Source organism: Streptomyces sp. NPDC001393, from assembly GCF_053597455.1.
In genome coordinates this window covers 55395-110351 of record NZ_JBSFIH010000013.1, presented here as the reverse complement: position 1 = coordinate 110351, position 54957 = coordinate 55395, and the positions used below count along the sequence as shown (strand labels likewise).

53 protein-coding genes and 3 tRNA genes (2 of these 56 running past the window's edge) are annotated in these 54957 nt (G+C 71.9%); 26 read left to right on the top strand and 30 right to left on the bottom strand.

Annotated elements, in window-relative coordinates:
- The 3 genes from ACWC2T_RS17175 to ACWC2T_RS17165 all read left to right on the top strand — a co-directional run.
- Positions 1 to 364: the final stretch of a carbohydrate ABC transporter permease gene (locus tag ACWC2T_RS17175; protein ID WP_450671167.1), read on the top strand. Its footprint begins 662 nt before the window's first position; the window shows 364 of its 1026 coding nt (coding positions 663–1026); its start codon lies beyond the left edge, outside the window; it ends in the stop codon at positions 362 to 364.
- Complete coding sequence (locus ACWC2T_RS17170; RefSeq protein WP_450671166.1) at positions 361 to 1245, top strand: carbohydrate ABC transporter permease; 885 nt, start codon at positions 361 to 363, stop codon at positions 1243 to 1245. Before ACWC2T_RS17175 ends, ACWC2T_RS17170 begins: the two co-directional genes overlap by 4 nt.
- Before the next feature lie 112 nt (positions 1246 to 1357).
- Complete coding sequence (locus ACWC2T_RS17165) at positions 1358 to 2788, top strand: GH1 family beta-glucosidase (RefSeq protein WP_450671165.1); 1431 nt, start codon at positions 1358 to 1360, stop codon at positions 2786 to 2788.
- Between the two features lie 59 nt (positions 2789 to 2847).
- On the opposite strand, the gene ACWC2T_RS17160 is transcribed toward ACWC2T_RS17165, so the two are convergent.
- The 3 genes from ACWC2T_RS17160 to ACWC2T_RS17150 form a co-directional block, all read right to left on the bottom strand.
- Positions 2848 to 4314, bottom strand: coding sequence for a glycoside hydrolase family 18 protein (locus tag ACWC2T_RS17160; protein WP_450671164.1), 1467 nt, complete (start codon positions 4312 to 4314; stop codon positions 2848 to 2850).
- Between the two features lie 131 nt (positions 4315 to 4445).
- Positions 4446 to 5828 carry a sensor histidine kinase gene (locus tag ACWC2T_RS17155; RefSeq protein ID WP_450671163.1) on the bottom strand — a complete coding sequence of 461 codons (1383 nt, stop codon included), beginning with the start codon at positions 5826 to 5828 and terminating at the stop codon, positions 4446 to 4448.
- On the bottom strand, positions 5825 to 6544 hold the full coding sequence (locus ACWC2T_RS17150) for a response regulator transcription factor (RefSeq protein WP_450671162.1): 720 nt from the start codon (positions 6542 to 6544) through the stop codon (positions 5825 to 5827). Before ACWC2T_RS17150 ends, ACWC2T_RS17155 begins: the two co-directional genes overlap by 4 nt.
- A 98-nt stretch (positions 6545 to 6642) precedes the next feature.
- On the opposite strand from ACWC2T_RS17150, the gene ACWC2T_RS17145 reads away from it, so the two are divergent.
- Positions 6643 to 7155, top strand: a complete 513-nt coding sequence (locus ACWC2T_RS17145; protein ID WP_450671161.1) for a hypothetical protein — start codon at positions 6643 to 6645, stop codon at positions 7153 to 7155.
- A gap of 23 nt (positions 7156 to 7178) precedes the next feature.
- Here ACWC2T_RS17145 and ACWC2T_RS17140 read toward each other — a convergent pair whose 3' ends face one another.
- Together ACWC2T_RS17140 and ACWC2T_RS17135 are read right to left on the bottom strand one after the other, a co-directional pair.
- Complete coding sequence (locus ACWC2T_RS17140; protein WP_450671160.1) at positions 7179 to 8048, bottom strand: spermidine synthase; 870 nt, start codon at positions 8046 to 8048, stop codon at positions 7179 to 7181.
- 34 nt (positions 8049 to 8082) lie between these two features.
- Positions 8083 to 8505 carry a hypothetical protein gene (locus ACWC2T_RS17135; RefSeq protein WP_450671159.1) on the bottom strand — a complete coding sequence of 141 codons (423 nt, stop codon included), beginning with the start codon at positions 8503 to 8505 and terminating at the stop codon, positions 8083 to 8085.
- 264 nt (positions 8506 to 8769) lie between these two features.
- Between ACWC2T_RS17135 and ACWC2T_RS17130 the strand changes: the two genes are divergently transcribed.
- Positions 8770 to 10239: a hypothetical protein gene (locus tag ACWC2T_RS17130; protein ID WP_450671158.1), complete on the top strand. Its 1470-nt coding sequence runs from the start codon at positions 8770 to 8772 to the stop codon at positions 10237 to 10239.
- A 14-nt stretch (positions 10240 to 10253) separates the two neighbouring features.
- Here ACWC2T_RS17130 and ACWC2T_RS17125 read toward each other — a convergent pair whose 3' ends face one another.
- Entirely contained in the window at positions 10254 to 10850 is a 597-nt protein-coding gene (locus ACWC2T_RS17125) for a histidine phosphatase family protein (protein ID WP_450671157.1), read from the bottom strand.
- A 186-nt stretch (positions 10851 to 11036) separates the two neighbouring features.
- Between ACWC2T_RS17125 and ACWC2T_RS17120 the strand changes: the two genes are divergently transcribed.
- From ACWC2T_RS17120 to ACWC2T_RS17090, 7 genes are all read left to right on the top strand, one after another.
- Complete coding sequence (locus ACWC2T_RS17120) at positions 11037 to 11981, top strand: phosphatase PAP2 family protein (RefSeq protein WP_450671156.1); 945 nt, start codon at positions 11037 to 11039, stop codon at positions 11979 to 11981.
- On the top strand, positions 11878 to 13095 hold the full coding sequence (locus ACWC2T_RS17115; RefSeq protein WP_450671155.1) for a hypothetical protein: 1218 nt from the start codon (positions 11878 to 11880) through the stop codon (positions 13093 to 13095). The genes ACWC2T_RS17120 and ACWC2T_RS17115 overlap by 104 nt, the downstream gene beginning before the upstream one ends.
- Entirely contained in the window at positions 13086 to 14684 is a 1599-nt protein-coding gene (locus ACWC2T_RS17110; RefSeq protein ID WP_450671154.1) for a hypothetical protein, read from the top strand. The genes ACWC2T_RS17115 and ACWC2T_RS17110 overlap by 10 nt, the downstream gene beginning before the upstream one ends.
- Positions 14681 to 16018, top strand: coding sequence for an AAA domain-containing protein (locus tag ACWC2T_RS17105; RefSeq protein ID WP_450671153.1), 1338 nt, complete (start codon positions 14681 to 14683; stop codon positions 16016 to 16018). The genes ACWC2T_RS17110 and ACWC2T_RS17105 overlap by 4 nt, the downstream gene beginning before the upstream one ends.
- Positions 16019 to 16366: 348 nt before the next feature.
- The gene (locus ACWC2T_RS17100; protein ID WP_450671152.1) at positions 16367 to 16735 is read left to right on the top strand and encodes a hypothetical protein; all 369 of its coding nucleotides are present in this window, start codon (positions 16367 to 16369) and stop codon (positions 16733 to 16735) included.
- A gap of 156 nt (positions 16736 to 16891) precedes the next feature.
- On the top strand, positions 16892 to 17461 hold the full coding sequence (locus ACWC2T_RS17095; RefSeq protein WP_450671151.1) for a bifunctional DNA primase/polymerase: 570 nt from the start codon (positions 16892 to 16894) through the stop codon (positions 17459 to 17461).
- Positions 17452 to 17525 (top strand) — tRNA-Lys (locus ACWC2T_RS17090). The genes ACWC2T_RS17095 and ACWC2T_RS17090 overlap by 10 nt, the downstream gene beginning before the upstream one ends.
- 67 nt (positions 17526 to 17592) lie before the next feature.
- Here the strand turns inward: ACWC2T_RS17090 and ACWC2T_RS17085 are convergent.
- On the bottom strand, positions 17593 to 18855 hold the full coding sequence (locus ACWC2T_RS17085; RefSeq protein ID WP_450671150.1) for a M6 family metalloprotease domain-containing protein: 1263 nt from the start codon (positions 18853 to 18855) through the stop codon (positions 17593 to 17595).
- 331 nt (positions 18856 to 19186) lie between these two features.
- Here ACWC2T_RS17085 and ACWC2T_RS17080 point away from each other — a divergent pair, with 331 nt between their 5' ends.
- Positions 19187 to 20989 carry a putative bifunctional diguanylate cyclase/phosphodiesterase gene (locus ACWC2T_RS17080; protein ID WP_450671149.1) on the top strand — a complete coding sequence of 601 codons (1803 nt, stop codon included), beginning with the start codon at positions 19187 to 19189 and terminating at the stop codon, positions 20987 to 20989.
- Here ACWC2T_RS17080 and ACWC2T_RS17075 read toward each other — a convergent pair.
- The 3 genes from ACWC2T_RS17075 to ACWC2T_RS17065 form a co-directional block, all read right to left on the bottom strand.
- A complete protein-coding gene (locus tag ACWC2T_RS17075; protein ID WP_450671148.1) occupies positions 20968 to 22083 on the bottom strand; it encodes an LLM class flavin-dependent oxidoreductase in 1116 nt (371 codons plus the stop codon). The genes ACWC2T_RS17080 and ACWC2T_RS17075 overlap by 22 nt on opposite strands.
- 63 nt (positions 22084 to 22146) lie before the next feature.
- Entirely contained in the window at positions 22147 to 22884 is a 738-nt protein-coding gene (locus ACWC2T_RS17070) for a maleate cis-trans isomerase family protein (RefSeq protein WP_450671147.1), read from the bottom strand.
- 39 nt (positions 22885 to 22923) lie between these two features.
- Positions 22924 to 23718, bottom strand: a complete 795-nt coding sequence (locus tag ACWC2T_RS17065; protein WP_450671146.1) for a maleate cis-trans isomerase family protein — start codon at positions 23716 to 23718, stop codon at positions 22924 to 22926.
- Positions 23719 to 24146: 428 nt separating this feature from the next.
- On the opposite strand from ACWC2T_RS17065, the gene ACWC2T_RS17060 reads away from it, so the two are divergent.
- Together ACWC2T_RS17060 and ACWC2T_RS17055 are read left to right on the top strand one after the other, a co-directional pair.
- Complete coding sequence (locus ACWC2T_RS17060; protein ID WP_450671145.1) at positions 24147 to 25097, top strand: D-2-hydroxyacid dehydrogenase; 951 nt, start codon at positions 24147 to 24149, stop codon at positions 25095 to 25097.
- Between the two features lie 50 nt (positions 25098 to 25147).
- Positions 25148 to 26545, top strand: coding sequence for an amidase (locus ACWC2T_RS17055; protein ID WP_450671144.1), 1398 nt, complete (start codon positions 25148 to 25150; stop codon positions 26543 to 26545).
- 19 nt (positions 26546 to 26564) lie between these two features.
- Here the strand turns inward: ACWC2T_RS17055 and ACWC2T_RS17050 are convergent, their stop codons facing one another.
- Positions 26565 to 27059 (bottom strand): DUF3830 family protein, encoded by a 495-nt coding sequence (locus ACWC2T_RS17050; RefSeq protein WP_450671143.1) that lies wholly within the window; start codon positions 27057 to 27059, stop codon positions 26565 to 26567.
- Positions 27060 to 27106: 47 nt separating this feature from the next.
- Between ACWC2T_RS17050 and ehuB the strand changes: the two genes are divergently transcribed.
- From ehuB to ACWC2T_RS17020, 6 genes are all read left to right on the top strand, one after another.
- On the top strand, positions 27107 to 28033 hold the full coding sequence (ehuB, locus tag ACWC2T_RS17045; RefSeq protein WP_450671142.1) for an ectoine/hydroxyectoine ABC transporter substrate-binding protein EhuB: 927 nt from the start codon (positions 27107 to 27109) through the stop codon (positions 28031 to 28033).
- Positions 28030 to 28749 (top strand): ectoine/hydroxyectoine ABC transporter permease subunit EhuC, encoded by a 720-nt coding sequence (gene ehuC, locus ACWC2T_RS17040; protein WP_450671141.1) that lies wholly within the window; start codon positions 28030 to 28032, stop codon positions 28747 to 28749. Before ehuB ends, ehuC begins: the two co-directional genes overlap by 4 nt.
- Entirely contained in the window at positions 28746 to 29396 is a 651-nt protein-coding gene (gene ehuD / locus ACWC2T_RS17035; protein WP_450671140.1) for an ectoine/hydroxyectoine ABC transporter permease subunit EhuD, read from the top strand. Before ehuC ends, ehuD begins: the two co-directional genes overlap by 4 nt.
- Complete coding sequence (ehuA, locus tag ACWC2T_RS17030) at positions 29386 to 30168, top strand: ectoine/hydroxyectoine ABC transporter ATP-binding protein EhuA (protein ID WP_450671139.1); 783 nt, start codon at positions 29386 to 29388, stop codon at positions 30166 to 30168. The genes ehuD and ehuA overlap by 11 nt, the downstream gene beginning before the upstream one ends.
- A gap of 209 nt (positions 30169 to 30377) precedes the next feature.
- Entirely contained in the window at positions 30378 to 31136 is a 759-nt protein-coding gene (locus tag ACWC2T_RS17025) for an IclR family transcriptional regulator (protein WP_450671138.1), read from the top strand.
- Between the two features lie 86 nt (positions 31137 to 31222).
- Positions 31223 to 31296 (top strand) — tRNA-Lys (locus ACWC2T_RS17020).
- A 56-nt stretch (positions 31297 to 31352) separates the two neighbouring features.
- Here ACWC2T_RS17020 and ACWC2T_RS17015 read toward each other — a convergent pair.
- The 5 genes from ACWC2T_RS17015 to ACWC2T_RS16995 all read right to left on the bottom strand — a co-directional run bounded on the left by ACWC2T_RS17015 (position 31353) and on the right by ACWC2T_RS16995 (position 36699).
- Positions 31353 to 32990, bottom strand: coding sequence for an AMP-binding protein (locus ACWC2T_RS17015; protein ID WP_450671137.1), 1638 nt, complete (start codon positions 32988 to 32990; stop codon positions 31353 to 31355).
- Positions 32991 to 33030: 40 nt separating this feature from the next.
- Positions 33031 to 33498, bottom strand: coding sequence for a hypothetical protein (locus ACWC2T_RS17010; RefSeq protein WP_450671136.1), 468 nt, complete (start codon positions 33496 to 33498; stop codon positions 33031 to 33033).
- 119 nt (positions 33499 to 33617) lie between these two features.
- A complete protein-coding gene (locus ACWC2T_RS17005) occupies positions 33618 to 34223 on the bottom strand; it encodes a lytic polysaccharide monooxygenase auxiliary activity family 9 protein (RefSeq protein ID WP_450671135.1) in 606 nt (201 codons plus the stop codon).
- Positions 34224 to 34337: 114 nt separating this feature from the next.
- Positions 34338 to 35543 carry an SPFH domain-containing protein gene (locus ACWC2T_RS17000; RefSeq protein ID WP_450671134.1) on the bottom strand — a complete coding sequence of 402 codons (1206 nt, stop codon included), beginning with the start codon at positions 35541 to 35543 and terminating at the stop codon, positions 34338 to 34340.
- 7 nt (positions 35544 to 35550) lie between these two features.
- The gene (locus ACWC2T_RS16995; protein WP_450671133.1) at positions 35551 to 36699 is read right to left on the bottom strand and encodes a peptidoglycan-binding protein; all 1149 of its coding nucleotides are present in this window, start codon (positions 36697 to 36699) and stop codon (positions 35551 to 35553) included.
- Between the two features lie 185 nt (positions 36700 to 36884).
- Here ACWC2T_RS16995 and ACWC2T_RS16990 point away from each other — a divergent pair.
- From ACWC2T_RS16990 to ACWC2T_RS16975, 4 genes are all read left to right on the top strand, one after another.
- Positions 36885 to 36958, top strand: a tRNA-Lys gene (locus ACWC2T_RS16990).
- A 176-nt stretch (positions 36959 to 37134) separates the two neighbouring features.
- The gene (locus ACWC2T_RS16985; protein WP_450671132.1) at positions 37135 to 37884 is read left to right on the top strand and encodes a FadR/GntR family transcriptional regulator; all 750 of its coding nucleotides are present in this window, start codon (positions 37135 to 37137) and stop codon (positions 37882 to 37884) included.
- A 268-nt stretch (positions 37885 to 38152) separates the two neighbouring features.
- The gene (locus ACWC2T_RS16980) at positions 38153 to 40132 is read left to right on the top strand and encodes a glycosyltransferase family 2 protein (RefSeq protein ID WP_450671131.1); all 1980 of its coding nucleotides are present in this window, start codon (positions 38153 to 38155) and stop codon (positions 40130 to 40132) included.
- The gene (locus tag ACWC2T_RS16975) at positions 40129 to 42063 is read left to right on the top strand and encodes a galactose oxidase-like domain-containing protein (RefSeq protein WP_450671130.1); all 1935 of its coding nucleotides are present in this window, start codon (positions 40129 to 40131) and stop codon (positions 42061 to 42063) included. Before ACWC2T_RS16980 ends, ACWC2T_RS16975 begins: the two co-directional genes overlap by 4 nt.
- 4 nt (positions 42064 to 42067) lie before the next feature.
- Here ACWC2T_RS16975 and ACWC2T_RS16970 read toward each other — a convergent pair whose 3' ends face one another.
- From ACWC2T_RS16970 to ACWC2T_RS16910, 13 genes are all read right to left on the bottom strand, one after another.
- Positions 42068 to 43087: a glycoside hydrolase family 6 protein gene (locus ACWC2T_RS16970; RefSeq protein ID WP_450671129.1), complete on the bottom strand. Its 1020-nt coding sequence runs from the start codon at positions 43085 to 43087 to the stop codon at positions 42068 to 42070.
- A 122-nt stretch (positions 43088 to 43209) separates the two neighbouring features.
- On the bottom strand, positions 43210 to 43878 hold the full coding sequence (locus tag ACWC2T_RS16965) for a class F sortase (protein ID WP_450671128.1): 669 nt from the start codon (positions 43876 to 43878) through the stop codon (positions 43210 to 43212).
- A gap of 9 nt (positions 43879 to 43887) precedes the next feature.
- On the bottom strand, positions 43888 to 44454 hold the full coding sequence (locus ACWC2T_RS16960) for a hypothetical protein (protein WP_450671127.1): 567 nt from the start codon (positions 44452 to 44454) through the stop codon (positions 43888 to 43890).
- A 137-nt stretch (positions 44455 to 44591) separates the two neighbouring features.
- Complete coding sequence (locus ACWC2T_RS16955; protein ID WP_450671126.1) at positions 44592 to 45371, bottom strand: HAD-IIA family hydrolase; 780 nt, start codon at positions 45369 to 45371, stop codon at positions 44592 to 44594.
- A gap of 305 nt (positions 45372 to 45676) precedes the next feature.
- Positions 45677 to 46729, bottom strand: a complete 1053-nt coding sequence (locus ACWC2T_RS16950) for a 2-aminoethylphosphonate ABC transporter substrate-binding protein (RefSeq protein WP_450671125.1) — start codon at positions 46727 to 46729, stop codon at positions 45677 to 45679.
- A gap of 46 nt (positions 46730 to 46775) precedes the next feature.
- A complete protein-coding gene (locus ACWC2T_RS16945) occupies positions 46776 to 47573 on the bottom strand; it encodes an ABC transporter permease (protein ID WP_450671124.1) in 798 nt (265 codons plus the stop codon).
- Positions 47560 to 48342, bottom strand: coding sequence for a 2-aminoethylphosphonate ABC transporter permease subunit (locus tag ACWC2T_RS16940; RefSeq protein WP_450671123.1), 783 nt, complete (start codon positions 48340 to 48342; stop codon positions 47560 to 47562). Before ACWC2T_RS16940 ends, ACWC2T_RS16945 begins: the two co-directional genes overlap by 14 nt.
- Complete coding sequence (locus tag ACWC2T_RS16935; protein ID WP_450671122.1) at positions 48335 to 49381, bottom strand: ABC transporter ATP-binding protein; 1047 nt, start codon at positions 49379 to 49381, stop codon at positions 48335 to 48337. Before ACWC2T_RS16935 ends, ACWC2T_RS16940 begins: the two co-directional genes overlap by 8 nt.
- A 1-nt stretch (position 49382) precedes the next feature.
- Positions 49383 to 50081, bottom strand: a complete 699-nt coding sequence (locus tag ACWC2T_RS16930; protein ID WP_450671121.1) for a phosphonatase-like hydrolase — start codon at positions 50079 to 50081, stop codon at positions 49383 to 49385.
- Between the two features lie 7 nt (positions 50082 to 50088).
- On the bottom strand, positions 50089 to 51213 hold the full coding sequence (locus tag ACWC2T_RS16925; protein WP_450671120.1) for a TIGR03364 family FAD-dependent oxidoreductase: 1125 nt from the start codon (positions 51211 to 51213) through the stop codon (positions 50089 to 50091).
- 132 nt (positions 51214 to 51345) lie between these two features.
- Positions 51346 to 52101: a GntR family transcriptional regulator gene (locus tag ACWC2T_RS16920; protein WP_450671119.1), complete on the bottom strand. Its 756-nt coding sequence runs from the start codon at positions 52099 to 52101 to the stop codon at positions 51346 to 51348.
- A gap of 95 nt (positions 52102 to 52196) precedes the next feature.
- Complete coding sequence (locus ACWC2T_RS16915) at positions 52197 to 53048, bottom strand: hypothetical protein (protein ID WP_450671118.1); 852 nt, start codon at positions 53046 to 53048, stop codon at positions 52197 to 52199.
- A 110-nt stretch (positions 53049 to 53158) separates the two neighbouring features.
- Positions 53159 to 53530, bottom strand: a complete 372-nt coding sequence (locus ACWC2T_RS16910) for a hypothetical protein (protein WP_450671117.1) — start codon at positions 53528 to 53530, stop codon at positions 53159 to 53161.
- A 165-nt stretch (positions 53531 to 53695) separates the two neighbouring features.
- On the opposite strand from ACWC2T_RS16910, the gene ACWC2T_RS16905 reads away from it, so the two are divergent.
- Positions 53696 to 54106, top strand: coding sequence for a VOC family protein (locus tag ACWC2T_RS16905; protein WP_450671116.1), 411 nt, complete (start codon positions 53696 to 53698; stop codon positions 54104 to 54106).
- Positions 54107 to 54351: 245 nt separating this feature from the next.
- On the opposite strand, the gene ACWC2T_RS16900 is transcribed toward ACWC2T_RS16905, so the two are convergent.
- Positions 54352 to 54957: the 3' portion of an ROK family transcriptional regulator gene (locus ACWC2T_RS16900; protein ID WP_450671115.1), read on the bottom strand. 591 nt of this gene lie beyond the right edge of the window; only the last 606 of its 1197 coding nucleotides appear in the window; its start codon lies off the right edge, out of view; its stop codon occupies positions 54352 to 54354.

The window sequence follows — 54957 nt, the reverse complement described above, 5'->3', positions numbered from 1 at the left end:
CGCCATGCAGGCGATCCCGGCCGATCTGTACGAGTCGGCGGCCATCGACGGCGCGAACCGCTGGCAGCAGTTCCGGCATGTCACCATCCCGCAGCTGCGGCCGACGATCCTGTTCACGGTGGTCGTCTCGACCATCGGCGCGACCCAGCTCTTCGGCGAGCCGCTGCTGTTCGGCGGGGTCAGCGGCTCCAAGGGCGGCTCCGAGCACCAGTACCAGACGCTCGGTCTGTACATGTACGACCAGGGCTGGATCATCGGCAACCTCGGCAAGGCGTCCGCGATCGCCTGGTCGATGTTCCTGATCCTGCTGGTGATCGCCGCGGTCAATCTGCTGCTCACCCGACGGCTGAGGAAGTCCCAATGACGACCGGTGAACTGACGCTTCCCCGCAGGGCTGTCCGGCGCCGGGGCCGGACGAGGGCCGGCAAGCAGCTGCACGCGGGCCCGGTGACGTACGTCGTGCTGACCGTCTTCGCGCTGGTCTCCCTCGCCCCGCTGGTGTGGACGGCGATCGCCGCCTCCCGCACCGACCGGCGGCTGGCCGAGACCCCGCCGCCGCTGTGGTTCGGCGGCAACCTGTTCAGGAACCTGCAGACGGCCTGGGACCAGGCGGGGCTCGGCACCGCGATGTTCAACTCGCTGATCGTCGCGGGCACGATCACGGTGAGCACGGTGCTGTTCTCGACCCTGGCCGGGTTCGCCTTCGCCAAGCTGCGGTTCCGCTTCTCCAGCCTGCTGTTGCTGCTGACCGTCGGCACGATGATGATCCCGCCGCAGCTGGCCGTCGTACCGCTGTATCTGTGGATGTCGGACCTCGGCTGGTCCAACCAGCTGCAGACGGTGATCCTGCCGAGTCTCGTCACCGCCTTCGGCACGTTCTTCATGCGGCAGTACCTGGTGCAGGCGCTGCCGACGGAGCTGATCGAGGCGGCCCGGGTGGACGGGGCGAGCAGCATCCGGATCGTCTGGCACGTGGTCTTCCCGGCGGCACGGCCGGCCATGGCCGTCCTCGGCCTGCTGACGTTCGTGTTCGCCTGGAACGACTTCCTGTGGCCGATCATCGCGTTGAACCAGCAGAACCCGACCGTGCAGGTGGCCCTGAACTCGCTCGGCACCGGCTATGTCCCGGACCAGGCGGTGATCATGGCGGGTGCGCTGCTGGGCACGCTGCCGCTGCTGATCGCGTTCGTCCTGTTCGGCAAGCAGATCGTGGGCGGGATCATGCAGGGCGCCATCAAGGGCTGAAGCCCCTGTGCACAGGGGCCGGGCCACCGCCGCTCCGGCCCCTGCCCCTCCTTACCCCCTGGCCCCCAGCTACTGCGCCAGGTCTCCTCCGACCCCCAATGGGAGCGCTTCCATGCCTGAACCCGTTACGTCGTTGACCTTTCCTCCCGCCTTCCTCTGGGGCGCCGCGACCTCGGCGTACCAGATCGAGGGGGCGGTGCGGGAGGACGGCCGCACCCCCTCGATCTGGGACACCTTCAGCCATACGCCGGGCAGGACGGCCGGCGGCGAGACCGGTGACATCGCCGTCGACCACTACCACCGGTTCCGCGAGGACGTGGCGCTGATGGCGGAGCTGGGCCTGACCGCGTACCGCTTCTCGGTCTCCTGGTCGCGGGTGCAGCCCACCGGCCGGGGCCCGGCGGTCCAGCGCGGTCTGGACTTCTACCGCCGTCTGGTGGACGAGCTCCTCGCCCACGGCATCAAACCGGCGCTCACCCTCTACCACTGGGACCTGCCGCAGGAGCTGGAGGACGCGGGCGGCTGGCCGCAGCGGGACACCGCGCTCCGGTTCGCCGAGTACGCGCGGCTGGTCGGCGCGGCGCTGGGCGACCGGGTGGAGCAGTGGATCACCCTCAACGAGCCCTGGTGCAGCGCCTTCCTGGGCTACGGATCGGGCGTCCACGCCCCGGGCCGCACCGACCCGGCGGCCGCCCTGCGCGCCGCCCACCACCTGAACCTGGCGCACGGCCTGGCGGCCTCGGCCCTGCGCTCGGTGATGCCGGCCCGCAACGAGATCGCGATCAGCCTCAACTCGTCCGTCGTACGGCCCCTTTCCCAGGACCCGGCCGACCTGGCCGCGGCCCGCCGGATCGACGACCTGGCCAACGGCATCTTCCACGGCCCGATGCTGCACGGCGCGTACCCTTCAACACTTCTGGAGGCCACGGCCTCGGTCACCGACTGGTCGTACGTCCTGGACGGCGACACCCGCGCGATCAACGTCCCGCTGGACGCGCTGGGCCTGAACTACTACACCCCGGCCCTGGTCTCGGCCGCGTCCGGCGAGGTCAAGGGCCCGCGGGCGGACGGCCACGGTGCCAGCGAGCACTCCCCCTGGCCGGGCGCCGACGACGTGCTCTTCCACCAGACGCCGGGCGAGCGCACGGAGATGGGCTGGACGATCGATCCGACCGGCCTGTACGACCTGCTCGTCCGCTACACCCGCGAGGCACCGGGTCTGCCGCTGTACGTGACGGAGAACGGCGCCGCCTACGACGACAAACCCGATCCCGACGGCCGCGTCCACGACCCCGAGCGCATCGCCTATCTGCACGGCCACCTCGCGGCGGTCCGCCGGGCCATCACCGACGGCGCCGATGTGCGCGGCTACTACCTGTGGTCCCTGATGGACAACTTCGAGTGGTCGTACGGCTACGGGAAGCGCTTCGGCGCGGTGTACGTGGACTACGCGACGCTGGAACGCACACCGAAGTCGAGCGCGCGGTGGTACGGGGAGGTGGCGCGGACGGGCACGCTGCCCGCGGTGGAGCCGGCGGCCTGACGCATGCGAAGGGGCGCGGCAATCCCCCCGGAGTGCCGCGCCCCTTGGGCGTGCGTAGGTCAGTTCAGGGCGCCGAACGCCTTCGAGAAGGCGAACGGGTCCTGGACGATCGAGCTGCAGGTGGGGTCGGCGGAGTTCTTCGCGCCGCCGGCGCACTGCTTGTCGCGGGCCGCGGACCACATCGACAGGCCGCCGAGGCCCTTGGACCTGGCGAAGTTCACCAGCTGGTTGGCGTCGTCCACCTTGAAGATCTCGGAGGAGACGTCGTTGACGCCGATCATCGGGGTGACGGCGACCGTCTTCCAGGCGGCGGAGTCGGAGAGGGCGAGGACGCTCTTGACCTGGGCCTGGGTGGCCGTAGCGGCCTGCTGGGCGTAGTCGCCCATGTCGCCGTTGTACGAGGCTCCGTAGTCCATCGCCATGATGTTGACGGTGGAGATCTTCACGCCGTTGGACTTGGCGTCGGACAGGAGGTTCACTCCGTCCTGGGTGAGGCCCTCGGGCATCACCGGGAGGGTGAAGGAGACGTCCAGGTCGGGGTGCTGGGCCTGGAGCTTCGCTATCGCCTTCGCCCGGAGGGTGTTCGCCGCCGTGTTCGGCAGCGCGCCGCCCTCGACGTCGAAGTCGACCTTGGTCAGCTTGAACGCGTCGACCGCCTTGCCGTACGCCGCCGCCAGCGCGTCCGCCGAGGAGCAGGTGGTGGCCAGTTCGGAGCCGGACGCGCCGCCGAAGGAGACCCGGACGTCACCGCCCTTGGCGCGCAGGGAGCCGATCTGGGCGGCGACGGCGTCGCTGGTCAGGTCGGTCACACCGCCCCACTTGGGGGTGCAGCCGCCGCCGTCGGTGATGAACGCGAGGTTGTAGTTCTTCACACCGGTCGCGTCGGCCGCGCCGACCAGGTCGAAGGCCGGGTAGAGGGAGGTGTCGACGTACGGGGCGAAGCCGCCGGAGGCGGTGGTGCCGGTGCCGGTCGTCTTGCTTGCGGTCGGAGTGGGGGTGGCGGTCTTGGTCGGGGTGGGGGTGGCGCTCTTGCTCGGCGTGGCGGTGGGCGCCGGGGACTGGGACTGGGTGGGCCGGCCGCTGGGCTCGGGGGTGGCACCGCCGTCCGCGGAACACTGGGCGTTGTCGATACGACAGCCCGTCGGGTCGCCGCTGCCGTCGACCACGAAGCCGACGGTGACCGACTTGCCCGGCGCGAGACCCTCCGTGTCCCACTTCGCGGGCTTCACGGTGACGTGCGAACCGCTGACGCTCGACTCGCCGTTCCACAGGGAGCCGAGCCTGGCGCCCGCCGGGAGGTCGAACTGAAGGGTCCAGGTCTTCTCGGTCTGGCCGCTGTTGTTGGTGACGACATACTGCGCGGTGTAGCCGGTCGACCAGTCGCTGGTCTTGGTGTACGCGGCGTTCACACCGGCCGCGTTGGCGGTGCCGGTGAGCAGGACCGCGCCGCCGCCGACCACGGCCGCGGCCACGAGGCCGCCGATCGCCTTGTTCCTGCCACTGATCCTGCGCCGGTGCGTGGTCATGCGCGTGCCTGCCTTCGCTGTTCACGGGGGTGAGGTGCGGCAGACGCTAGCGATCCGGAATCGGACAAATGACTTGATCGGGGCGGCCGTTGCAGACCTTAGGGTTCGCTTAAGGAAGGGATCGGGGGCGATTAATGGTCGAGACCAGTGAGGACCGGTTTGCCCGACCGGCGCCGTCTGCGCACCCGCCCCCGCACCGGCAGCCGCCCGTCCAGCTGGAACCAGATCCGCACCTCGGTGCCGCCCAGCACCGAGGAGCCGATCCGGACGTCCCCGCCGGTGGCCTCGGCGAGCCGGCGCACGATGTCGAGCCCGAGCCCGGTCGAACCGGCGCTCCCGGAGCCGCGCCCACGGGCCATCGCCGCCTCGGGGTCGGGTATGCCGGGGCCCGCGTCGGAGACCAGCACGATCACCGCGTCCTCGCCGTTGTGCACGTCGACCGCGAAGGCGGTGCCCTCGGCGGTGTGCCGGAAGACATTGCCGAGCAGGGCGTCGAGCGCGGCGGCCAGATCGGCGCGGGCCACGGGTATGCGCACCGGCCGCTCGACGCCGGCCACCCGCCACTTGCGGCCCTCGTCCTCGGCGAGCGCGGACCAGAACTCCATGCGCTCGCGCACCACTTCGGCCACGTCGCACCCGGCGCCGGGGCCGAGGGCGGCCGTCTGCGGCTTGGCCTCCCGGGCCGTACGGATGATGGTGTCGACCTCGCGCTCCAGCTGGGCGACCGCGGCCCGGGTCTGCTCGGCGGCCGGTCCGCCGCCCAGGGAGGCGGCGTTGAGCCGCAGCACGGTCAGCGGCGTGCGCAGACGGTGCGAGAGGTCCGCCGCCAGCTCTCTCTCGTTGGCGAGGAGCTGGACGACCTGGTCGGCCATGGAGTTGAACGCGACGGCGGCGAGGCGGAGTTCGGTGGGTCCGTCCTCCGGCACTCTCGCCCCCAGCTTGCCCTCGCCCAGATCGTGCGCCCCCTCGACCAGCCGCTGGGCGGGCCGCACCATGCGCACCCCGAGCCGGTCGGCGACCGCGACCGAGCCGACGATCAGCGCGAGGCCGACGGCCGCGAGCACCGCCCAGGCCGTGCCGACGCCGTTGGTCACCTCGGACTCGGGGACGTACACCTCGACGACCGCGATGTCTCCGGAGCCGAGCGCGACCGGCTGGAGGAGTGTGGAGCCGCCGGCCACCGAGGTCGTGGAGGCCCGGCCCAGTTTCCGCACCGCCTGGATGTCGCGGGCGGCGGCGCGATGCGGGCCGAGGTCCAGCGCGGGCCTGCCGCCGCCTGCGGGCAGATGCACGGCCATCCCGGAGTCGGCGCCCGCCGAGGCCACCACGCGCTCCAGTTTGTCCCGGTCGGTGGTGATGGACAGCGCGGGTGCGACCGCGGCGGCCTCCCGCTCGGCGTTCGAGAACGCCCGGTCGCGGGCCATCTCCTTGACGACCAGTCCGAGCGGGACCGCGAAGGCGACCACGACCATCGTGGTGACCGCCAGGCAGACCTTGACCAGCGCCCATCTCATCGCACCGGCCCCCCGTCCGCGGCGGGTTCCGTGGGGGGTTCGAGCTTCACACCGACGCCCCGGAGGGTGTGCAGATAGCGGGGCGAGGCGGCCGTCTCCCCCAGTTTCCGGCGCAACCAGGACAGATGGACGTCGATGGTCTGGTCGTCGCCGTAGGACTGCTGCCAGACCTCTGCGAGGAGTTCCCTGCGCGGGACGACCACACCGGGCCGGCCGGCGAGGAAGGCGAGCAGGTCGAACTCGCGGCGGGTGAGGTCGAGGCGGACCCCGTCCAGCTCGGCCTGGCGGCGCAGCGGGTCGACGGTCAGGCCGCCGACGCGCAGCACGGAGGAGGGTGCGGCCTCCGCGCCGCCGGAGCGGGCCCGGCGCAGCACCGCCGCCATCCGCGCGGAGAGGTGCTCGACGGAGAACGGCTTGGTCAGGTAGTCGTCCGCGCCGGCGTTGAGCAGCCGGACGATCTCCGTCTCGTCGTCCCGGGCGGTGGCGATGATCACGGGGACGTCGGTGATGCCGCGCAGCATCTTCAGCGCCTCGGAGCCGTCCAGGTCCGGCAGTCCGAGGTCCAGGATGACCACGTCGAAGCGGAAATGGGCGACCTCGCGCAGCGCCTCCAGTGCCGTACCGACGCTGCGCACGGTGTGTGCGGCGTCGGTCAGATGCCGGATGAGCGCCGAGCGTACGAACTGGTCGTCCTCGACCACGAGCACACTTGCCATGCGCCGCACCGTACGCCATGGCGGCGACGGCGGTCCGGGCCTGTGGATAACTCGGGTTATGTGCACAGGGCGGTTCCCCTGGGGCAGTATGGCCCGCGATGCGCAGAGGACTCGTACACGTACTGGCATGGCTGCTCGCCACGACAGCGGCGGTCACGCTGTCGTGGTGGGGCGTGCACACGGTCATGGCCGGGACGGCGTACGACCCGCCGCGCGCCCTGCCGGTCACGGCCGCCGACGCGACGGCCCAGGGCTCGAAGGCCCTGCCCTCGCCGACGGATCGCCCGTCCCCGTCGAAGCGGCCGTCGGCCCGTCCGACGGCACCGGCGCCGACGCCCACGCGGTCCCCGAGCGCCTCCGCCACCGCCTCCTCGCCCTCGTCCGCGTCCGGCGAGGTGAAGTCGTACGACACCGACGGCGGGCGGGCCGTGTTCGACCTGGGCCCGTCCAGTGCCACGCTGGTCTCGGCGACCCCGGGGACCGGCTGGTCGATGCAGGTGTGGAAGACCTCGGCCTGGATCCGGGTGGAGTTCAGCAGCGGCACGGACCGGGTGTCGGTGATGTGCACCTGGCACGACGGGCCGCCGCATGTGGACATCGGGAACTACTGAGCCTCGCGCCCGGGTGAGCCGGGTCAGCGGAACACCGACGACGGCGGGGCGGGCGAAGCCACCGCCGCCGCGTCGGTCACGGCGGCCGCGCCGCCCGTGAAGTCCGTGAGCTGCTTGCCGTGTTCGACGCGGCCGGGGTGCGGGTCGGAGGCGGCACGGCGGGTGAGTTCGGCGACCGGGAGCGGGGCGTCGCAGGCGACCAGGACGGCGTTGCCGAAGCGCTTGCCGCGCAGCACGGCCGGGTCGGCGATCAGCGCGAGTTCGGCGAACCGGGCGGCCGTGGTGGCGATCTGGCCGCGCAGATGGGCGAGCGGCGGGCCGTCGGCGAGGTTGGCGGCGTAGACCCCGGACGGCTTCAGGGCCCGGCGGACCTCGTCCAGGAACTCGGTGGAGGTGAGGTGGGCCGGGGTGCGGGCGCCGCTGAAGACGTCCGCGATGACCAGGTCCGCCCAGCCGTCCGGCACCTTGGCGAGGCCAGCGCGGGCGTCCGCCGACCTGACCCGGATCCGGGCGCCCGGGTCCAACGGCAGCTCCCGGCGGACCAGTTGGACCAGGCTCGCGTCCCGCTCGACGACCTGCTGGGTGGAGCGGGGCCGGGTGGCGGCGGCGTACCGGGCGAGGGTGAACGCGCCGCCGCCGAGGTGCACGACGTGCACGGGCCTGCCGGGCGGGGCGACGAGGTCGATGACATGGCCGAGCCGGCGCTGGTACTCGAAGGAGAGATACGCGGGGTCGTCCAGGTCGACGTGCGACTGGGGGGCACCGTCGATCAGCAGCGTCCAGGCGCGTCCTCGGTCGGGGTCGGGTACGAGCTGTGCGAGCCCGCCGTCGACCGCCTCCACGACGGCCTCGGCCGCCGCCGATCCGCGCCGTGTGTTCCTGGACCTGCCCACCGGTCCATCTTCGCAGCTGCCGTGGGCGACCGCCTCACTGGCAGCCGTCGGCCGCCTCGATCATCCGGGCCGCCTCCCCGAGGGCCCGGCGCAGCACCACCGGGTCGGTGGCGAGGTCGGCCTCGCCGGGCGGCAGCAGCCAGTCGGAGCCCTCCACCGGGGGCTCGGGGTTCAGCCTGAGACCGCGCCCGTCGGTCTCCGTGCAGGTGCTGCCCGGCACGTCCCAGCCGGCCGCCGTACCCGCCGGAACGAGGAAGCCCAGGGTGGCGCAGCTGCCGTCGTGCAGCACGGGGCCCATCGCCTCGCCGACGCCGCGCCGCAGGATGTCGACCGCCTCGAGGCCCTGCCGGGCCGGTACCGTCACGAGGTCGCAGGACGCCGCGTCCATGTCGTCTCCACCGGCCGACGACGGCGACGTACAAGGTTCGTTGCTCTGGCTGGACTCCCTGGTCTCCATGCCGGCCTCCACCACACAGCCTGTTGCGGTCCATGGAATCCAACGCCCGGACGCGTCAACGGCTACGGCACAAGTGCGCCGCAAAGGATGGCACTTCATGGCAGATCGTGGATGAGATATCCGGTTTGTAGCCAAACACAGCGTGGCGGGTCCTTCACAGCAGGTACGTTCATGCCCGCCGGACCCAGGGCGCCACTCGGACAACTCGTCACGGATCGCCCCGGGCCCGGCATGGTTCGACGGTTCGCACGAGAGGACCCGGCCATGGCGTCGTCAACCGAGACCGCGTCACAGCCCGAACGGCCATCCCGGCCGAACCTCGCCTTCCGGCGGCTGCGCGGCACGCGCTCACCGGCCGAGTTCGCGGCGCTCGTACGGCGCGCCGCGCACGAGATCGGTGAGCGGGTGAGCTGTGACGCGCGGTACGTCGGCAGGGTCGAGGCGGGCGAGATCCGCTGCCCGAACTACGCGTACGAACGGGTGTTCCTGCACATGTTCCCCGGCCGCACGCTCACCGACCTCGGCTTCGCGCCCCGCTCGGCCGTCCGCGGCCGCACGGCGCGTACGGCGGCGGAGGTGCCCGGGGACGTCGCCGCACAGCCGCCCGGTGAGTCACGGGGGGCCTTCGGACCGTATGACACGCAGGACCCGTGCGGCGCGCCAGAACCGTACGCGAAAGACCATCTGAACCACGAGGAGAGCGACGTGCTGCGTCGCGCATTCATGACCGGCGGAGGCGCCACGGTGGCCGCCGCCACGCTGGGCCCACTGGGGCTCACCACGGACGCCGCGGCCGCGGTCCGGACCGCTCGCCGGCCCGGAACCCCGGAGGCGCTCGCCCTGGAGGAGGCCGTCCGCCGGATCCGGCTGCTCGACGACCGGCACGGCGCGGACGGCCTCTACCGGCGCGCGGCGGCTCCGTTGCGCGCGGCCTACGCACTGCTGGACGCCGGCGCGACCCGGCAGACCACCGCCGAGCGGCTGCACTCGGGCGCCGGTGAACTCGCCATCTCCGTGGGCTGGCTGGCGCACGACTCCGGCCGCTTCGACGACGCCCGCTCGCACTACGCGGAGGCGCTGGCCACGGCCCGGATGACCGGGGACCCGGCGCTGGAGGCGCACGCCTTCTGCAACACCGCGTTCCTGGCGCGGGACGCCGGCCGCCCCCGCGAGGCGGTCCGCGCCGCGCAGGCCGCCCAGCGCGCGGCCGCTCCACTGGGTTCGGCGCGCCTGATGTCCCTGCTCGCGCTGCGCGAAGCCGGCGGCTGGGCGGGGCTCGCCGACCGCACGGGCTGTGAACAGGCCCTCGTGCGGGCCCAGGCGCTGTTCGTCCGGGGCCGCTCGGAGGCCGACCCCGAGTGGATGAGCTTCTACGGCGAGGCCGAGCTGGAGGGGCTGGAGGCGCAGTGCTGGTCCATGCTGGGCGACTGGCGGCGGGCGTCACGGCATGCGCATCGCGCGGCCGAGCTGCAGGACCCTCACTTCACCCGGAACATCGCGCTGTACACCGCCGAGCTGGCCGACGATCTCGCCCGTGAGGGGCGGCCGGACGAGGCGGCGGCCGCCGGTATGCGCGTGCTGTCCCTGCTGGACCAGGTCCAGTCCTCGCGCATCCAGAGCATGCTGGCGGGGACGGCACGGGTGCTGCTGCCTCACCGGCGGGCGTCGGGGGTGTCCGACTTCCTGGACCGGCATGCCTCCATGCCGAGGACGCCGAGGACGGGGCGGGCCTGACCGTGCTCACCCCTTCAGGGCGCCAAGTGCCCCAGGTCGTTCCAGCTCTCGATCGCCGGTTCGCCGTATGCCCAGCCCAGTACGGACAGTGAGGTCGGGTTGAGGCGGATCCGGGCCGCGAAGTCCAGCGGCAGGCCCAGCCACCGCGCGCCTATGGAGCGCAGGATGTGGCCGTGAGCGAAGACCAGGACGTCGCGGTCGGCCGACCGGGCCCACGCCACCACCTCGTCCGCGCGTGCGGTCACCTCCGCGAGGCTCTCCCCCTCCGGCACCCCGTCCCGCCAGATCAGCCACCCCGGCCGCACGGCCTGGATCTCGGCCGGGGTCATGCCCTCGTAGGCGCCGTAGTCCCACTCCATGAGGGTGTCCCAGGCGGTGGCCCGGTCGCCGAAGCCGGCCAGTTCGCAGGTTTCACGCGCGCGTACGAGCGGACTGGTGCGCACCTCCGCCCCGGGCAGCCCGTCCAGCGGGGCCCGGTGCAGTCGTTCGCCGAGCAGCTTGGCTCCCCGCCGGCCCTCCTCCAGCAGCGGCACGTCGGTCCTGCCGGTGTGCTTTCCGGACAGTGACCATTCCGTCTGTCCGTGCCGGGCCAGCAGGATGCGCGGTGCCATGAGAGACCTTTCCGGAAGCGAAGGGGACCTTCCCATCATCGCTCAACCGGTTCCGGGGCAACCCGGCGGGCGATCTCGGCGTCTTTGTGGGCCGGAGCGCCCTCATGGGCGGGGATACGGACACCGTAAAGTGTCACGGTCGCCCTCCGGGGCGCGCCGTACAGCGAGAAGGGGGAGGGCGATCGGATGCCGCAGACCGAGACACCGGGCACCGAGGTGGTCCCGCGTACCCGGCTGCGCTGGTGGACCGAGCTGCCCCTGATCCTCCTGGTCTACGGCTGCTACTCGGTCGGCCGCCTCCTCGCCCGCGGTGACGTCTCCTCCGCCGTCGACCACGGCCTGGCGATCCTGCGCCTGGAGAAGGCCCTGAGCCTCAACGCCGAGCACCCGCTCAACCGGCTCTTCACGCGCGAGCCCTGGCTCGGGGTGCCGGCCGACTTCTGGTACGCCTCGCTGCACTACCTGGTCACGCCCGCCATCCTCATCTGGCTGTTCCGAGCCCGCGCCGAGCACTACCGGCGTGCCCGCACCTGGCTGATGACGTCCACGTTCATCGGCCTGATCGGCTTCACCCTGCTGCCGACCTGCCCGCCCCGGCTGCTGTCCGCCGGGAACGGTTTCGTGGACACCATGGCGCACTACAGCTCCTACGGCTGGTGGGGCGGCGAGGCGAGCGCGCCGCGCGGCATGGGCGGCATGACCAACCAGTACGCGGCCATGCCGAGCCTGCACGTCGGCTGGGCGCTGTGGTGCGGGGTGATGCTGTGGCGGCACGGCGGCACGCGCGTGGCGAAGATCCTCGGTGTCCTCTACCCGCTGGGCACCGCGCTCGTGGTCATGGGCACCGCCAACCACTACTTGCTCGACGCGGTCGCGGGCGTCGCCGTGATGGGCGTCGGCGCCCTGCTCGCGCCGCGCGTCACGCGGGTCCTGGACCTCGTCCGGGCCCGCCTGTTCCCGCGCCGCACACCGGTCACGGAGGGCACGGGTTCCCCGATTGTCAGTGCCGGATGCCAGACTTCCGCGGGTGAGCGAATTCCACGGCAGCGCGAGTCGCACCTCGACGCCGGGGCCGAACCGGACACCTCCCCCCGCGACGCGGGAGAAGGGGCTGCGGCACCGGCTCGCTGAGCTGCGCGGTCCCGACGTACCGGCCAAGGCCCTGGACGCGCGCGCCCTCGCGGCGCTCGCCGCGAACCCCGGGTGCGCGCGGCGGGCGATCCTGGACGGCGCCGGGGTGGACAAGGCGCGGCTGGCGAGCGCGCTGGGCGCCCCGTCCGGGTTCGGTCAGTCGCAGTTCGCGCTGACGCGCGGGAACGCGTTCGAGGCGAAGGTGAAGGCCGACGGCGGCGCGGAGCTGCTGCGGCTGGCGCACGCCCGGCTGGATCCGGGCGCCGAACCGCCGGCCGGGGCCGCCGTACCCGACCTGACCGCGCACGGCCCCGAGGGGCGTACGGCCCGTACGGCGCTGGCGCTGCGCGAGGCCACGCAGGCGGGCGGCTGGACGCTGCTGGACCACCCGATGCTCGCCCTGGACGTGGCCGGCTCGCTCGCGTTCCTGGAGCCGGACGCGGTGGTGGTGCACCCGGACGGCAGCTGGTCGGTGGTGGAGATCAAGTCCTTCCCGATGCTGGACGGTTCGGCGGACCCGGCGAAGGTCGGCGCGGCGGCCCGGCAGGCGGCGGTGTACGCACTGGCCCTGGAGGAGGTGGCGGGACGGCTCGGCGCGGAGCCGGAGGGGGGCTCCGGCGTCGAGGGGGCGCCGCGCGTGCATCACCGGATCCTGCTCGTGTGCCCGAAGGACTTCTCCAACCTGCCCGCGGCCTGCGCCGTCGACATCCGCAAGCAGCGCGCGGTCACCGCCCGCCAGCTGGCCCGGCTCACCCGCATCGAGGAGATCGCCCGGACCCTGCCCGAGGACACGTGCTTCGCGCCCGACCGGAGCGCCGAGGAGCTGACGGCGGCCGTCGAGGCGGTGCCGGCGACGTACGCGCCCGAGTGCCTGTCCGCGTGCGAACTGGCCTTCCACTGCCGGGAACGCTCCCGCGAGGAGGGTGCCGTCACCCGCCTGGGCCGGCCGGTGCGGGCGGAACTGGGCGGTCTGACCACGGTCGAGGACGTCCTCGCGGCGGCTCGCGGTGAGCGCGGCGGCCCCGAGGACCCGGCGGTCGCGGCCCTGCGCCGGGCGGCGGCCCTGCGCGCGGAGGCCCTGGAGTCCGCCCGGGAGGCCGCCCCGTGTCCCTGATCGCCACCCTCGCCCGCCTGGAGGCCGTGAGCAGCGGCCGCGCCCAGCCCGTCGCGACCGTCCGGCACCGGCATCTCTCGACGCGCCCGCTGGTGTTCGTGCCGCTCACCACCGCCGGTGAAGCGGGCGCCCCGCTCGGCGCGCTGGTCGGCACCGACCGGGACGCGCCCAGCCTGCTGGTCGTGCCCCAGCCCCGCGACCGCGACCTGCGCTTCTCCTTCCTCGCCGACCTGGCCGACGTCGTCCTGCCGTACATCGACTCCTACGCCGGGTCCGTGGAGGCGGCCGAGCGCACCGAGACCGACCCGGAGACCGGCAAGCGGGTCAAGGTCGAGGTGGAGCTGTGCGCGGACGCTCCCCAGCTGATCGTGCCGAGCCGGGCCGGCCTGGACTTCGTACGGCTCCTCGGCCGCTCGATGCGTTTCCGCCGGACCGCCGAGCAGGACCCTCAGGCCCCCTATCCGGCGCCGCCCCGGGTGCCTCTGCTCGGCCGCTGGCTGACCCACTACGGCGAGCGGTCCCGCGTCCCCGGCTCCTCCCTCCTGCTCGCCCTGACCGACGTGCTGTCCCGGCACTGGGCGACCGGCCAGTCCAGCCTGGAGGACCAGCACCTAGGCGCGCTGCTCGCCTGGATCGACCCGCCGGAGGGCGCGAACGGCGCCGAGGCCGCGCGGCGGGCCGAGCTGGCGCGGGACCCCGCCGGCCAGCTGCTGTGCCCGCCGGCCGGACCCGCCACCGACCCGGCGTTCGACAACAAGCTGCTGGCGCCCGCGATCGAGCGCTACGACCGGGCCCGCACCGCCCTCGCCGCCGCCGAGGACGCCCTGGCCGCCGACGACCGGCTGGCCGCGCTCACGGCGGCCGAGCGGGAGATCCGCGACCTGGTGGAAAGCCGCACCCGGCCCACCTGGGACGCGGTGTGGCGGGGCCTGGACCTGCTGCGTGCGCTGCCGCCGGGCGCGCACCTGGAAGAGCGCTGGACCCGGGACCGCTGGTCGTTCACCGGCCACCGCGACCGGGTGCTGGCGGGCGAGCCCCCGCAGCCGCGCCGGGACGACGCGGTGACCGCGGCGAACAAACTGGCCACGCGCGAGCGCGAGCAGGCCCGGCTGGAGGCGCAGGAGGCGCTGGACGACCCGCTGGTGATGGCGGGGCGGCGGCTGGCCGGGGAGGCGTTCGCGGGCGAGGTGACCGATGTCGTCATGGCGTACAGCGAGGGCAAGCGGCCGAGCCCGCGCCCGCTGGTGACGGTCCGCACGGACGACCGGCCGCATCTCGCCGAGCGCGCGAAGGTGTTCCGCTCGCTGGGCGGCAAGCCGCAGTCGGCGGAGTTCGTCGGGTACGAGGGCTCCTCGGACGGGGGTGTGCTGGTGCTGCGCGTCCTGGACAAGATGGGCCGCGGCAGGGAGCCGGAGCCCGGTTCGGTGCCGGAGAAGGGCGACCGGCTCTGTTTCACCCTGTTCGAGCACGAGCAGCGCGGCGGCGCGAAGCTGCCCGACCCGGAGCAGACCCCGTGGACGCACGGCGGCCCGCCGGGTGAGGCCGTACCGGAGGCCCCCGACACGGTGACCGAGGAGGATGTGCTGTGACGACGGTCGGCTTCGACCCCGGGGCGGCCGCCGCCCGCGCCACCGACGCGATCCTCCACGACACCCTGCACGGCAGCGAGCGCGGTGTCGTCGTGGACTCCCCGCCGGGTGCCGGCAAGTCGACGCTCGTGGTCCGCGCGGCCCTCGAACTGGCCGACGCCGGGCGCCCGTTGATGGTGGTGGCACAGACCAACGCCCAGGTGGACGATCTCGTCCTCCGGCTCGCCGAGAAGAACCCCGACCTGCCGGTCGGCCGCCTGCACAGCAGTGACACCGACCCCTACGACAAGGCACTGGACGACCTGCCGCAGGTCCGCACGTCGGCGAAGGCGGCCGAGCTGAACGGCCTGCCGGTGGTCCTCTCCACGGCGGCGAAGTGGGCGCATGTGAAGGCCGACGAGCCCTGGCGGCACGCGATCGTGGACGAGGCGTACCAGATGCGCTCCGACTCCCTGCTGGCCGTGGCGGGCCTGTTCGAGCGGGCGCTGTTCGTCGGCGACCCCGGGCAGCTGGACCCGTTCGCGATCGTCGGCAGCGAACAGTGGGCGGGGCTGTCGTACGACCCCTCGGCCTCCGCCGTGACCACCCTGCTGGCCCACAACCCCGGCCTGCCCCAGCACCGCCTGCCGGTCTCCTGGCGGCTGCCCGCCTCCGCGGCCCCCCTGGTCTCGGACGCGTTCTATCCGTACACCCCCTTCCGCAGCGGAACCGGCCACGGCGACCGCCGCCTCGCCTTCGCGGTCCCCTCGGACGGCTCCGGCCCGGACCGGGTGATCGACGAGGCGGCGGAGTCCGGCTGGGGGTTGCTGGAACTGCCCGCCCGGCACACCCCGCGCACCGATCCGGAGGCGGTGCGGGCGGTGGCGACGGTCGTCCGCCGTCTGCTGGACAGAGGCGGCGCGGCGACCTCCGAGCGCTCACCCGATGCCGCCCCCCTCACCGCCGACCGCATCGCCGTCGGCACGGCCCACCGCGACCAGGCGGCGGCGGTGCGCACGGCACTCGCCGAGCTGGGCGTGGCGGACGTCACGGTGGACACCGCGAACCGCCTCCAGGGCCGGGAGTACGACGTCACCGTCGTCCTGCACCCGCTCTCCGGCCGCCCCGACGCCACCGCCTTCCACCTGGAGACCGGCCGCCTGTGCGTCCTGGCCTCCCGGCACCGCCACGCCTGCATCGTGGTCTGCCGCGCGGGCGTCGGCGACCTCCTGGACGCCTACCCGTCCACGGAACCGGTCCAGCTGGGCACGCTGGTGAAGTTCCCGGACGGCTGGGAGGCGAACCACGCGGTGCTGGCCCACCTCGCGGAACACCGGGTGAGGTGGCGCCCCTGACCCCCGCCCCGGCCCCTGCCCGACGAGCGCCCGGCTCACCGCCGCCCCTTCGTCGGACGGAGTCCGGCGCGCCGCCGGAGGCGGCCGATGGAAACAGCCCGGACGGTTGGGAGGCGAACCACGCGGTGCTGGCCCACCTCGCGGAACACCGGGTGAGGTGGCGCCCCTGACCCCCGCCCCGGCCCCTGCCCGACGAGCACCCAGCTCACCGCCGCCCCGCGCAGTGCCGGCGCACCTGAACGCAGGGTGAGCCTTCGTCCATGAGGGCCCCTTGCGTTGGCGCGGGACAATGGACGGTGGCCCACCTGAAGGCGGTGCCGAGCGAACCGTACGAGGAGGAGACAGGACATGGCGGAGCCCACGCCGCGTCGTCACGAACCGCGGCTACGCCCCGCGCCTCTGATCTTCGAGCCCGCGGAGGCGGCCGGCGATCCCGAGCACTTCTTCGACCTGGAGTCGATCGAGGATCCGCGGGCGCTGCTGGCCAGAGCCACGGAGCTGACCCAGGCGTTCCGCGCGGCCGCCGACCGGGCCGTGGAGTTCCAGGCCATCGCGGCGGCCCAGCTCGCCGACCCGCGCCGGTTCGACCGGCTGACCCCGGGGGACATCGCCGAGCGGGCGGAGTGGACCGAGGACTACGCGAAGAAGATGGTCGAGTTCGGGCGGGACCTGATGCGGGGGAACGCCGAGGGGCGGACGTACCCCGATCCCGTGTGATCCCCGGCCACGTCAAGCCCGGTCGTCAACGCCAGTCACTTGAGTAACCCACCTGGCATATGCCAGGTGGGCAAGATACTCCTCCCCCACCGACTCTGTCCCGGTTTTCGGCAACTCAGAAGAACCGCCCCCTCACGCCCGGTACATCTTGGTGGCATGAGCAGCACACCGAACGTCACCCGCATCACCTCCGACGGCGTCGACTGGCTCGCCTCGGCGGGCACGTATCCGCGGAGCACCCGGGCCCTGTGGGAGGAGCGCCCGGACGCCCCGGTCGTCCTGCCCTGCGGCACCGTCTTCGACGTGGTGAGCGCCCCGGCGGTCTTCGGTCGCCGGATGCTGGACCGGCTGTGGGACGAGGGCTCGGGCTCGGGCCCGGTCGCGGTGTTCCGGGGCCGCGTGCTGCTCTTCGCCGCGCCGGGCACGGCCCATCGGCTGCCCTCGCTGCTGGCCTGGGAGGAGTGGGGCTCGAACCGTACGGAGGCGGTGCCGCCGCTGCTGTGTCACGGCACCGGCGACGCGGTGACCGTCCCGGCGCCGGCCGGCTGCGACACCCCCGGCGACTCCCGCTGGCTGGTCGCTCCGGACACGCGTCACCCCTGGCTGCCGGGGCCCGAGGTCGTGCTCTGGGCGGCCGTGCGAGCCGCCCGCGCGGCGGTGCGCATATCGATTTTTCCTCCCGCCGACCAGGATGCTAAGGTCTACGACGTCAGCAGGCGCCGCTAGCTCAGTTGGTTAGAGCAGCTGACTCTTAATCAGCGGGTCCGGGGTTCGAGTCCCTGGCGGCGCACGCGAAGGAAACGGCGGGCTTGGTTCGAAAGAATCAGGTCCGCCGTTTTCGTACGCACACCAGGCACTCAGCCACCACCCACCCCCGGTGTGATCTTGACCGTCCATGCCCCCGACGCCGTCCTCCCCTCCACCTCCACGCGTACGCCCTCCCCGGGCACGGTGAAGCTCTCGCCGAGGGCGACCGGGGCGTCGGCGAGGGGTGGGTACACCGAGGTCTCCCAGCAGGCCTCGGTGTGCGGGTGGGCGTCGACGACCTCGACGGGGCCGCCGCCGGACTCCGCTCCGCTTCTGATCCGGTACACCAGGACGCCCTCACGACAGGCGGCCCGGTCGTTGCCGGCCGTGCCGCGCGCCTCGAAGCCCAGGGCGCTGTCGGGCCCGGTGCGCACGATCGCCAGCTTCACTCCGTGCCCCAGACCGAAGGCCGGGGCGCCCGCCGTGCCCTGCATCGGGATGCCGGGGCCGGCCTCCAGCGGCTCCAGGGTCAGCCGGGTCGGCCGCGCGCCGCGCACGCACACCACCTGGCGCGGATCCAGCCAGCCCAGCTTCCACTTGTGCCAGGCGAACATGTCCGGTGCGAGCCCGAACTGGCTGCCCATCAGGTCCCAGTCGCCGACGTAGGTGTCCCAGTCGCCCTTGCCGTCGACCGGGCGGTGGTAGAGGTCGGGGAGGTCGAACACATGGCCGGTCTCGTGGGCGAGGACCAGGCGGTCCGGCGGGTGCTTCTCGAAGACCGTGACGACCCGGCGGACGTCGGTGCCGTCCACGTGGGCGGGCGTTTCGAGGTTGACGACCTTCGTGGCGTCCGAGTCGACGCCGGGTGCGTCCGGGTCGGCGACGAAGTACACGACCTGGTAGCGGGAGAAGTCGACCTCCTTGTCGGCCACCGCGAACGCGTCCCGCAGATAGGCACTCCGGTCCTCCTCGTCCCAGTCCCGCTTTATGGCGTACGCCGTGGACGGCCGGGGCATGCGCAGCCAGCGGCGCAGCGGGTGCGGGCGGAGGGTGAACCTGCCGTAGGAGGCCTGCTCGTAGTAGCGGCTGGTGGCCGGGAAGTGGTCGGCGGTCAGCTCGGCGGGGGTGGTGCGCGGGGTGGCGTCCGGGAAGGAGAGGAAGACCAGCACGGCGTCGACCGTGCCGGTCGGGCGGGTGTAGTCGGGGTTCCAGGTGTCCGTGCCCTCGGAGTGGTGGGCGTCGGTCCTGTGCAGGGCGCAGGGGGCCGTGGAGAAGGGCTGGGCGGCCGACGGGCCGCCGAGGATCGAGGTCGCGGCGAGCGCCGACAGCGTGGTGCACACGGCGGCGGTGCTGCGCAGCTTGGGCACGGCCATGACCTCCGGACGCGGTTCGCGGGACCCGCCTCCAGATTGCTGGCATTTGTCGCACTATGCCCTGTTCGCCTGCACCACAAGGGTGAGTGCGCCCTCTGGATGCTCCGACGCGCTCCGGCGCTCGACACCCCGAAACACTCACGGAACGTCACAACTGGTCGGGGGCCTGAAGAACCCGTCCACGTGCGGGCAGAAACGATCTGTCAGAAACTGTGCTCCGTCCGGGACACTGGACAGTGGCTGGAAGGGCCCGGGGCCAGCCTCTATGATCGGCACACTTTCCGGCACGGACAGGCACGGACACAGATCGAGTGCACTGCGGGAGCGAGCGGTGAGCGGAACGTCCGAAGGGCCGACGCCCGCGGCAGACCTCGACCGGTCAGCCGTCACAGACAGTGACCACACCACCTACCACCGTGTCTTCGCGGCCGCCCCGATCGCCATGGCCGTCGTGGACCGCGCCGGACTGGTCGCCGGCGCCAACGCGGCCTTCGGCGAGCTGCTCGGCACCGATCCGGACACCCTCACCGGGCGGGTCGCCGCCGACCTGGTCGACCTGGCCTCGGACGCGCGCAGCTGGCACGCCTACCGCGAGGTCCTGCGCGGCCGGCAGGCGAAGCTGCGCTGCACCCGCCGGCTGAAGCACCCCGAGGGGCACTCGGTGTGGGTGCAGGTGACCGTGTCCCCGCTCGGCGGGGAGCCCGGGGTGCTGCTGTCCGTCGCGGACATCAGCGCCCGCCGTGAACTCCAGGCACGGCTGCGGCACTTGCAGATGCACGACCCGGTGACCCGGCTGCCCAACCGCACGCTGTTCTTCGAGCGGCTGACGGTGGCGCTGGAGGCGGAGTCGTACGAACAGAGCGGCACCGGCCGGATCGGCCTGTGCTACCTGGATCTCGACGGCTTCAAGGCGGTCAACGACACCCTCGGCCACCGCGTCGGCGACCGGCTGCTCGCAGCCGTGGCCGAGCGGCTGACCCGGGTGGCCGACGAGGCCGGCTACGCCCGCGCGGTGACTCCGCTGGTGGCGCGGCTGGGCGGCGACGAGTTCGCGCTGCTCGTGGAGGACTCCACCGGCACCGAACAGCTCGCCGATCTCGCCGAGTCGGTGCTCAACGCCCTGGAGGAGCCCTTCGATCTGGCCGGGCAGCGGCTGTCGCTGACCGCGTCCATCGGGGTCGTCGAGCGGCACGCGGCGGGTACGACGGCCACCGGCCTGATGCAGGCGGCCGACACGACCCTGTACTGGGCGAAGGCCGACGGCAAGGGCCGCTGGACCCTGTTCGACCCCGAGCGCAACGCGCACCGGATGACCCGTCAGGCCCTGTCGTCCACTTTGCGCCCCGCCATCGACCGCGGCGAATTCGCGCTCGAATACCAGCCGTTGGTCGGCATGGAGGACGGACGCCTCTCCGGGGTCGAGGCGTTGATCCGCTGGAATCATCCTCAGTTCGGCACACTGACGCCGAATCGGTTCATCGGACTGGCCGAGGAGGACGGCTCGATCGTGCAGCTCGGCCGCTGGGCGCTCTTCACCGCCTGCCGCCAGGCCCGCCGCTGGCAGCTGGACCACCCCGCGGAGCCGCCCATCTTCGTCAGCGTCAACGTGGCCGTACGGCAGGTGTGGGACTCCGACCTGGTGGCCGACGTGGCCGAGGTCCTGTCCGAGACGGGACTCGCCCCGCACCTGCTCCAGCTGGAGCTGACCGAGTCGGCGGTGATGGGTTCGGCCGGCCGCCCGCTCCAGGCGCTGCAGGCGCTCAGCGACATGGGGGTGCGCATCGCCATCGACGACTTCGGCACCGGCTACTCGAACCTGGCGTACCTGAGCAGGCTGCCGGTGAAGGTCCTGAAGCTGGACGGCTCCTTCGTACGCGGCTTCCAGTACGAGGAAGCGCCCAAGGGCGTTCCGCCCAACCCCGCCGACGAGGTCATCGTGGAGGCGATGATCCAGCTGGCCCACCGGCTCGGCCTGACCGTCACCGCCGAGTGCGTGGAGACCTCGGCCCAGGCCACCCGGCTGCGCCGGATCGGCTGTGACACCGGCCAGGGCTGGCTGTACTCCCGGCCGGTGCCGCCGGATCGTATCTCCGAGCTGCTCGGCGAGCAGACCTACGCGGTCGGCAAGCCGTAGGCGTCGGCGATCAACTCGTAGGAGCGCAGACGCAGTTCGCCGCGGTGGGCGTGGGAGACGAGCATCAGCTCGTCGGCGCCGGTGCGCTTGTGGAGGTCGTCCAGGCCGGTGCGGACCTCGTCGGCGGTGCCGTGCACGATGTTGGCCGTCCAGGAGGTGATGAACTCCTCCTCCATGGGGCTGAACTCGTGCTTCTCGGCCTCGTCCGGGTCGGGGAAGAGGCCGGGCCGGCCGGTGCGCAGCCGGAGCATGTTCAGGGCCATCGCCCGGGTCTGGCGGCGGGCCTCGCGCGCGTCGTCGGTGGCGAGGGCGGAGACGCCGATCAGGGCGTACGGCTCGGCGAGGACCTTCGAGGGGCGGAAGGTCTGCCGGTACAGGTCGAGGGCCGGGATGGTGTTCTGCGCGGAGAAGTGGTGCGCGAAGGCGAACGGCAGGCCCAGCAGACCGGCGAGACGGGCGCTGAACCCGGAGGAGCCGAGCAGCCAGACGGGCGGTCGGTGCGGGGACTGGACGCCGCCGGGGGTGGTGGCCTGCACGGGGCCGGGAATCGCGTGGATCCTGCGGTAGGGGTGACCGTCGGGGAAGTCGTCGTCCAGGAAACGGGTGAGCTCGGCGAGCTGCTCCGGGAAGTCGTCGGCGCCCTCGTTCAGGGTGTCGCTGCGGCGCAGGGCCGCGGCCGTGGCACCGTCGGTGCCGGGTGCGCGGCCCAGACCGAGGTCGATACGGCCGGGCGCCATCGCCTCCAGCGTGCCGAACTGCTCGGCGATCACCAGCGGTGCGTGGTTGGGCAGCATGACGCCGCCCGAGCCGAGCCGGATGCGCTCGGTGTGGGCGGCGAGGTGGGCGAGGATCACGGCGGGCGAGGACGAGGCGACGCCGGGCATCGAGTGGTGCTCGGCGACCCAGTACCGGTGGAAGCCGCGGGCCTCGGTAAACCGGGCCAGCGCCACGCTGGTGCGCAGCGCGTCGGAGGCGGTGCTGCCCGCGCCGACGGTCACCAGGTCCAGTACGGAGAGGGGGACGGGGGCGGTGCCGTGCGCGGCGCCCCGGATCTCGTCTGCCTCGACTGCCTCGGCTGCCTCGTCTGCGGACACGGTGTGGGCCTCCTGTGTGTGGCGTGGGCTGTCCTCGGTCCACTAACAGGAGGCAGTCTCCGGTTATTCCCGTACCTGGACCAGGGGCTCCCGGGTGAACAGCGTCCCCAGCGTCGGCGCGTTGACCCGCCGGTCGGCGAGCCTCAGCCCCTCCCACACCGTCACCTGGTTCGCCGTGAGCACCGGCTTGGACAGCGCCTTCTCCAGCAGCGACAGATGCGCCGCCGTGTGCAACGCGGTGTCCGGCAGCAGCACGGCCTCCGCGTCGGGTACGTCCGCCGCCCGGGCCAGCGTCAGCACGTCCTCCTCGCCCCACGTGCCGACCTCCGCCGCCGTGATGATCCCCGAAGACCGCATCCCGGTCACCTCCAGCCCGCCGGCCCGCAGGAAGTCCGCGAACAGTGCGGCGATGTCCTCCGGATAGGTCGCGCCGACCGCGATCCGCCGCACCCCGATCTCCCGGGCCGCGTGCACGAAGGCGAACGACGTCGAGGACGCGGGCATCCCGGCCAGCCGGGCGAGCGTGCGCACCTGCTCCTGGGCGCCCTCCCAGCCGTGCACGAAGCCGCCGCTGGTGCACGCCCACACCACCGTCTCGGCCCCGGTCAGCCGCAGGGTCTCCATGCCCGCCGCGAGCCGCTCGGGGGAACCCATCTCGCGCAGCGCCGCCACCCGGTGCGCGTCCTCGCCGATGTCGGTGTGGACCAGGTCCACCCGGATGTCGCTGCCCAGGAGCTGCTCGATGCGCGGATAGTCGTCTTCGGCGGAGTGGCCCGGGTAGAGGAATCCGAGTGCGGTCATGGCCGTCCTTCTCAGTGTTCCGGCGTCGTTCCGGCGTCTTCAGTGTTCCTGCGTCTCTTCCGGCGTCTCGTGCGGCAGTACGGGGGGCCAGGCGCGCGCCGACTCGTCCAGCAGCGCCTGGTACGGCCCCACGGCTCGGGTACCCAGCCGGCGCAGCGCAGCCCACATCGTGACCTGGTTGGCCGACAGCACGGGGATGCGCAGCTCGGCCTCGAGTTGGGGGATCACGTCGTACGTCGGCAGGTTGGTGCAGGAGATGAAGAGGGCGTCGGCGGTGCCGGGGCGGACCGCCTGCCGGGCCATGGCCACGACGTCCCGGTACGGCACCTGCCAGATCTGCCGGGTCAGGCCCATGAAGGCGCAGCCGGTGACCTCGACGCCGGCCTCGGCCACGAAGTCCTCCAGCGCCCGGGTCACGGACACGGTGTACGGCGTGACCAGCGCGAGGCGTCGTATCCGCAGCTCGGCCAGGGCCTGGAGCAGCGCTCCGGAGGTGGTCACCGAGGGCGGCGCGCCCGCGAGGCTCATCGCCGCGCACATCGCCCGTTCCCCGGCGATCCCGCCGACGAAACTGCCGGAGGTGCAGGCGTAGGCGACGACCTCGGGCGCGACGGCGGTCAGCGCGCGCACGGCGTCGCCGAGGGTCTCGTGCTCGCTCACCAGGCGGGCCAGGTCCAGGCTCACCTCGACCGGCACGAACGGGGTCCGGGTCAGATGCAGCGACACCTCGTCGGGCACCCAGCGCCACAGCTCGCGGTCCAGGGCGAAGTCGAAGGGGGCGACGACTCCCACACCGCGCTGAGGGCGGGGGCCGCCGAGAAAGGAGACGTCCATGGCTGGCACCGGCCTCACGCTGGGAGACGAGTGGGCAACGGATCGTCAGGGCCTGTCCGACAGTTCCCGTCGTCCGCCCGAAGGGCGGGCCCCGCGGCGTCTGGTGCGTGCGATCGCAAGGCGCCGGAGCGCCCTCGTGGCGGAGCCACGTGGGCGTTTCGGCAACGCGGCGAGCGTGCGTGCCAGGCGTCGCGGGGCAGGCGGGAACTGTCGGACAGGCCCTGAGTGCGCCCGTGTTGACGAAGGTAGGTTCGGGTGCGAGCGTGGTCAATCCGCGGATAAACCGCGCATGTCAGACGCCTGGTCCACGCATGTCGGACGCCTGGTCCACGCATGTGGGACCCCGTGGTCCGCGCATGTGGGACCCCGTGCTCCCCGCATGCCGGACTCCCTGGTCCGCGCACGTCAGACGCTCGGAGCCGCCCCGTATGACGACCCTGCCCACCCTCCTCGTCCTGGACGCCGACCCGCCGCCGCGCCTCGGCCGGCTGACCGGCCGCGCCCGGATCGTGCACACGGACGCTGCCCGTCTGGCCGAGCGGCTGCCGCAGGCGGACGTCCTGCTGGTCTGGGACTTCACCTCGCACGCGGTGCGCGAGGCCTGGCCCGGGGAGGGGCCCCGACCGCGCTGGGTGCACACGGCCAGCGCTGGCGTGGACCATCTGCTGGGCCCGGAGCTGGCCGCGTCCGACACGGTGGTCACGAACGCGCGCGGGATCTTCGACCAGCCGATCGCCGAGTACGTGGCGGCCCTGGTGCTGGCGGTCGCCAAGGACCTGCCCCGCACGCTGGAGTACCAGCGGGAGCGGACCTGGCGGCACCGGGAGGGCCGGCGGGTGGCGGGCACGCGCGCGTGCGTGGTCGGATCGGGCCCGATCGGCCGGGCGATCGTCCGCACCCTGAAGGCCCTCGGCGTGACGACGGCGCTGGTCGGCCGGGTCCCGCGGACCGGTATCCACGGGCCGGCCGACCTGGACCGGCTGATCTCCCGCGCGGACTGGGTGATCGCGGCGGCGCCGCTCACCGAGGCGACGTACCGCATGTTCGACACCCACCGCTTCGGCGTCATGCAGCCTTCCGCCTTCTTCGTCAACGTCGGCCGGGGCGGGCTCGTCGACGAGGAGGCCCTCGCCCACGCCCTGACCCGGCGCTGGATCGCGGGCGCGGCCCTGGACGTCTTCACCACCGAACCCCTCCCCGCGGACAGCCCGTTGTGGGGGCTGCCGGGACTGATCGTCTCCCCGCACATGAGCGGGGACACGGCCGGCTGGCGGGACGAACTGGGCGCGCAGTTCGTGGAGTTGTACGAGCGGTGGGCGGCGGGCAGACCTCTGGTGAACGTGGTCGACAAAAAACGCGGTTACGTCCCGGGGCACTGACCGCGTGGACCGCCCGGTCCCCTTGGACCCCTTGGCCTCTTGGAGGGTGCATGCAGCTCACCGACCTGACCGCCGTGGCGCTCCTCGACGGTTACCGCAAGGGCGAGTTCAGTCCCGTGGAGGCGACCGGGCAGGCCCTGGAGCGGGCTCGGCGGATCCAGCCGGAGGTGAACGCGTTCGTGCGGCTCACCGAGGAGGACGCGCTGGCCCGGGCGCGCGAGTCGGAGGAGCGCTGGCGGCGCGGCGAACCGGCCGGACTGCTGGACGGCGTCCCGGTGACCGTGAAGGACATCCTCCTGCTGCGCGGCCACCCGACCCTGCGCGGCTCCAGGACGATCTCCGAGCAGGGCGAGTGGGCGGAGGACGCGCCCTCGGTGGCCCGGCTGCGCGAGCACGGCGCGGTGTTCCTGGGCAAGACGACGACCCCCGAGTTCGGCTGGAAGGGGGTGACGGACTCCCCGCTGACCGGGATCACCCGCAACCCGCACGACCACTCCCGCACCGCCGGCGGCTCCAGCGGGGGCAGCGCGGCGGCCGTGGCGCTCGGCGCGGGCCCGCTGTCGCTGGGCACGGACGGCGGGGGCAGTATCCGTATCCCGGCCGCGTTCTGCGGCGTCTTCGGGCTGAAGCCGACGTACGGCAGGGTGCCCCTGTACCCGGCCAGCGCCTTCGGCACGCTCTCCCACGCGGGCCCGATGACCCGGGACGCGGCCGACGCGGCCCTGCTGCTGGACGTCATCGGCGCCCCGGATCCACGCGACTGGTCGGCCCTGCCGCCCGCGCCGGGCTCCTTCACCGAGGCGCTCAGGGGCGGCGTGCACGGCCTGCGGGTGGCGTACTCCCCGTCCCTGGGCGGCCAGGTCGCCGTCCAGCCGGCGGTCGCGGCGGCGGTACGGCGCACGGTGGCGTCCCTGGCCGACCTCGGCGCGTACGTCGAGGAGACCGACCCGGACTTCAGCGAACCGGTGGACGCCTTCCACACCCTGTGGTTCAGCGGCGCGGCCCGGGTCACCGAGCGGTTCTCCCCGCGCAAACGGCAACTGCTGGACCCCGGCCTGCGGGAGATCTGCGTACAGGGCGCCCGCTACAGCGCGCTGGACTACCTGGCCGCCGTCGACGTCCGCATGGACCTCGGCCGGCGCATGGGCCGCTTCCACGAGCGCTACGACCTGCTGGTCACCCCGACCCTGCCGCTGACGGCCTTCGAGGCGGGCGTGGAGACACCGAGGGGCTCGACCCACCACCGCTGGACGGGCTGGACCCCCTTCACCTACCCGTTCAACCTCACCCAGCAGCCCGCGGCAACCGTCCCGGTCGGCACGGACGCCGACGGACTGCCCGTGGGCATGCAGCTGATCGCCGCCCGCCACCGCGACGACCTGGTCCTGCGCGCCGCGCACGCGCTGTACGAGGCGGGAGCGGTGCCGGCGCCAGCCCCGCTCGACTGAGCCGCGCGTCGGCCGGTCCTCACGCCCGCCGGAAGCTCAGCGTCTCCCCCGCCGCCCCCGTGCGCCACAGGTCGTTGCAGGCCTCGGCCATCTCCTCCAGGCCCTCCACCACCTGGCCCCACACGATCCCCGGTACCCAGCCCACGTCTCCGTTGAGGAGCAGGTTGTTGCGTTCGTAGAACAGGGCCAGGTCGACCACGGTGGTGCCGGGGCGGACCTCGCGGTCGTAGCCGTAGGCCCTGGTGCCCAGCTCGGTGCCGGCGAAGGAGAAGTAACAGAGGTCGCCGGGGATCGGGGTGACCGTGGGGTTCTCCAGTGGGGGTTCCGTGGAGGCGAACGGAGGGAAGAGGACGTAGATCTCGTTGCGGGCGTACTTGGCGTGGTAGACGTCGCCCGCGAGGGGCAGCGCCTGCCATACGGCCTCGCAGGTCAGGGGCGCGCGGTCGGTCAGCAGTCGTGCCGTGCAGTGCACGCCCCGCTTCTCGAGCGAGACGGTGACGAATCGATCGGCCATGAGAACCAGGGTGCATAGCCCGGATCCGCTTGGGTAGCCGCGCCGCCATGGCTCCACCACTTGGGAACGACGTACACACATTCCGGTCGGGACTCAGACACAGCGGGCGCACCCGGCGCTCGGTGCTCGGTGGCCTCGCCGCCCTCGGCGTGCTGGGCGCGGCGGGCTGCTCCCGGGTGGCCGCGGCGTCCGGCAAGGAGGGCGGTGACCTGCTCGAACGCCTCCGCGCCCAGGGTGTCGTACGGCTCGGGATCGCCGGTGAGATCCCCTTCGGGTACATCGACAAGGACGGCCATCTCACCGGTGAGGCGCCCGAGCTCGCCAAGGTGATCTTCAAGCGGCTGGGGGTCGGCCGGGTCCAGCCGGTGCCCACCGAGTTCGGCTCGCTGATCCCCGGGCTCAACTCGCAGCAGTTCGACGTCGTGGCGGCCGGGATGTACGTCAATCCGGAGCGATGCCAGCAGGTGATCTTCGCCGATCCGGACTACCAGATGCTGGACTCGTTCATCGTCCGCAAGGGCAATCCGCTGGGGTTGCACTCGTACAAGGACATCGTCGCGAAGAAGGCGAAGTTCGCCACCGGCACCGGATACGCGGAGATCCAGTACGCGGTCGAGGCCGGGTACAAGCAGGGCGACATCCTCATCGTCCCGGACCAGGTCGCAGGGCTGAACGCCGTCGAGGCGGGGCGCGTCGACGTCTTCGCCGGTACGGCGCTCACCACCCGGGAGGTGGTGAAGAAGTCGGCCAAGGCGGAGGCCACCGCGCCCTTCGCGCCGCTGGTCAAGGGCAAGCCGCACGTCGACGGCGGAGCGTTCGCGTTCCGGCCGACCGAGACGAGGCTGCGGGACGCCTTCAACGGGGAGCTGCACAAGCTGAAGAAGAGTGGCGAGCTGTTCCGGATACTTCGGCCCTTCGGGTTCACCAAGGCCGAGATGACCGGCCTCACCGCGAAGGAGCTGTGCGGCGGATGACCTCGGGACTGTGGGAACTCGTACTGAACGGCGTCTGGACGACCGTCCAGCTGCTGGTGTTCAGCGCCCTGCTGGCCGCCGCCGTGTCGTTCGTCGTCGGTATCGCGCGGACGCACCGGCTGTGGATCGTGCGCTTCCTCGCCGGCGTCTACACCGAGGTGTTCCGCGGCACCTCGGCGCTGGTGATGATCTTCTGGGTGTTCTTCGTCCTGCCGGTGGCCTTCGGCTGGCAGCTGGTGCCGATGTGGGCGGGCACGCTGGCGCTCGGGATGACCTACGGCGCGTACGGCGCGGAGATCGTGCGCGGCGCGCTGAACGCGGTGGACCCGGCGCAGAAGGAGGGCGGCATCGCGCTCAGCTTCACGCCCTGGCAGCGGATGCGGCTGATCGTACTGCCGCAGGCGGTGCCCGAGATGATCCCGTCCTTCTGCAACCTGCTGATCGAGCTGCTCAAGGGCACCGCGCTGGTCTCGCTCATGGGCATGGGCGACCTGACGTTCAGCGCGAACCTCGTGCGGCTGGCGTTGCAGCAGAGCGCGGAGATCTACACGTACGTGCTGCTGATCTACTTCGCGATCGCCTTCGTCCTGACGCGGCTGATGCGCTCGCTGGAGAAGCGGCTGAAGGCCGGGATCGGCAAGGACGCCGGTACGGAGCCGGCGGCGCGTGAGCTGAAGCGCGCGCAGACGACCGGAGTGGGGGGTCGGGTCGCATGAAGTGGGACTGGAACGCCGTGAGCGACTTCATGCCGGACTTCTGGCAGGGGTTGCTGGTCACCCTGGAGGCCGTGGCCCTGGGCTCGCTGCTCTCCTTCACCCTCGGTCTGGTGTGGACGCTGCTGATGCGGACGCCGAGCCGGTGGGTGCGCTGGCCGGTGGGTGTGGTCACGGAGTTCGTGCGCAACACCCCGCTGCTGGTGCAGCTGTTCTTCCTGTTCTATGTGCTGCCCGAGTGGGGCGTGACCTTCTCGGCGCTGACCACCGGCGTCTTCGCGATCGGCCTGCACTACTCGACGTACACGATGCAGGTCTACCGGGCCGGCATCGAGGCGGTGCCGGTCGGCCAGTGGGAGGCGGCGACCGCGCTGAACCTGCCCCGGCGGCGGACCTGGACCGTGGTGATCCTGCCGCAGGCGATCCGCCGGGTGGTCCCCGCGCTCGGCAACTACGTGATCGCCATGCTCAAGGACACCCCGATGCTGATGACGATCACCGTGCTGGACATGCTCGGGCGCGCCCGGCTCTTCTCCCAGCAGCACTTCCAGTTCACCGAGCCCCTGACCGTGATCGGGGTGGCCTTCATCCTCATCTCCTATCTGGCCTCCCTTCTGATGCGAGCCCTGGAGCGACGCCTTGTCCGTTGAGACCCGTCCGCAGCCCTCCCGCACCGACGCCCAGCCGACCGAGCTGATCCGCCTGGAGAACGTGACCAAGCGGTTCGGTGCCAACACCGTGCTCGACCGGCTGGACTTCTCCGTCGACGCCCGCCGGCATGTGACCCTGATCGGGCCCTCCGGGTCCGGCAAGACCACGATCCTCAGACTCCTGATGACCCTCACCAAGCCGGACGAGGGCACGATCACCGTCGACGGGGAGCAGCTGTTCCCGGCGCCGGAGAAGCAGGTCCGGGAGGTCCGCAAGAAGATCGGGATGGTGTTCCAGCAGTTCAACCTGTTCCCGAACATGAGCGTGCTGCGGAACATCACCGAGGCGCCGGTGCAGGTCCTCGGCATGTCCAAGGACGAGGCCGAGGAGCGGGCCCGGGAGCTGCTGGAGCTGGTCGGGCTGACCGACAAGCGCGACGCGAAGCCCACCCGTCTCTCCGGCGGACAGCAGCAGCGGGTGGCGATCGCCCGGGCGCTGGCGATGCGGCCGCAGGTGCTGCTGCTGGACGAGGTGACCTCCGCGCTCGACCCGGAGCTGGTCGCGGGCGTGCTCGACCTGCTCAGGGACATCGCCCGCAGCACCGACATCACGATGCTCTGTGTGACCCACGAGATGGGTTTCGCCCGTGACATCTCCGACCAGGTACTGATGTTCGACGGCGGCCGGGTGATCGAATCCGGTTCCCCGGACAAGATCTTCACCGAGCCCGAGCAGGACCGCACCCGGGAATTCCTCAGCGCGGTCCTGTGACCACGGGGCGTGAATCCGGCAGATCCCGAGGTCCAGCCGCTGGGTCATGACTTTGGCATATGCCAGAGGGTCTGCGCCGCAGTTGGGAGGGGTCAGGCGGGCGAAGAATCTCGCCAACCCCCTCTCCCTGCACCGGGTTTGCCCGTTATCGTGGTAGCGATCCGCCGACCGGATCTCGCGGCCCACACAGGCGAGCGCAGGGGGACACCGTGGCGCTGATGAACGAGCCGACCGCCCCGTACCACTCGGCCCAGGACGCCCTGCGCGTGCTGGAGACCGTCGCCCGCCACTCCGCCGGCGTCACCGACACCGAACTGGCCCGCCGCACCGGCCTCGGCCCCGAGCGGCTCACCGCCCTGCTGCGCATGCTGCGCCGGGAGGGCTATGTCGAGCAGATCACCGACGGCGCGTACGTCACCGGCGACACCCTGCGCCGCCTCACCTCCGCACACGACCGTGAGCGGGCCGTGCGCGAGAAGCTCCAGCACACCCTGGACCGGCTGCGTGACTCGGTCGGCGCGGCGGTCTACATGAGCCGCTACGTCGACGGCGAGGTCAAGGTCACCCAGTACGCCGCCGGGCCCAGCACCCCCGCGGTCAACGAGTGGGTCGACTTCCGCTACTCCGCACACGCCACGGCGGTCGGCAAGAGCCTGCTCACCCAGCTCGACCACAACGCCCGCCGCGACCACCTCTCCCGGCACAAGATGGCCCGCCTCACCTCGCGCACCATCACCAGCGACAAGCTCCTGCTCTCCCGCCTGGAGTCCCAGCCGCCGACGGTGCCGGTCCTGGACCTCCAGGAGTACGCGATCGGCACGGTCTGCGCGGCGGTCCCGATCACGGCGGGCTCGTCGGTGGGCTGCCTGGCGCTGTCGCTTCCCGTGGAGCACGCGCACCGGCTGAAGCAGGCGGCGGAGACCCTGAACCGCAACGCCGCACCGGTCCTCCTCTCGCTCACCCTCTAGGTGGTCACGAGCACCCCTCAGGACCAGGTAGTATTTTCTTCGTCGCCAGCCGCGGGGAACAAAAAACCGCAGCGGGCGGGAGTCATGCGCCGCTAGCTCAGTTGGTTAGAGCAGCTGACTCTTAATCAGCGGGTCCGGGGTTCGAGTCCCTGGCGGCGCACGATGACGATGGCGAGCCATGTCCGCAAAATACGCGGACCTGGCTCGCCATCTCTGTTATTGCGCGGCTTCGCCGCGCGCCGTGGGGGCTTCGCCACCCACACCCCCTTCCGCATCCTCAGCGGCGAGAAGCCGGTACCCTCCCTCCCCCTGTGGCCGCCACCACACCGGATCGGCGCACGCGTACCCCTCTCTCCTGAGCAGCGCCCGGTGGATCTTGTTCGTGGCCGTCACCGGCATCCGCTCCACCACCCGCACGAACCGGGGCGCCATCTTCGTCCCCAGATCGGGCTGGGCCGCCAGGAACTCCGCGAAGCCCGCCGGATCGAAGCTCCCGGCGATGGTCGCCATGACCTGGTCCCCGGTCACCGGGTCCGGCACCCCGTAGACGGCGACGGCCACCGCGCCCTCGTACCGGGCGACGATGTTCTCGATCATCGCGGCGGCCAGGTTCTCCCCGTCGACCCGGATCCGGTCATCCATGCGGCCCGCGAAGTACAGATAGCCGTCGGCGTCCCGGTAGAACAGATCGCCCGTCCAGTACGCGCCACCCCTGCGCCGCTCGGCCTCGGCGGCCGGGTTCCGCCAGTACCCCTCGAACGGGTTCGGGCCCCGGTTCACCAGCTCGCCCATCGCCTGCTCCCCGTTGAGCAGGCGCCCGGCGGAGTCGAACACGGCCGGCGGGCACTCGCGCCCGGTGGCCGGGTCGAGGACCACGAGTCCGGGTTTCGCCGGTCCCACCGCACCCGCCGGGGTCCCCGGCGCCCACTGGATCGCCGCGCCGCCCTCGGAGGAGCCGTAGCCCTCGACCAGCCGGACCCCGAACCGCTGCTCGAAGGCCGCCGCGTCCACCGCGCCGGCCTCCGTGCCGAAGCCGAGCCGCAGCGGGTTGTCGCGGTCGTCGGCACGCTCCTCGGTGGCGAGTACGTACTGGATGGCCCGCCCGACATACGTGAAGTACGTCGCCCCGTACCGGCGCACATCGGACAGGAACCCGGACGCCGAGAACCGCCGCCGCAGCGCGACCCCCGCGCCGGCGGCCAGCGCGGGCGCCCAGTCGGCGATCACGGCGTTGCCGTGGAACATCGGCATGCAGATGTAGTGCACGTCGTCCGCGCCCACCCCGAACTGCCGCACCAGCGCCTGCCCGGCCGCCGCCAGCCGGCCCTGGGAGCACAGGGCGGCCTTGGGGGCGCCGGTCGACCCGGAGGTGAAGTACAGCAGCAGCCGGTCGGCGGGCGCGGCGCGCGACGGGTCGGGTACGGCGCCGGCGTAGGGGGCGAGGAGGGTGCCGTACTCCTCGCCGTCCGTCACGAGGACCCGCACCCCCGGCAGTTCCAGACCGGCGAGCAGAGGCAGCTGGGGCCGCTCGGTGACCAGGAGCGGGCACTCGGTGTGCAGGATGTCCCGGGCCAGTTCGGATCCGCGGCGGGTGGGGTTGATCCCGGCGACGGCCGCGCCGGCCAGGGCGGCGGCGCCGAGCCAGAGCGGGAACTCCTCGGTGTTGTCCAGGAGCACGCCGACATGCGGTACGGCACCCGGTGGCAGCAGGTCGGCGAGCAGGGCGGCCCGTGCGGCGGCGCCCGCCGCGAACTGGTGCTGCGTCAGCGTCCGTTCGTCGCTCCTGAGTCCCGGGCGGTGATCCCCCCACCGCGCCGCGACCAGCTCCGCGACCGTGCGTGCCGTGGACTCCATGGCAGCGCACGGTAACTGACGTTGCGTCAGTTTGCGAGGGTCATGGCATCAGGCCGCCGGAGTCCGAGAACGCCGTGTGGGCGGTGGTGATGAAGAAGACGCAGAAGGCGATGGCCGCCCCGAGGAAGGCAACCCCGAAGCCGGTGCCGACGGCCAGCCTGGCGGGCGCCGGCGGGCGCGCGGTGGCCCGCTGGGGCTGCTCCGGCAGATACCGCACGGTGACGAAGTCGCCTTCCAGGACGGTCGCCGGACCACCCTCCTCCTCGAAGCGGACCGTGCCGCCTTCGCGGGTGGTGAACTCGTAGACATGGTGCAGGGTCGTCCGCACGGACGTGTCCCCGCCACCCCCGCTGGTCGTCGTGTACGTCCGCAGGCAGCGCGCCTCGGCGGTCAGACCGTGCGCCCAGATCCTGCCGATCCGCCGGGCGCGGCGCAGCATCAGGAAGGCGGCGTACCCGAGGCCGGCGATCATGACGGTGGGCAGGGCGTAGAAGAAGAGCTCGAACATGCGGTTCCCCCGAGGTCCGGTACGCCGTTCCGCTCGGTCGGCGTGCGAGGAACGTACCGGGCGGTAGGGGCGGCCGGCCTCAAGGGAACCTCAGTTTCCGTGCCATGGCGGAGCGGTCCTCAGAACGTGACGTCCGAGCAGGCGTAGAACGCGTTGCCCGTGTCGGCGATCGTCCACACCGCGAGGATGACGTGGTGCCCGCTCAGCCCGGTCGGCAGGGTGCCGCTGTGGCTGAGGGTGGCCGGCGGTCGCTGGCCGTTGTACGGGACCGTCAGGAACGGGGTGAGGGTGAGGTCCGAGCGGGACAGGGCGTGGTTCTGGTTCCAGCCCTGCTTGGTGACGAAGTACTTGAAGTCCGTCGTGGCGTGCTGGGCAGTGAACTGCCAGCGGAAGGTGTACGTCTGGCCGCCCATCACCCTGATCGTGGGCCAGGCCGCGCCGGACGGCGTGGTCGGCGAGCTGAGCTGGGCGAACCGGCTCAGGCCGCCGTTGCAGATCTGGCCGTCGGCGGGCCCCGCGGCCGGGAATCCCTTGGGACCCTCGACGCTCTGCGGCTCGTACTGGATGTCGCCGCAGCCCGTCACCGTGCCGTTGGCGCAGAGCTTCTGCCTGCTGATGGGGAGGTCGGTGTAGCCGTGCCCGCTGGCGCCGCCGGTGGAGAGCGCGAACGCTCCGGCGGTCATCACACCCAGCACGACCGCGGACAACTTGGTCCTGGTGCGCATACTGCCGCTCCTGGAGAACGTGGGGAGTTCGATGAGCTGTGCAGGTAGGTCTAGACCAAGTCCCAGATTATTGCCGTTAATTGAACATGTCCATACCAACTCCGCGGCCCCTCGCTACAACGACTCCCCGCGCCCCGAGCAGAACGCGACCGTCAGGTCCCGCACCAGCGCCTTCCGCTCGTAGTCGTCGAGTTCGACCAGACCGCGCACGGTCAGCCGGGTCACCATGCCCTCCACCGAGTCCACCACCGCACTGAGCATGTCGGCCCGCTGCCGGGCGTCCAGCCGGGCGATCCGGCGCCGGTGCATCGCGGCCGCGACCTCCGGGGCGTACTCCACCCGCAGCGGCCGCACCGAGAGCACCTCCACGCCGACCGGCGCGGCCTCCTCCGCCACCAGCCGGGTCAGCGCCTCCCCGGCCGCCGGCACCCCACCCCGTGTCCCGCCCGCCGGCTCCACCGGCACCCGCGCCAGCGCCGCCTCCACGCACTCCCGCAGATACGTCTCGTGGTCCTCGACGCCGAGCACCGCCCGCGCGGTGTCCCGCATCCGCCACACCACCAGCACCACCACCCTGAGCGCCATCCCGTCGGGATCCGCCGCCGGGATCGCCTCGCTGCGCCAGTGCCGCAGCCGCACATCGACCCGGCGCCGCCGCACCAGCGGGTTCACCCAGAACAGCCCGGCGCGCCGTACCGTCCCGCGGTAGCCGCCGCACAGGCCGAGCACCCAGGCCCGGCCGGTCCGCCCCCGGGTCAGCCCGCCGAAGCCGAACAACCCCAGCGCCCCGGCTCCGGCGTACGCCGCCCACTGCGCCGGACCGAACCCTGCACCCAGGGACGCGGGCAGCCGCAGCGCCTCCAGCACGGCCGGCGGCAGCAGCCCCGCCCACCAGCAGGTCACCAGACAGCCGGTGATCCCGGCCGCCCCCGCGAGCAGCCCGGCCGCCCCCGGCAGCACCCGCGCCGGGCGCTCCACCAGTTCCGGGTCGACCTCGGGCAGCGATCGGCGGCACACCGAATCGGGGCGTTCGGAGAGTTCGGTGTGTTCGGTGTGTTCGGAGTGCTTGGCTTGTTTGGTGTGCTTGGTGTGTTTGGGGCACGGCTGTTCACCGGTGGCCCGGCGACGGGCCACCACAGCGGGCTTGAGCGGCACCTTCACCGGGTTCAGCGGGTCGGGGTCGTCGCGGAAGAGCAGATGGACGGGGATCTCGGTGGTCGACCCGCCCGGGAGCAGCCGGGCCGGACGCCCGACCGACCCCAGGCCGCCCTCCGGCTGCCCCTCGGATTCGGGCGGTGTGTGCGACGTGGTCGTACCCATGCGTACCTCAGGCGCTCGTCACGTCGTCAAGGTTCGCGTCGGCGAACAGGCGGCGCCAGGTCTCCGGGCCCGGGTGGCCGTCCGCCGCGCCGCCGCGCCAGCCCTGGGCACGCTGGAAGGCCTCCACCGCGCGCCGGTCCTCTTCGCCCCAACGCGGGCCGGGACCGGTGGCGTAGAACCTGCCGAAACCTTTCTCCATCAGCCGGCGGCCCAGTTGCGTGATGTACGGGTTCTCCTGGCCCGGACGGAAGTAGCCCCGGCCGGGATAGCCGGACACCCCGTGCGAGGCGGGCACCCCCCGCGAGGCGGGCACCCCCCGCGGGGCGAGCGCCCCCTGCGAGTCGGGCGCCCCTTGCGCGCCGGGCGCCTCCTGCGGGTCGGGCGCCCCCTGCAGTGCCGACTGCGGGCCCTCCTTGCCGACGGTCACACCCTTGTAGCGGTAGGGGACGTACTTGTCGGTGTTGCTCCAGTAGGGATACGGGGTGGCCTGGCTCCGGGTGCGCGGGGGTGTCTGCTCGTAGACCGTGTAGGTGGTGTGCTTGTCATCCGTCCAGCCACCGAAGATCACCACGTGAGAGCCCTGCTCGGGGTTGTCGGGGTTGTGGTACAGCAGGATGTCGCCGGGTTCGAGCTCATCCTTGGTGATCTTCGTGCCGAACTGGTCGAGGCTGCCCGTCCATTCGTTGGTCCCCAGGTTCCAGGCCATGGAGACATAGCCGGAGCAGTCCTGCCGGTAACCGTCGGACCAGTACTTCTCCATGCTGTACGGCACCTTTGCGGCCACCCAGACCTTGGCCCGGTCGATGATCTGGGCCCGGGTGGTGGCGGGGATGGGGACCGCGCCGGGATCGGCCGGCTTGCCCGCCTCGCCGTGCAGCCGGGCCCGGCCGCCCTGGGGGGTGTCGGTCCCGCCGTCGTCGCCGTCGCCGGGAGCGTGGGCGCGCCCCGCGGCGGGGTGGCCGGGGGCGAGGGCGGCGGCCGGGGCGGTCGCGCCGAGCACGGCGGACGCGGCGGCGACGGCCACGATCGCGCAGGTCACCGAGCGGGCGCCGGTGCGGCCGGACGAGGGGCTGCGGCGGGTCAGGCGCCCTTGGACGCAGCCGGGGCAGTCGCAGTCGGCGGCGGGGTCGATCTCTTCGAACACCGGAGCCGTCATGCGATCTACCTCACATTCATGGGGGATTTGTCCGTGTGTGTCCACGAAGATCAGTTTCCCAACGGCCCATGGCGCCGCCACTTTGACGGTCCGAATGATGTACACGCACCTCCGGGCCACCGGTCGGCCATACGGGGTGGTCACAGGCACCCATGAACGTCAGGTAGAGTTGTCTCCGTCAGCAGGCGCCGCTAGCTCAGTTGGTTAGAGCAGCTGACTCTTAATCAGCGGGTCCGGGGTTCGAGTCCCTGGCGGCGCACGATGACGATGGCGAGCCATGTCCGCAGAAAGCGCGGACCTGGTTCGCCATCTCTGTTATTGCGCGGCTACGCCGCGCGAAGTGGGGGCTTCGCCACCCACACCCCCTGCTGCAGTGGCCGGCACCGTGCGGCCGGAACAGCGCCCTCCCCCCGACTGGCCGGATACGCTCTCGCCATGGCAGCCCGGGACCTCCAGGAGCGGATCAAGAAGCTGATCGTCGACCGGCGGCTGCCCTCGGGTGCCCCGCTGCCGACCGAGCCCGAGCTGATGGAGTACCTCGGCGCGAGCCGGAACTCCGTGCGCGAGGCACTGAAGGCGCTGCAGGCGATGGGGATCGTGGAGATCCGGCACGGGTTCGGGACGTACGTCGGCTCGATGTCGTTCGCGCCCATGATCGAGGGGCTGGCCTTCCGTACCGTCGCCGGGCACTATCGGGGCGAGGACTCCCTGCTGCAGCTGCTGGAGCTGCGCGAGGCCGTGGAGACCGGGCTGGTCTCGCGGCTGGCCGGGCGGCTGCCCGAGGCGGACCTCGTCGAACTGGACGCCCTTGTCCGCCGCATGGAACAGCAGGCCGCGGAAGGGGCCGGCCTCGCCGAGACCGACCGGGCCTTTCACGCCACCCTCTACCGGGGGCTGGACAACGTGCTGCTGAGCGAGGTGCTGGAGGCGTTCTGGGACGCCTTCCACCGGGTGCAGCGGGATCTGGTGGACGTGCCGCAGGACCCCAGGGTCACCTGCCGTCAGCACCGGGAGATCCTGGACGCGGTCCGTTCCGGCGACTCGCTGCGAGCGGAGGAGGCCATAAGAGATCACTTCGGCAACATCCGCGCCCGCCTCTCCACCACCGGCACATCCCGGCCACCCGGGACCACCGGCGCGTCCCCGTCTCCCGAGCCCCACGCACGCCACAATGAACGGGTTTGACCGGTAAACACGGTGTTTCGCGTCTTGCGATCATGTGGAGCGCCGTAGAACCCTTGGATGTCCAAGCTGCCGCCCTTTGGCGGGAGTTGGGGGGAAGCAAACGGTTGCCGGACGGCGGGGAGGGGGCCCCGCTCACGAACCGATGCCGGGGGGCATCAATGCGACCGGAAGGTCGCCGTTCCGTGTCCATGAGGCGGGGAAGGCGTGGAGACGGCGAGCCACCACAGCGACAGAACACGCGGTGACCTGCGTGTGGGGGGAATGACTCATGACGTCGACGCCGACGGGCGCCGGACAGAGCCACGTTCACGACGACCCGTCGCGGACCACACAGCTCAGAGTGATCGGCCACCGGACGGGCCAGTTCCGCAGGATCAGGAAGAGCCTGCCGAGATACGACTACGAGCACTACAGCCGGCTCGCGGGCCCCCTCACCCAGCCCGACCCGAGCACGCCGTACCGGGTGCAGTACCGGTCGCTGCTCTCGCAGGAGCCGCACCGCATCCGTGCCGCGCTCATGCTGGGCGCGGCCCCGATCCTCTCCCTGGTCCTGCTGTTCTGGCTGCTGCAGCCCGAGCACTGGACCCAACGCGACTATCCCGCCCACGACTTCCTGCCGGCGCTCGACGTCGTCATGCTCGTCTCGATCGGCCTGATCGAGTTCTTCCGCTGCATGAACGTACTGTCCAACGCGCACGCCACCCTCGTCGCCCGCGACCCCGTCCCGGTGGTCCCCGAGGCCGGCACTTCGGTCGCCTTCATCACCACCTTCGTGCCCGGCAAGGAGCCGCTGGAGATGGTGACGAAGACCCTTCAGGCCGCGGTGCGGCTGCGTCACCGGGGCCTGCTGCACGTGTGGCTGCTGGACGAGGGCGACGACCCGGCCGTCAAGGAGGTCTGCGCCCGGCTCGGGGTGCACCACTTCACCCGCAAGGGAGTGGAGAGGTGGAACCGGCCCAAGGGCCCGCACCGGGCCAGGACCAAGCACGGCAACTACAACGCCTGGCTGGAGGCGCACGGCGGCGACTACGACTTCTTCGCCTCGGTCGACACCGACCACGTGCCGCTGCCCAACTACCTGGAGCGGATGCTCGGTTACTTCCGCGACCCGGACGTCGGCTTCGTCATCGGCCCGCAGGTGTACGGCAACTACGACACGTTCGTCACCAAGGCCGCCGAGTCCCAGCAGTTCCTCTTCCACGCCCTGATCCAGCGCGCCGGCAACCGCTACGGCGCCCCGATGTTCGTCGGCACGTCGAACGCGGTGCGCATCAGCGCCATCAAGCAGATCGGCGGCCTGTACGACTCGATCACCGAGGACATGGCGACGGGCTTCGAGATGCACCGCGCCAGGAACCCCGCGACGGGCCGGAAGTGGAAGTCGGTCTACACCCCGGACGTGCTCGCGGTCGGCGAGGGCCCCAGCGCCTGGACGGACTTCTTCACCCAGCAGCTGCGCTGGTCCCGGGGCACGTACGAGACGATCCTCAAGCAGTACTGGAGGGGCCTGTTCACGCTGGGGCCGGGCAAGCTCTTCAACTACACCATGATGATCATCTTCTACCCGATGTCGGCCCTCAACTGGATCCTGGCCGCCCTGAGTTGCGCGCTCTTCCTGGGTCTGGGCGCCTCGGGCGTGAACATCGACCCGACCGTGTGGCTGATGCTGTACGGCAACGCCTCCGCGCTGCAGATCGGCCTCTACATCTGGAACCGGCGGCACAACGTCTCCCCGCACGAGCCGGAGGGCTCCGGCGGTGTCGCGGGCATGGTGATGTCCGCCCTGTCCGCGCCGATCTACGCGCGCTCGCTGATGGACGCCGTACTGCGCCGCAAGAGCAGGTTCGTGGTGACGCCCAAGGGCGAGTCGGCGAGCCCCGACACGCTGTTCGGGACGTTTAGGGTCCACTGGTTCTTCATCCTGGTCTTCGCCGGCTCGCTCGCCGCCGGCTTCGTGTTCGGGCACTCCCACCCCGCGATGATCACCTGGGCGTGCCTCGCCCTGCTGATCACGGCCTCGCCGGTCTTCGCCTGGCGGTACACGCTGCGGCAGGAGAAGAAGCAGCCGCAGTCGGCGGCGCCGGCCCCCGCGGTCGCCGAACCGCGCGACGCGGTGCCCGCGCCGTACGCGGCCCATCCGCCGCTCAAGCGGCCCACCTGGGCGGCCGGCGCGGACGGGGAGCGCGGCGGGCAGGACGAACAGACCATGCAGATCGCCCTGGGCGGACTTGGGGGACCCAAGGAATGAAGGACCAGGCCGGCCGCCGTCGCGCCCGCAGGCTTGCGATCGGTACGGCGGTGGTGCTCGCGCTGGCCGGGATGAACGGGCCGTGGGTCTATCGCTTCGCGACCGCGCAGTACCACCAGTACAAGATCAACAGACCCGAGTACAAGGCCGAGAACGGCCACTGGGACATCATCGAGTTCCCCCCGGAGTACCGCCAGGACACCATCCACGCCGCGCTCCTGCACACCGGCAAGGTGCTGCTGGTCGCCGGCTCGGGCAACAACCAGGACAACTTCAACGCCAAGAAGTTCGACACCCGGATCTGGGACCCGGTCAAGGGCACGATCAAGAAGATCCCCACGCCCAACGACCTGTTCTGCACGGGCCACACCCAGCTGGCCGACGGCAACCTGCTGATCGCGGGCGGCACCAAGCGGTACGAGAAGCTCAAGGGTGACGTCAAGAAGGCCGGCGGCGTCATGATTCTCTACAACGAGAACCCGGACAAGCCGATCACGCTGTCGGCCGGCACCAGGTTCACCGGCAGACAGAACGGCAGGACGTTCGTCTCCCAGGACCCGGTCCTGCTCCCGCGCGCCACGAAGGTCTTCGACAAGAGCGGCAAGTGGCTGCGGAACAACCCCGGTTACGGCCGGGTCTACGTCGAGGCGCCGCAGGAGGGCGCCCAGTACGAGACCGGCACCCAGGACAACTACCGGATCCAGGGCCTGACCGGCGCCGACGCGCGCAACACCTACGGCATCGCGCAGAAGCTCGCCCTGGACAAGAAGGACTTCGAGGGGATCAAGGACGCCTACGAGTTCGATCCGGTCGCCGAGCGGTACATCAAGGTCGACCCGATGAACGAGGCCCGCTGGTACCCGACGCTCACCACGCTGTCGGACGGCAGGATCCTCAGCGTCTCCGGCCTGGACGACATCGGTCAGCTGGTGCCGGGCAAGAACGAGATCTTCGACCCGAAGACCAGGAAGTGGACCTACACCAGGACGGTCCGGCAGTTCCCGACGTATCCGGCGCTGTTCCTGATGCAGAACGGGAAGATCTTCTACTCGGGTTCGAATGCCGGGTACGGACCGGACAACGTCGGCCGCGACCCCGGCATCTGGGACGTCGGCACCAACGAGTTCACCAGGCTGCCCGGGCTGAGCGACCCGAACATGATGGAGACGTCCGGGACCGTGCTGCTGCCTCCGGCGCAGAACGAGAAGTTCATGGTGATCGGGGGCGGTGGCGTCGGTGAGTCGAAGCTGTCCAGCAAGAAGACCCGGCTGATCGACCTGCAGGCGAAGAACCCGCACTTCGTGGACGGGCCCGAGCTGGAGAAGGGCACGCGGTATCCGCAGACCTCGATCCTGCCCGACGACACGGTGCTGGTCTCCGGCGGTTCGGAGGACTACCGCGGGCGGAGTGCCTCCAACATCCTGCAGGCGCGGCTGTACCACCCCGACAGCAACAGCTTCACCCAGGTCGCCGATCCGCTGGTGGGCCGGAACTACCACTCCGGGTCGATCCTGTTGCCGGACGGGCGGGTGATGTTCTTCGGGTCCGACTCGCTGTACGGCGACAAGGCGAACACCAGGCCGGGGAAGTTCGAGCAGCGGATCGAGATCTACACGCCGCCGTATCTGTACCGGGATTCACGGCCGACGCTGAGTGGAGGTCCGCAGACGATCGCCCGCGGCGCCTCGGGGACGTTCACGTCGGATCACGCGGCCGGTATCAAGAAGGTGCGGTTGATCCGGCCGAGTGCGTCGACGCACGTGACGGACGTCGACCAGCGGTCGATCGCCCTGGACTTCAGGACGTCCGGGAACAGGATCACGGTGACGGTGCCGAAGAACCGGAACCTGGTGACCTCCGGGTGGTACATGCTGTTCGTGGACGATGACCAGGGGACGCCGAGCAAGGCGCAGTGGGTGAGGGTTCCGTAGCGGGTCACTTGCTGTTCTCGGCGAGGGCGAGTGCATAGCTCGCCCACCAGTCCCCCGCCTTCGGGCCCCCCTTGCACGTGCCGTCCGACTCCCCCGGGCGCTTGACCCACAGGTAGGCGTCCACCAGGGGGTCGGCCGTCTTCGTCGTCGGGGTTTCCCCCAGGGCCCGGCCCGGGGGGTTGCACCAGCGCTGGGCCGGGTCGCCCTGGGTGTAGGGGCCGTTGCCGTTGCGGCTGGTGTCGATGACGAAGTGCTTGTCGCCCACCTTCGCCGAGAGCTGCTTGCCGTAGGCGATGGAGTCCTGGGTGGAGTAGAAATTGGAGACGTTGACGGAGAAGCCGTCGGCCTGGTCGATGCCGGCCTGCTTCAGGGGCTGGAAGATCTGGTCGGGGTGGCCCCAGCCGGCGTTGCCCGCGTCCAGGTAGACCTTGGTGTTCTTCAGGGACTTCAGCCGTGCGATCGCGCCCTTGAGGAGGTCGTAGCGCTCCTCGTGGAACCGGTCCGGGGTGCAGCCGTCGACGAGGTGGAGTACGGCGTCCGGTTCCAGGATCACGATGGCGGGGCGGTCCTCGATGCCCCGGGCCACGGCGTCGATCCAGGCGCGGTAGGCGTTGCCGTCGCCCGCGCCTCCCCCGGAGTACTGGCCGCAGTCGCGGTGCGGGATGTTGTAGAGGACCAGCAGGGCCGTGCGGTCGGACTTCTGGGCGGCCTCGGTGAAGCCGCGCGCCTCCTTCTCCGGGTTCTCCGGGCCGATCCACTCCCCCACCGGCTGCTCGGCGATCTTGCGGATCTGCGCGGCCTCCGTCTTCCTGCCGGACTTCTCGTAGTCGGCGAGCCGGCGGGCCGCGGTGCCGTCCGGGTTCACCCAGAACGGGTCGGCGGCCTTGGGCTGTTGGGTGATCCGGGCCCCCGCATCGCCGTTGTTGTCCCCTCCGCCGGAGGAGCATCCGGCGAGCAGCAGCGCCGCCCCCAGCGCCGCCGCCGACACCCGCACGCAAGAACGGGCCCCCCTGCTGTCGTACATGCGAATCCCCCCTGGTCCCCCCTGGGCGCACTGGTCCGGGTGCCAATCCTGGCATATCCACCCGCTCCGCCACGAGGTCGCGAAGCCGCGCGGCGGGGCGTACGGGACGGGGTGTACCAGGGTCAGCGGGTGGTTCCGGTGAGGTATGCGGAGACCACGACGTTGGCCGTGTAGCTGTGGGTGGTGCGGTCGAAGGAGCCGCCGCAGGTGATCAGGCGGAGCTCGGCGCGGCCGGGCCGGTGGGGGCCGTAGGCCTGGTGGGCGTCGAAGCCGGCGCGGGGCAGGACGCGGACGTCGTCGATGGTGAACCGGGCCACCTGGCCGTCGGAGCGGACCACCCGGACGGTCTCGCCGGGCCTGAGGGTGCTGAGCTTGTAGAAGACCGCGGGCCGGGTCGTGGTGTCGACGTGTCCGACCAGGAGTGCCGTGCCCCTGGCGCCGGGCGCGGTGCCGGCGCCGTACCAGCCGACCACGCCCGGCTGGTCGAACGGGGGTGGGTCGACGGCGCCCTGCGCGTCCAGGCCCCGGCTCACCACCGGCGCCGTAACGCCCAGCTGGGGGATGTCCACGCGCTGGGGCACGGCGCTGCCGAGCGGCTTGGCCGGGCTGGGCAGCCGGGCGGTCTCGGCGGGTGCGAGGCCGAACAGGTTCCCCGTGGCGGGGCCGTCCGGGCTGTGCGGTACGCCGGTCAGCCCGCGCCCCCACAGCCACAGCCCGAGCAGCAGCACTGCCCAGGTCAGCCAGGTGAGGGCGCGCTCGGTGCCGGTGGTGCGCGCCTGGTCCTCGGACATGGGCCGGGCTCAGCGGGTGCCGCGGCCCCGGCGGGCGCGGAGCCCGGCGGCGAGGGCCGCGATCCCGGCGAGTGCCAGGCCGGTCACCGTCTGGGCGGTGTCGGGGCCGGACTCGGTGGTGGCCACGGTGGCGAAGTGGGCGGTGCCGCCGCCGCCCGCGGGGACGGGGGCGACGGGCGAGGCGGCCCCGGTGGGCGGGCGGCCGGGATCGGCGTACTGCGCGGTTCCCCGGTCGGGCGCCGTCCCCCTGCCGACCACCGTGATCTTCCCGGTGATCACGTAGTCGGCGCAGGTGATCCTGACGTCGTAGGCGCCCGGCTTGAGGGAGGAGCGGACGCGGGTCTCGCCGGTCAGGGTGCCCTGTGCGCCGGTCAGCCGGGCGTCGGAGACGAACGCGGCCGAGTCGGCGGTGCCCTGCGGCCCGGAGCAGCCGTGGACCCGCAGGGACACGTCGGTGCCGGGCGCGGGGGCGGCGGGGGTCACGGAGACCGAGCCCGAGTCGGCCGCGTGGGCGGCGGGGGTGAACGCGGTGGCGGCCAGGATTCCGGTACAGAGAGTGAGGCGTAGTGAGCCCATCGTGAACCTCCAGTTACCAGGAGGCTCCCCCGCCCCGGGCGCCTCCGCATCCTCGGAAGGCGCCCGATTGCTCCGAACGGGTGGATGGAGGTTTGAAAGAACCAGGTCAGAACCGGTCGAAGGTTGGTCGATTCAGGTCAGACCAGGTCTACCAGGTCCGCGATGGAGTTGGCGACCTGCGAGGGGCGGAAGGGGTAACGGTCGACGTCGTCGGGCTGGGTGACGCCGGACAGCACCAGGAAGGTGCGCATTCCGGCCTCCAGACCCGCGAGGACGTCGGTGTCCATGCGGTCGCCGATCATCGCGGAGGTCTCGGAGTGGGCCCCGATGGCGTTGAGCCCCGCGCGCATCATCAGCGGGTTGGGCTTGCCCACGAAGTACGGCTTCTTGCCGGTCGCGGCGGTGATCAGGGCGGCGACCGAGCCGGTGGCGGGCAGGTCGCCCTCGGTGGACGGGCCGACGTTGTCCGGGTTGGTGGCGATGAACCGGGCACCGTCGTTGATCAGCCGCACGGCCTTGGTCAGCGCCTCGAAGGAGTAGGTGCGGGTCTCGCCGAGGATCACGAAGTCGGGGTCGTGGTCGGTGAGGATGTAGCCGATGTCGTGCAGCGCCGTGGTCAGACCGGCCTCGCCGATGACGTAGGCGCTGCCGCCGGGCCGCTGGTCGTCGAGGAACTGGGCCGTGGCCAGCGCGGAGGTCCAGATGTTCTCCTCGGGCACGTCCAGGCCCATCCGCCGCAGCCGGGCGTGCAGGTCGCGGGCGGTGTAGATGGAGTTGTTGGTCAGCACCAGGAAGGGCCGCCCGGACTCCCGCAGCTTCTTCAGGAAGGCATCGGCGCCGGGGATCGGAACGCCCTCGTGGATCAGGACACCGTCCATGTCGGTGAGCCACGACTCGATCGGCTTGCGGTCTGCCATGTTGTGCGTCTCCTGGCGTGCGTACGGTCAAGAAGGCGGGGCGAGAAAGCAGGGGCGCCGGAACCACGGCGTACCGACGCCCCAAGCCTAGTCAGACCTGCGTGATCCGTACCCCGTCGACCGCCCGGTACCTGTGACACCGCCCCCGGCGGGACCAGGGGCGGTGCGGGTGGGATGCGGGTGCTTGGTGGCCGGCGGTCGGGCAACTCCCCAGGGGCGCGGGGAACTGCGCGACCAGCCGCGACGGCGGAGGCACGCACATACGGCGGGGCGGCCCCCTGTCAACGGCTGAAGCCCCGCAGGGATCAGCTTCCGGTCGCCGACTTCCAGTCCTCGACGTACGACGTGAGGTTGTTGTCGATGTCGTTCCAGTCCGGTTCGAACACCTCCACGCCGTCCATCAGCCGGGCGAGGGCGACGGCGTTGGTGTCGGTGGCCTTGACGTCCTGGCGGGCGGCGAATCCGCCGCCGATCTCGCTGACCTCCTGCTGCTGCTTCTGCGCGAGCATGAAGTCGAGCAGCTTCCTTCCGTTCTCGCTGTGCGGGGCCTTGGTGACCAGGCCGGCCGCGTACGGCAGGGCGAAGGTGGTGGGCCTGCCTTCCTTCCCTGCCGGGAACCAGATGCCCAGGTGGGGCATGGTCTTGGACTGGGCGTAGTTCATCTGCACATCGCCGTTGGCGACGAGCAGCTCCCCCTTGTCCACCTTCGGCGCGAGTTTGCCGGTGGAGGCGGACGGGCCGACGTTGTTGGCCTGGAGCTTCTTCAGGTAGGCCAGGGCCTGTTCCTTGCCGCCGAAGTCGTGGATGGCCTTGATGAGGACGGCGGTGCCGTCGCCGGCGACGCCCGGGGTGGAGTACTGGAGCTTGTTCCGGTACCTGCCGTCGAGCAGCTCGTCCCAGGTCTTCGGGGCCTGCTTCAGCTCGTTCTTGTTGTAGACGAACCCGAAGTAGTTGTTGACGACGGAGGTCCAGGTGCCGTCGGCGGCCTTGTCGGCGACGCCGACCCGGTCCGCGTCCTTCGGCTGGTACTTCTGCAGCAGGCCCTTGCTGTCGGCCTGCTGGATGAAGGGCGGCAGGGTGACCAGCACGTCGGCCTGCGGGTTGCTCTTCTCGCGGACGGCGCGTTGCACCATCTCGCCGGAGCCGCCCTCGACGTACTTGACCTTGATGCCGGTCTGCTTGGTGAAGTCGGCGAAGACCTTGTCGTACCAGCCGTCGCCGTTCTCGCCCTTGAGGCCGTCGGCGCTGTAGACGGTGACGGACTTGGCATCGGCGGCGGAGGAGGAGCCGCAGGCGGACAGCGCCGGGGTGGCGAGCAGGGCGAGGGCTATGGCGAGCGGGAGGCGGTTTCTGGGCATGGCGAGGCGAACTCCTGGCGTGGTGAAGGGAATTACCGAGGGGGATTCAGCGGTACGACGCCCGGGTGCGGACCCGGGAGACGGCGAACAGGACGAGCAGGGTCGCGGCCATCAGCACCACGGCGACGGCGGAGCCGGTGAACAGGGCGCCGCGGTCGGTGGCCGCGTAGATCAGGACGGGCAGCGGGGTCCAGTCGGGCGGGTAGAGCATCATCGTGGCGCTCAGCTCGCCCATGGACAGGGCGAAGCAGAGGCCGGCGGCGGCGGTCAGCGAGGGCAGGAGGAGGGGGAGGCGGATCCGCCACAGGACGTGGGCGGGGCGGGCGCCGAGGGAGGCGGCGGCCTGTTCGTAGGCCGGGTCGAGGCGGGTGATCGCCGCCGACACGGACTGGTGGGCGAAGGCGGTGACCAGCACGGTGTGGGCGAGGATCACGATCCACCGGGTGCCGTTGAGCAGCAGCGGCGGCCTGGAGAAGGCGACCAGGACGGACAGTCCGACCACGACCGACGGCACGGCGACCGGCAGCACGAACAGGGCGTCCATGAGCCTGCGGTACCGCTTCTTCAGGGCGGCGGCGGCCAGCGCGGCCCAGGTCCCGGCGGTCAGCGCGACCAGACTGGCCGCGGTGGCGGTGAGCAGGCTGGTGGTGAGGGCCCGCAGGGCCTCGCCCCGGGTCGCCGCACGGTAGTTGACGGCGGTCATGCCCGAGGGCAGGACGCCGGACCAGTGGGTGGCGAAGGAGGCGCCGAGCACAACGAGCAGGGGCAGGGCGAACACCGGCACGAACAGGACGAGGAACACCGCCCACACGGCCCACCTGGCCCCACGGCTATGCACCAGCACGACGGCTCACCACCCGGTAGAGGCCGTAAAGGCCCACGGAGATCAGGACGTTGACGACGGCGACCACACACGCGCCCGGATAGTCGGACTCCAGGATCGCCTTGCTGTAGACGAGCATCGGCAGGGTGGTGACCCCCTTCGCGCCGGTGAACAGCACGATGCCGAACTCGTTGAGGCACAGCACCAGGACGAGGCTCCCGCCGGCCGCGAGCGCCGGCAGCGCCTCCGGCAGGATGATCCGCCGGACGATGCGGGGTGCCCGCGCGCCCAGTGAACTCGCCGCCTCCACCTGTGCGGTGTCCAGCTGCGAGAACGCGGCGAGCAGCGGCCGCATCACGAACGGCGTGAAGTAGGTGACCTCCGCGAGCAGCACGCCCCACGGGGTGGTGAGGAACTGGAAGGAACCGATGATGCCGGTGCTGCCGTAGATGAACAGCAGTGCCAGCGTGATGAGGAAGGACGGGAAGGACAGGTACACGTCGATGAACCGCGCCACCGCCTTCGCCCCGGGGAACGGTACGAATGCGATGACCAGCGCCAGCAGGAAGCCCAGGACCAGGCATCCGGCGGTGGCGGACAGCGCCAGCCAGACCGTGGTCCACAGCGCGTTCCGGAAGCCTTCGGAGGCGAAGACCTCCGCGTACGGCTGGAGGGAGGTGCCTCCGCTGTCGGGCCGGACGGACTGCTGGACGACGAGGGCGAGGGGATAGAGGAAGAAGAGGGCCAGGAGAGCCACGGGCGGCACGGCCCACAACAGCCGCCTACTCATGACCGACCCCCGCGGGCAGCAGCACCGCGTCCTCGGCGGCGAAGTGCAGGCTCACCCGGTCCCCGCGCCGGGGCGGGTCCTTCAGCTCCCGTACGTCCGCCGTCACCGCGTGCCCGCCCACCTCGACGTACAGCCGGTGCGTGGCCCCCCGCCACTGGACCTCGCTGACCGTGCCGGTGAGCCGGTTCGGCCCCTCCCCCAGCCCGATCAGATGCGGCCGTACACACAGCGTGGCCCGCGCCCCCGCGGCCACCTCGCCCGTGTCGGCCTTCAGCTCGGTCCCCGCGAAGTCGACGCCCCCGGAACCGACCGTCACCGGCAGCAGGTTCGCACCGCCCACGAAGGAGGCCGTGAACTCGCTCCGCGGCGCCCGGTACAGCTCGCGAGGGGTCCCGCACTGCTGAAGCCGCGCCGCGTCCATCACCGCGATCCGGTCGGCCAGGGTCAGCGCCTCGACCTGGTCGTGGGTGACGTAGAGCATCGACACATCCGGCAACTCCCGGTGCAGCCGGGCGAGTTCGGCCAGCATCCCGGACCGGAGCCGGGCGTCCAGCGCGGACAGCGGCTCGTCCAGGAGGAGCACGTCCGGCCGGACGGCCAGCGCGCGGGCGATGGCGACCCGCTGCTGCTGCCCGCCGGACAGCTCACGCGGATGCCGGCGGGCGTACGCGGCCATGCCGGTCATCTCCAGCGCCTCGGCGACCCGCTGCCGTACCTCGGCCTTGGCCGTCCGGCGTGCCCGGAGCCCGAACGCCACGTTCTCGTCCACCCGCATGTGCGGGAACAGCGCGTAACTCTGGACGACCATCCCGATGCCCCGCCGGTACGGCGGCAGGTCCGTCACGTCCCTGCCGCCGAGGAGCACCCGCCCGGACACGGGCCGTACGAACCCGGCGACCGCCCGCAGTGCGGTGGTCTTGCCGGAGCCGGACGGCCCGAGCAGCGCCATGACCTCGCCGGGCTCGACGGTCAGATCGAGCGCGTCGAGTACGACGTTGCCGTCGTAGGCGACGGTGACGGAGTCGAAGCGGATGCCCATCTCAGCGGTCTCCCAGCAGCAGCGGGGGCAGGCCGGCGACGGAGTCGAGGACGTGCGTGGCACCGGCCGCGCGGAACTCGGCGTCCCCGTGGGCCCCGGTCAGCACTCCGGCGACGACCCCCGCCCCGGCCCGTACCCCGCTGAGCACGTCGTACGAGGTGTCCCCGACGACGGCGACCTGCGTCACGTCCTCGGCGGCCTTGGTGCGGACGAAGGCCTCCAGGACCATGTCCGGGTACGGCCGCCCGCGCCCGCCGGCGTCGGCCGGGCACAGGGTGAGCGGGACGAGGTCCCGCCAGCCGAGGGCGTCGAGGATCGCGTCCTGGGTGACCCGGGCGAACCCGGTGGTCAGCACGACGGTACGGCCGCTGCCGGCCAGCTCCTCGATGGCCTCGCGGGCGCCCGGCACCGGGGCGATCAGACCGGCGTCGACCAGGTCGCCGTACGCCTTCTCGAACGCGGTGTTGGCGCGCCGGGCGCGGTCCTCAGCGCCGAACAGGTGCCGGAAGACGGAGATCTTGGACTCGCCCATGGTGGCGCGGACATGGGCGAGGTGCTCGGCGTGCTCGGCCGAGCCGGGTGCGACGCCCAGCTCGACGGCCGCGGCCTCGAAGGCGCGCTCGACCAGTCCGCCGTCGGCGACGGTCGTACCGGCCATGTCGAGGACGACGAGGCGGATGTCGGGCGTGTTGTCGTTCACGGGTTGCTCACCAGCCCAGTTCGTTCGCGGTGGTCTCGGCTATCGCGGGGGCGCAGGTCATGCCGCGCCCGCCGGGCCCGGTGACCAGCCACACCCCTTCGCGCACCTGCTGCCGGTGCACCACCCGGCCGGGTTCGGTGACCTGCGCGTACACGCCCGCCCAGCGGCGGCGGATGCGCGGCAGCGGCCGGCCGAGGAGGGACTCGACGACGCCGGTGAGGTGCTCGTACGGCTCCTCGACGGTGTCGAAGGCGAAGGGGTGTTCGTACTCGTGGGTGTCGCCGATGGTCAGTCCGCCGTCAGTGCGCTGCACCATCAGCAGCTGCATCCGGTGCGTGGCGGCGGTCTCCTGCTGCGGCTGCCGGGCGCGCAGCTCCTCCAGCGCCGGGGAGGCGTACGCCGGGTAGTAGCGGAAGCTGTCGGCGTCGGCGACGGAGGTCGGCAGTGGCTCGCCCAGCGGGTCGGTCTGCATCATCTGCAGGCGCACCCGGCGCACCGGAAGGTCCGGCCCCGCGAGTTCGCGGACCAGCCCGCCGAGCCAGGCGCCGGTGCACAGGACGACCGCGTCGGCGCGGTGCACGTCCCCGTGGTCGTCCCGGACGGTGCCGGCACCGACGACCTCGCGCACCTCCCGGCCCGGCAGGAAGGTGTAGTTCGGTGACTTCAACAGCTCGGCACGGAGGGCGAGTTGGGCGGTGCGCGGCTCGACGGCCGCGTCCCGCTCGCAGTACAGGGCGGCGGTGAACTCGCCTCGCAGGGCCGGGTTGAGGGCACGGGCCTCGCTCGGGACGAGCAGCTTGTAGCCGCGGGCGGCGGCGTCCGCGCGGGCCACGGCGGCCTCGGCGACGGCCAGCTCCAGGGGGCCGCGGACCGGGGTCAGGGACCCGTTCGCCCTGAAGCCCAGCGCCGGCACCCGGGCGCCGATACCCTCCCACAGCTCCCGCGCCCGCAGCGCGGTCCGAAGTTCTTCTCCACCGGCGCGGCCACTGACCCAGATCTGCCCGAAGTTGCGCAGCGAGGCGCCGCGCGCCTCGGCCTCGCGCTCGATCTGGACCACCTCGTGGCCGCGCTGTACGGCCTGCCAGGCGTGCATGGTGCCCACCACGCCTGCTCCGACGACTGTCACTTTCACGGCGGCAACGCTCCTCGCGATCGGGGAACCGGAGACATCCGGCTGACAACGAGAGCGTGAACGACCCATCACGTTTGGGCTAGACCCGTTATCTTTCCGTGATATTTCAGCGGTCGCCGATGGGTGGATTTCTCAGCCTTTGAGATGCGTCGTGAAGGAGAACCGGTCCCCCCGGTACAGCGAGCGCACGCGCTCCAGCGGCCGGCCCTCCGTGTCCCGGGAGACGCGGTGGATCAGCAGCATCGGCAGGGCGGGCGGGGTGCCGATGAGCAGGGCTTCGCGGGGGGTGGCCAGCACGGTCTCGATGCGCTCGTCGGCGTCGCCGAAGGAGATGCCCTGCCCGGCGAGATAGCCGTAGAAGGAGGAGTCGGGGTCGAAGTCGTCGTCCAGCCGGGGCACCCGCTCGACGGCGACGTACGTGCTCTCCAGGCCCACCCGCTCCTCGTCGGCGAGCAGCACGCGCTCCAGGTGCCACACGGGTTCGCCCCGGGTGAGCCCGGTCTCGGCGGCGAGCGCGTCCGGGCAGGGGAACCGGTCGAGGGTGACGAGCGCACGACCGGGCGTACGGCCCTGGCGGCGCACGCCCTCGGTGTAGCTCGCGAGGGACAGCGGCTGGGCGAGCTTGGGCCCGGCGACGACGGTTCCCCGCCCCTTGCGCCGCAGCCGCCCTTCCAGCACCAGCTCCCGTACGGCCTGCCGCACGGTCTCCCGGGCCACGTCGTACCGCTCGGCGAGATCCCGCTCGGTGGGGATGACGCTGTCCTCGCCCAGCTCCTCCAGCAGCGCGGCGATGTGCGCCTTCACCGCGTAGTACTTGGGGATGCGCCCGTGCTCGGGGATGCCGGAGCGGACGGGGGCGCCGGGGGCCTGGTCGTTCGGGTAGTCCACGCAGGGATCGTCGCAGACGGGAGGGGTGCCCGTCGTACTGGCCCCGCGTCGTACGGACCCGTCGCGCCCGTCGTATGGACCCGTCCTACGGCCGCTCAGCGGCGTCTGCGGGTCAGCAGCAGCGCGCAGGCGCCGGCCGCGAGGCCCGCCGCTGTGGCCGCGAGCAGCCCGCGGGCGAGGGCGGGGCCGGTACGCGCCAGCTCACTGGCCTCCTTCGCCTCCGCGTCGGCGGGGGGAGTGGCGGTACCGGCGCCGGGTGTGGCCTGCGGGCTGCCGGACACGCTGGGGGCGCTGGGGGCGCTCGATGCCACGCCGCCGCCGTCCCGCGTGGTGTCCGGAGCCGGTGACGGCGATGGCGACGCATACCCCCCGATCCCGAACCGGTAGGCGTTGGACTCCCCGACCCAGTCCCCGTCGTCGCCCCGGCGCTGGACGACGGCGGCGTTGGCGGTGACCTGGTCGGCAGGGGTGTCGGAGGGGAACACGAGCCTGATCCTGACGCTGACGGTCTTGCCCGCCGGTACGGCGAACCCGTTGAACCCGGCGCCGTCGAGCACGCCGACCAGCTCCTGCTCGTCGGTGCTCTCGAACGTCACCGGCCGGGCCGTGGGGCCGTCGTAGAACTCCAGCTTGGGCTGGTCCGGCTGCAGCGAGCGCCTGTCGTCGACGAGGACGATCACCGGGTGGATGCCGGTGCAGGTCCGGTGGGTGGTGTTGGTGAGGTCGAGGTACCAGGTGCCGTATCCGCCGCCCGCCTCGTAGGAGGCCGGGCCGCCGCGGATCCGGGCGGCCAGCGGGAAGGCGCGCGGGTTGCCCGCGACGCAGGCCGGGGGCGGGTCGGCGAGGGCGACGGCCGGCACGGCGGGGACGACCACCACGGCGTAGGCGAACGCGGCGGCTGCGGCGAGGCAGTGGGACAGGTACAAGGGCGTGCACAGTCGTCGCATAAACACATGATCATGTCGGTCGCGGTGGCACACCCGCGACCGCCAATCCGGTATATCCGGAACATACCGAGCAGATCGCTCGATCAGCGCGGGTCAGTGGATGATGCGGGTCAGTGGATGATGGTGACGTCCACCGTGACCACGGTGTCGGGATCGGAGGCACAGGCCAGGTAGATGTGCGCCACGCCCGGTTGCGTGTTCCGCTCGATCCCGGCGATCCCGACCAGCACGCCCTTCTCGGTCGGCCTGAGCTCGACGGTCCGGATCGGGGTGCGTTCCGACGTGTGCGCGCCGACCTGTTCTCCTTCGGCGCGGCCGCCCTGGCTGGGATCACTGCATCCCGCGAGCGTGAGGGACACGGTCTGACCGGGCTTGACCTTCGCGGGGCTGACGGTGCCGACCGGTGAGGCGACGGCGGTCCCGGCAAGGGCCGCGAGACCGGCGCCGACGAGTACTGCGGTGGTGATGCGAGAGCAGCGCATACTCACTCCTCACTGCACCGACCGGTGCGTGCGTTCAGTGAGACGGCAGTGTCGAAGGGGTTCGCTTGGTGCGCTTGAGTCCATTGTGGAGAGCGGGGCCGGGCCGCGCACCCTGGCCCCTGACAGTGCCTGACTGTGCCTGACCGCGTCTGAGGAGCATGCACGATGAAGATCGCGACGTCACAGAAGATCACCACGTTCCTGATGTTCGAGGGCAACGCCGAGGACGCGATGGCCTTCTACACCTCGCTGTTCGACGACGCCGAGGTCGTCAGCATCACTCGCTACGGTGCCGACGGCCCCGGCGAGGAGGGGAGCGTGCAGCACGCCACCTTCTCGCTCGCCGGCCAGCAGTTCATGTGCATCGACAGCCCCGCGCACCATGACTTCACGTTCACGCCCGCGGTCTCGCTCTTCGTGCAGTGCGAGAACGAGGCCGAGATCGACCGCCTCCACGCGACCCTCTCCGACCAGGGCACGGAACTCATGCCCCTGGGCAACTACGGCTTCAGCCGCAAGTTCACCTGGCTCAACGACCGCTTCGGCGTCTCCTGGCAACTCAACCTGCCCGAGTGAGCTGCTGGTGCCCTTGGCGTACAGCGCCGCCCGTTCCCTTAGCCTGCAGCGCCACCCGCTTGGAGGCGCCGCCGCCGCTGCGGGCAGTCGTGCCGCTAGGGGCGGCACGGGTGGGCGGTGGGGGTCCCCCCGCTCGAGCGAAGCCGAGAGTGGGGGAGGCACCCGACCAGCGCCGGTGAGCGACCCACCCCCGGCCGACTGCAGCGCGGGCACCAAGAAGGCACCGGTCCCAGCACATCACCCCCTCACGCATCCCCCCGCCCGAACACCGGCGCCAACAGCAACTGCGCGGCCCCCTCGGCCACCACCCGCTCCCCCCGCGGAGCGACCCGCACCGGCACCGACCCCCCGCGCACCCCCTCCCGCCGGGCCCGGGCATCGAGCACCCCCGCGACGCCCCGCGCGAATTCCTCCGGTGCCCCCGCGACCGTCCGCCCCCCGAGCAGCACCGCATCGATGTCCAGCAGCCCGACCAGGTTCGCCGCCGCCACGCCCAGCACCCGCGCCGCCTCCCCGGCCTCCCCGCGCTCCACCGCCGCCAGGCACAGCGCCTCCACGCACCCCCGGTCCCCGCACTCGCACGGCGGCCCGTCCAGCTGGACCACCTGGTGGCCGAACTCCCCCGCCCCGGTCCGCGCCCCCCGATGCACGCGCCCGCCGATCACCAACCCGGCCCCGAGCCCCGTACCGAGATGCAGATAGGCGAAGGATCCGCCCTCGCCACCCTCGCCCCCCACCGACAGCCCGAGCGCCGCGGCGTTCGTGTCCTTGTCCACCACGACCGGCACCCCCAGCCGCTCCCCGAGGGCGTCCCGCAGCGGAAACCCCTCCCACTCGGGAAACCCGGTCAC

Excerpts from the sequence above, each read along its gene's own strand:
- ACWC2T_RS17170 (WP_450671166.1), top strand. The coding sequence starts at position 361 with ATGACGACCGGTGAACTGACGCTTCCCCGCAGGGCTGTCCGGCGCCGG.
- ACWC2T_RS17165 (WP_450671165.1), top strand. The coding sequence starts at position 1,358 with ATGCCTGAACCCGTTACGTCGTTGACCTTTCCTCCCGCCTTCCTCTGG.
- ACWC2T_RS17160 (WP_450671164.1), bottom strand. The coding sequence starts at position 4,314 with ATGACCACGCACCGGCGCAGGATCAGTGGCAGGAACAAGGCGATCGGC.
- ACWC2T_RS17155 (WP_450671163.1), bottom strand. The coding sequence starts at position 5,828 with ATGAGATGGGCGCTGGTCAAGGTCTGCCTGGCGGTCACCACGATGGTC.
- ACWC2T_RS17150 (WP_450671162.1), bottom strand. The coding sequence starts at position 6,544 with ATGGCAAGTGTGCTCGTGGTCGAGGACGACCAGTTCGTACGCTCGGCG.
- ACWC2T_RS17145 (WP_450671161.1), top strand. The coding sequence starts at position 6,643 with ATGCGCAGAGGACTCGTACACGTACTGGCATGGCTGCTCGCCACGACA.
- ACWC2T_RS17135 (WP_450671159.1), bottom strand. The coding sequence starts at position 8,505 with ATGGAGACCAGGGAGTCCAGCCAGAGCAACGAACCTTGTACGTCGCCG.
- ACWC2T_RS17130 (WP_450671158.1), top strand. The coding sequence starts at position 8,770 with ATGGCGTCGTCAACCGAGACCGCGTCACAGCCCGAACGGCCATCCCGG.
- ACWC2T_RS17125 (WP_450671157.1), bottom strand. The coding sequence starts at position 10,850 with ATGGCACCGCGCATCCTGCTGGCCCGGCACGGACAGACGGAATGGTCA.
- ACWC2T_RS17120 (WP_450671156.1), top strand. The coding sequence starts at position 11,037 with ATGCCGCAGACCGAGACACCGGGCACCGAGGTGGTCCCGCGTACCCGG.
- ACWC2T_RS17100 (WP_450671152.1), top strand. The coding sequence starts at position 16,367 with ATGGCGGAGCCCACGCCGCGTCGTCACGAACCGCGGCTACGCCCCGCG.
- ACWC2T_RS17095 (WP_450671151.1), top strand. The coding sequence starts at position 16,892 with ATGAGCAGCACACCGAACGTCACCCGCATCACCTCCGACGGCGTCGAC.
- ACWC2T_RS17085 (WP_450671150.1), bottom strand. The coding sequence starts at position 18,855 with ATGGCCGTGCCCAAGCTGCGCAGCACCGCCGCCGTGTGCACCACGCTG.
- ACWC2T_RS17070 (WP_450671147.1), bottom strand. The coding sequence starts at position 22,884 with ATGACCGCACTCGGATTCCTCTACCCGGGCCACTCCGCCGAAGACGAC.
- ACWC2T_RS17065 (WP_450671146.1), bottom strand. The coding sequence starts at position 23,718 with ATGGACGTCTCCTTTCTCGGCGGCCCCCGCCCTCAGCGCGGTGTGGGA.
- ACWC2T_RS17060 (WP_450671145.1), top strand. The coding sequence starts at position 24,147 with ATGACGACCCTGCCCACCCTCCTCGTCCTGGACGCCGACCCGCCGCCG.
- ACWC2T_RS17055 (WP_450671144.1), top strand. The coding sequence starts at position 25,148 with ATGCAGCTCACCGACCTGACCGCCGTGGCGCTCCTCGACGGTTACCGC.
- ACWC2T_RS17050 (WP_450671143.1), bottom strand. The coding sequence starts at position 27,059 with ATGGCCGATCGATTCGTCACCGTCTCGCTCGAGAAGCGGGGCGTGCAC.
- ehuB (WP_450671142.1), top strand. The coding sequence starts at position 27,107 with ATGGCTCCACCACTTGGGAACGACGTACACACATTCCGGTCGGGACTC.
- ehuC (WP_450671141.1), top strand. The coding sequence starts at position 28,030 with ATGACCTCGGGACTGTGGGAACTCGTACTGAACGGCGTCTGGACGACC.
- ehuD (WP_450671140.1), top strand. The coding sequence starts at position 28,746 with ATGAAGTGGGACTGGAACGCCGTGAGCGACTTCATGCCGGACTTCTGG.
- ACWC2T_RS17015 (WP_450671137.1), bottom strand. The coding sequence starts at position 32,990 with ATGGAGTCCACGGCACGCACGGTCGCGGAGCTGGTCGCGGCGCGGTGG.
- ACWC2T_RS17010 (WP_450671136.1), bottom strand. The coding sequence starts at position 33,498 with ATGTTCGAGCTCTTCTTCTACGCCCTGCCCACCGTCATGATCGCCGGC.
- ACWC2T_RS17005 (WP_450671135.1), bottom strand. The coding sequence starts at position 34,223 with ATGCGCACCAGGACCAAGTTGTCCGCGGTCGTGCTGGGTGTGATGACC.
- ACWC2T_RS17000 (WP_450671134.1), bottom strand. The coding sequence starts at position 35,543 with ATGGGTACGACCACGTCGCACACACCGCCCGAATCCGAGGGGCAGCCG.
- ACWC2T_RS16995 (WP_450671133.1), bottom strand. The coding sequence starts at position 36,699 with ATGACGGCTCCGGTGTTCGAAGAGATCGACCCCGCCGCCGACTGCGAC.
- ACWC2T_RS16985 (WP_450671132.1), top strand. The coding sequence starts at position 37,135 with ATGGCAGCCCGGGACCTCCAGGAGCGGATCAAGAAGCTGATCGTCGAC.
- ACWC2T_RS16980 (WP_450671131.1), top strand. The coding sequence starts at position 38,153 with ATGACGTCGACGCCGACGGGCGCCGGACAGAGCCACGTTCACGACGAC.
- ACWC2T_RS16975 (WP_450671130.1), top strand. The coding sequence starts at position 40,129 with ATGAAGGACCAGGCCGGCCGCCGTCGCGCCCGCAGGCTTGCGATCGGT.
- ACWC2T_RS16970 (WP_450671129.1), bottom strand. The coding sequence starts at position 43,087 with ATGTACGACAGCAGGGGGGCCCGTTCTTGCGTGCGGGTGTCGGCGGCG.
- ACWC2T_RS16965 (WP_450671128.1), bottom strand. The coding sequence starts at position 43,878 with ATGTCCGAGGACCAGGCGCGCACCACCGGCACCGAGCGCGCCCTCACC.
- ACWC2T_RS16960 (WP_450671127.1), bottom strand. The coding sequence starts at position 44,454 with ATGGGCTCACTACGCCTCACTCTCTGTACCGGAATCCTGGCCGCCACC.
- ACWC2T_RS16955 (WP_450671126.1), bottom strand. The coding sequence starts at position 45,371 with ATGGCAGACCGCAAGCCGATCGAGTCGTGGCTCACCGACATGGACGGT.
- ACWC2T_RS16950 (WP_450671125.1), bottom strand. The coding sequence starts at position 46,729 with ATGCCCAGAAACCGCCTCCCGCTCGCCATAGCCCTCGCCCTGCTCGCC.
- ACWC2T_RS16940 (WP_450671123.1), bottom strand. The coding sequence starts at position 48,342 with ATGAGTAGGCGGCTGTTGTGGGCCGTGCCGCCCGTGGCTCTCCTGGCC.
- ACWC2T_RS16935 (WP_450671122.1), bottom strand. The coding sequence starts at position 49,381 with ATGGGCATCCGCTTCGACTCCGTCACCGTCGCCTACGACGGCAACGTC.
- ACWC2T_RS16915 (WP_450671118.1), bottom strand. The coding sequence starts at position 53,048 with ATGCGACGACTGTGCACGCCCTTGTACCTGTCCCACTGCCTCGCCGCA.
- ACWC2T_RS16910 (WP_450671117.1), bottom strand. The coding sequence starts at position 53,530 with ATGCGCTGCTCTCGCATCACCACCGCAGTACTCGTCGGCGCCGGTCTC.
- ACWC2T_RS16905 (WP_450671116.1), top strand. The coding sequence starts at position 53,696 with ATGAAGATCGCGACGTCACAGAAGATCACCACGTTCCTGATGTTCGAG.